The organism is Sporichthyaceae bacterium (assembly GCA_036493475.1).
GTDB lineage: Bacteria > Actinomycetota > Actinomycetes > Sporichthyales > Sporichthyaceae > DASQPJ01.
Window position 1 is genome coordinate 1 of the sequence record DASXPS010000083.1, and the last position, 57,671, is coordinate 57,671.

Consider the following 57,671-nt stretch of genomic DNA (forward strand, 5'->3'; position numbering starts at 1 on the left):
GCCACGGCGTCCCCCTCGCCGTCGGGCGCACCCGGCGCACCGTCACCCCGGGCCAGTGGTCGGCCCTGGTCATCCGCGACACCGGCTGCATCTTCCCCGGCTGCGACCGCCCCGCGGCCTGGTGCCAGGCGCACCACCTCATCCCATGGGAAGAGGGGGGTCCCACGGACCTGGACAACCTGGTATTGCTCTGCGACCACCACCACGACACGATCCACCACCACGACTGGGAAGCCGAACTCGGCGCAGACGGCCACCCCCAAGTGATCCCACCACCATGGATAGACCCGTCACGAACACCACGGCGCAACCAGCACTGGCGACCACCGCCCGTTGGCGTGTTCACCTGAGATGACCGGCGAGCCGACCGTTGTAGGTCTCCATCAGCGCCTCGGTGCGCACGGGCTTGCGGGTCTCACCCTCGCGGAACGCCCAGCCCTGGATGCGGCGATGCCCTTCGGGGAGATCGGCGCGGATCGGGTCGCGGTAGCCCGCGGGGTGGGCCTGCCAGATCCAGGTCTCGCCGCCGGGACCGGCGTAGCGGACCTCGACCGGGTAGTCGTCGGAGATCCGCGCGGAGACCTCGAAGTCGCGGAAGATGACCGGCGGGCCGTCGGTGCAATGGACGATGACGATGCAGAAGTTGTCCGTGCCCCACACGAGATGGCCCGCGTGGATGGTGCCGTCCTCGAACTCGGTGGCGAAGGCGACCCACGCGCCCTGCAGATCGGTGATGTAGGCGCTGCGGATGAAGTCGACGTCGGCCGGCATGTGCATCGAGTCGTGGAAGAACAGGCCGCTGACGTCCTGGCCCTTGATGGTGCCGCTGCCCTTGAACAGGCGCGAGGTGTAGAGGAGCGGCTCCTTCTCGTCCGGCATGAAGAACTGGATCGCCGGGCCGACGAGTTCGCCGGTCAGGTCGAGGAAGCCGGACTCGGTCCAGCGAAAGCGCGGGCCGTTCGTGGCGAGGATCGGCGAGCCGTCCGCGCGCCAGGTCCCGGTCCAGCCGTCGCGCGTGCCGGACTGCACCGGCCCGACCTCCGCGGCCTCACCCTGCGCCGCCCACCGGAAGTCGACCGGCGTGCTCGCCTCGGACAGGTGCATGCGCCGGCTTTGCGTCTCGTACGAGCCGCGGATCGGCCAGTAGTAGGTGCCGTCCTCCGCGCGCAACGTGCCGTATGCGTAAGCCATGTTCATCGGCAGGCCGAGGATCGGGTCCCACTGGCTGTGCCCGTCCGGCTCGACCATCCCGCCCACCGGCTGGAAGCCGAAGCGGCCGTTCGGACGGACGGGGTGGATGGTGTCGGCCATGAGGGAGCTCCTAAGGGCGGGGCTTGTGCTTGACGTAGGCGCCGGCGTCGACCGGCAGCTGCAGGCCGGTGATCCAACGGGCCTGTGCGGAGAGCAGGAACAGGACCGCGTCGCTGACGTCGCCGGGCTCGACCCACGGGGTCGGCATCGCGTTCATCGCCGGGAACGCGGTGCGCGCATCCTCGGCGGTCGGGTTCTCCAGGTCCGGCCGGAACGCCCGGTACATCGGCGGGCTCTGCAACATGGGCGTATTGGTGTTGGTCGGATGCACCGCATTGATCCGGATGTTCCGTGGCGCCAGCACCTGCGCGAGGTCGTGCACGTAGCCGGCGATCGACACCTTCGACCAGCTGTAGCCGAGGCCGCCGCCGGCGTTGCGGCTCGTGCCGCTGGAGACGAGCCCGGCCAGCGACCCGGTGCAGACGATCGCGCTCCCGGCCGACAGATGGGGCATCGCCGCGCTCACCGTGTTCAGGACGCCGCCGAGGTTCACGTCGACGACGTCGAGAAACGCCTGCGGATCCTCGTTGCCCAACGGGCAGATCCCGGCCTGGGCGATGACGTGGGTGAGCCCGCCGAGGTCGGCGACCCCGCGAGCGACGACCTCGCGCACCGCCGCGCGGTCCCGCACGTCGGCCTGCACCAGGACAGCGCGGCGGTCGTGCTCCTCGATGAGCTTGCGGGTCTGCTCCAGGTCGTCCGGCGTGGCCAGCGGGTATTCGTTGGTGGCGATGTCGGCGCAGATGTCGAAACCGATGATGTCGGCGCCCTCCGCGGCCAGGCGCACGGCGTGACTGCGGCCCTGTCCGCGGGCGATCCCGGAGATCAGGACGACGGCACCGTCGAACCGATTCTTCATGGCAGAACTGTAGATGATTTGCGCAGTCGTCGGCTAGCGTGGGCCCGTGGGCGAGACCTATCGGGTGGCCGTCTGGGGCACCGGCGACGTCGGGCATTTCGTGTTGCGCGGCCTGCTGCAGCGTCCCGACCTGGAGCTGGTGGGCCTGCGCGTCTGGAGCGAGGAGAAGGCCGGCCGCGACGCCGGCGACTTCCTCGGCTGGGAGCCGACCGGCATCACCGCGACCACCGCGACCGACGAAATCCTCGCCGCGCAGCCCGACTGCCTCATCCACTGCGGGCCGTCGCGGACCCTGACCGGCGTCGCGGAATTCCTCGAAGCCGGCGTCGACGTCATCACCCTCGGCAGCGCCCGCCTCGCGCACCCACGCTCGGCGCCGGCCGAGATCCGCGAGCCGCTGGCGATGGCCGCCGCGAAGGGCAACAGTTCCCTGTTCTACGGCGGCATCGACCCCGGCTTCGCGGCGCACACCCTGCCGATCACCCTGAGCGCGATCTGCGAGCGCATCGACCTGCTGACCTCCTACGAGGTCCGCGACTACGACCCCCTGCCGCTGCACCAGCTCGACTACTTCAACTTCGGCCGCCAGACGACGCAGGGTGCGCGCTTTTTCACCCCCGGCGGCATTCGCGGGACCTGGGAGGCTCCACTCCGTCTGATCGCGGAAGCCCTCGGCCATGAGCTCGACGCCGTCGAGGAGTTCCACCAGGTCTCGCTCGCCCCCGAGGACTTCGAGGTCCCCGCGATGCCGGTGCCGAGGGGCGCGATCGCCGCGGTGCGCTTCGGGTTGCGCGGCATCATCGGCGGCACCGAGCGCCTCCGCATCGAACACGTCAACCGCCTGCGCCGCGACCTCGCGCCGGAGTGGATGAGCCGGCAGGGCTATGGCGTGCACATCGAGGGTTCGCCCAGGTACCACCTGCACCTCGACCTCTGCGACCCCGACGGTGTGCAGCCGCGGCCGGCCCTCTGGGGCACCGCGATGTACATGGTCAACGCCGTCCCCGCGGTCGTGGCCGGCCCGCCCGGACTGCTGACCGTCCTCGACCTGCCCATCATCCGCGGGGCGACAGTGGGTGGCGACCATCGACCGGCGACCTGGGGGCTGAGCGAACGCATTCGCTCCGGCCAGGTCCGCACCGCCTGACGCAGCGCCAGAAAGGAACCTTGCATTGGTCACGCTCGTCCCGCAGCGCCGTGGTGACTTCAACCACCAGACGGTCGTGTCCGCGATCGAGGTCAACTTCCCGGACATGCTCCCGACGTGGACCTACGGCCCGCTGGTGCAGGACGGCCTGTACCTCTACGGCTCGTTCCGTACCGCCGACGGCCGCCTGCAGACGCTGCTGCGCAAGTGCGCCGGCGAGCTCTCCTATGGCCTGGTGCACAACATCAGCAACGGCACGTTCCTGGCGACCTCGCCCCGTCAGGCGGAGGCCTTCCGCGGTGGGTCGGTCCGCTTCAGCGCCGACGACGACCACTTCCGCATGCACGTGGGCATGGCGCGTTCGCCGGGTGAGCCGTTCTCGCTGGAGCTGACCCGCGAGGCGACGAGCACCAAGGTCGTGTGGGACGAGGGCGAGATCCTGCACCTCGAGGGCTTCATCGTCGGCAACGCGGGCGTGCAGATGTACGACCCGATGCGCGACGGCGGAAATCTCTACTGCTCCTACATGATCCGCTCGCGCGGACACATCCTCGGCGAGGAGGTCGAGGGTTTCTTCGGCTTCGACCAGCAGCACCTGCGCCCCGGCACGATCTGGCGCACCGCGCCGTACTTCAATGAGCTCGAGATCGCCTGGCACACCGCGACGACCGAGTACGACGACGGCACCATCGAGGTCGGCCAGATCTGCCACGGTGGCAAGGACTGGGGCTTCGCCGTCATGCTCAACAACAACGGTCCGTTCAAGCTCACCACCGACGTCACGTCGAAGATCACCTTCGGCGACGATGAGTTCCCGAAGAAGGTGGAGTACCTGATCGACGGCGAGGAATGGGACTGGGTCGCCTCCGCGGACGGCACCATGCCGGCCTACGCCAAGGACGCGACCTACCGTCCTGCCGACGGCACCACCACGCGGCGCGGGGAGACCCGCAAAGTCGTCACCTCGGCCGGGTGGCTCGACGCCTTCAGCGACGGCCGCTCCTGATGGACGACCTGCGGACCTGGATCCGGGAGGCGGACGACCGCGCCTACAGCGAGCACGTCGCCAAGGCCGAGACGGAGTCACCGCGGGCGCAGGTCGGGGAGTTCCACGGCCCGCTCGCCGAGGCACGCTCCCGCTGCCCGGTCCAGCCGCACAGCCAGTCGACGCTGGTCGGTTTCGAGGACTACCGCAAGGCGATGTCGGTCTTCAGCGAGCGGCCGGTCTATGCGCTGATCGGCCACGCGCAGACGCGGCAGGGCTTCATGGACACCTCGGTCTTCTCCTCCTCGATCCACAACGAGACCATCGCCCAGGTGTGGGGCGAGACGCTGCTCGGAATGGACGGCGGGCAGCACCGCCAGTACCGCGGGATCATCACCCACGCCTTCCGCAAGTCGGTGCTCGAGCGCTGGGAGGGCTCCGCGATCTCGCCGATCGTCGAGGGTCTGATCGACCGCTTTGCCGGGCGCGGCCGGGCCGAGTTGGTGGGCGAGTTCACGATGTTGTTCCCGGTGTACGTCGTCGCGGAGATGCTCGGGCTACCGCGCGCGGACGTCCCGAAGTTCACCTCGTGGGCCGCCGACACGATCGCGATCTTCTTCGACCCGAAAACCGCGCTGGCCGCTTCGGCCGCCCTGCAGGACTACCTGGACGCGGCCATCGAGGAGCGCCGGGCGAAGCCGAACGACGACCTGATCGGCCTGCTCGTCGCGGCCGAGATCGAGGGCCAGCGGCTGACCAACCAGGAGATCATCAACTTCTGCCGCATCCTGCTGCCCGCCGGCGCCGAGACGACGGCGCGTTCGACCGGCAACCTGCTGCTCGGCCTGCTCACCCACCCCGATCAGCTCGAGCTGCTCCGCGCCGATGAGTCGATGATCGACCGCGCCATCGAGGAGGGACTGCGCTGGGAGCCGCCGCTCACCTCGGTGAACCGGCTGTCCACCCGGCAGGTCGAGATCGACGGCGTGCCGATCCCGGCCGGGGCGATCGTGGAGTGCAACATGAGCGGCGCGAACCGCGACCCCGCCGTCTGGCCGGACCCGGACCGGTTCGACATCACCCGCCCACCGGCACAGCACTTGGCGTTCGCCGCCGGTCCGCATCTCTGCCTCGGGATCCACCTCGCCCGGGCCGAGTCCCGGATCGCACTGCGCACCCTGCTGCGCCGGCTGCCCGGGCTCCGACTCGACCCCGACGCGGCGGTCCCGAAAGCCCGCGGGCTCGGGTTCCGCTCCCCGCGTTCGCTCCCTGTCGTCTTCGACGTGTCATGAACGGCCTTCCCATCCCACCGCCGCTCGGCACCGGCATGCTCCCGCCCGGTACCTACGCCGGTCAGGTGGTGGCCGTCACCGGCGGCGGCACCGGCCTGGGTAAGGCCATCGCCGTGGAGTTCGCGCGGCTCGGTGCCGCGGTCGCGGTGCTTTCGCGCAAGCCCGAGCACCACGCCGCCGGGGTCGCGGCGATCGAGGCGGTCGGCGCGAAGGCGGCAGCGTTCGCCGTGGACGTCCGGGACCCGGAGGCCGTTGCCGCCGCGTTCGACGCGGTCGAGGAGGCGCTGGGACCCGTCGACGTCCTGGTGAACAACGCGGCCGGGAACTTCCCGCAACCCGCTGAGGACATCAGCCCGCGCGGCTGGCGTGCGGTCACCGACATCGTGCTCGACGGAACCTTCTTCTGCAGCACGGAGTTCGCGCGCCGTTGCCACGCGTCCGCACGGCCCGGCGCGATCCTCAACATCGCCGCGACGTACTCCTGGACGGGCGGCCCGGGAACCTCGCACTCGGCTGCGGCCAAGGCCGGTGTGGTGAATCTGACGCAGTCTCTGGCGGTGGAATGGGCGCCCGACGGCATTCGCGTCAACGGCCTCGCCCCCGGCCTGTTCCCGCACGAGGACGTGCCGGTGCAGATGCGGGTGGACACCCCGGAAGGTCTCGCCTCGCTCGCCGGCACCATTCCGGCCGGTCGCGTCGGGCAGCCGCACGAGCTCGGCTGGGCCGCGACCTACCTCTGCTCGCCGTACGCCGCCTACCTGACCGGCCACACGCTGGTGCTTGACGGCGCCAACTGGTTGCGCCGGGGTCTGCGCATGCCCGACTTCACTGCGGTGCGAGAGCAATTCCCCAAGGAGACGTCGTGACCGAGCATCCGCCCCTGCCCGGCACCCCGCCGCAGCGGCTCTACCACGGCAAGCCGATCGAGCCGTACAGGCTGGGCGTGATCGTCGACCTGCCCGAGCACCCGGGGCTGTCCGATGCCTTCCCCGACATGGCGCAGTTCGCCCTCGACGAGGCGCACGCCCGTGGTGCGGTCGAGCGTCCGGTCGAACTCGTCGTCAAGGAGGTCTTCGGACAGCCGTGGACGAACTCCTACGCGCTGCGCCGCGTCTACGCAGAGCTCGTCGAGGAAGGCGTGCTCGGCGTGATCGGCCCGTTCACCACCGACAACTCCCTCGCGGTGCTCGACCTGACCGAGCAGCACCGGCTGCCCACGATCTCGATCTGCGGGACGTTGCACTGGCGCGGGCCGTACGCCTTCGCCATCGCCAACGGCGGCCTGGCAGACGAGCCGTACGTCATGGCGTCCTGGCTTGCGGCCAACCGGCATCGCCGTGTCGCGGTGCTGCGCGAGCGCACGCAGATCGGCGAGGAGTACGCCGAGCATTTCCGCCGTGCGATGCAGATGTACGGGATCGCCGTGGTCGCCGAGCCGCCGGTGTATCCGTCGATCCACGTCGATGAGCTTGCGGACGTGTTGGAGGAATGCCGCGCGGCGAACCCGGACGCGTTGGTGTACCTCGGCCTCGGTGGTGTGAACCAGACCGTCCGCCCGGCTCTGGAGAAGGTCGACTGGGATCCGCCGCGGATCCAGACCACGGCGTACGTCAGCGCGGGCTACAGCGCGGAGCGCGCGCGCCGCATCGAGGGCTGGGTGGGCGTCGACCAGTATCACGAGGGCAACGAGGTCTACGCCGCCGTGCTGGACCGGTTCTCCCCGCGTTATGGCTACCGGCCGGCCAACAGCGGGGGCACCTGCGGTTACGACATCGGGCACGTCTTCGGGCTCGCGCTCGGCCGGATGCGCACCGCCAGTCCGTGGGGTCTGCGCGATGCGGTGGAGACCGTGCGCCGGCTGCCCGCATGCACCGGCGGACCGGGGACCACGATCACGTTCGGCCCGGAGGACCACCGCGGCCTGAAGGGCCCCGACTTCCTGATCCTGCGCCGCTCCGTGGACGGCCAGAGCGTCCTGGAAGGCACGGCGGCGGTGCCGGGTTGGACCCAGCCCACATGAGAGTGCTCGTCACCGGCGCGAGCGGCGCTTTCGGTGCCCCGCTCTGTGCAGCGCTCGCCGCCGGGGGAGTCGACGTCATCGGGATGGCCCGGCGTCCTCCGGCGACCTTCCCGGCCGGCGCCGAGTTCGTCGCCGGTGACATCAGGGATGCCGACGCCGTCGATGCCGCGGTCGCGAAGGCTGACCGTGTCGTGCATCTGGCCTGGTTCATGGGTGTCGCGAAGGACCGCGAGGGCGCCGAGCGGATCAACCTCGGCGGTACCCGCAATGTGATCGCGGCGGCCCGCAAACACGGCGTGCAGAAACTGATCTTCTCCTCGTCGGTGACGGCCTACGGCGTGACTCCGGGCCACGGGGTCTACCGCGAGAACGACGAACGCCGGCCGGACCCGCAACTGCAGTACGCGCACCACAAGATGGTGGTCGAGGACGAGTTGCTGGGCTGCGGCATCCCGTTGGCGATGGTGCGGCCCAATATCGTCATCGGCCGCAACGTGTCCTCGATGTCGGTGGCGATTCTCGCGACGCCGGTTCTGGTGGGCGTCCGCGGCCAGGCGCACCCCTTCCAGTTCGTGCATCAGGACGACGTGATGCGCTTCCTCTACGCCGTCACGACCGGGGAGCGCACCGGCCTGGTCAACCTCGCCGACGCGGCGACCACGAGCCTGGAACAGGTCGGGGAGATGCTGGGGCGCCGGGTCGTGCGGCTGTCCGCGGGTGTGCTCGGGCGCAGCATGGATCTGATGTTCCGGTTCGGATTGAGCGACGTCGACAGCGTCGCCCTGGACATGCTGAAGGAGTTCCCGGTCGCGGACACCACGGCCCTGCGCGAGCAGTGGGGCTTCCGGACGTCCTGGTCGATGCAGGACGCGTTGCGCGACACCCGTCGGGCCATCGCCGGGGTCAACCTGCTCGGCACCAAGCAGGTACGGCGCCGCGACGCCCCGGTCCTGCCGCCCATCGGGGGGGCCGCCGGGGACATCGCGCGGCTCTCGCCGGCCGTGCTCGCCGCTGTTCATCGCGAGCTGCCGGCGGACTCGGCCCTGACTGCGGACCTCCTCTCCCGCGCGGCCGGTGGATGGCAGGCGCGCCCGAGCCACGACACCCGCAGGGTGGCTGGGTGGGCGGCGACCGAGACGTCGTTGCTACTCGGCGCCCTGCCCACGGATCTGTCCGTGGAGACGGCCGCGGCGCGGCTTTCCCAGCTCGGCGATCTGCTGGTCGACCTGGTCGCGCTGACGCAGGACGAACCCGCGGTGATCACCCGGGTCGAGGCCGTCGCCCCGGCGCTGTCCGGCTTGGTCGCTGCGGTGGGAGCAGGCGCAGACTTGCCATCGCCGTGGTCCGCGCCCCTGGCGGATGTGGTGCACGCCGCCCGGACCTGTGCCCGGGCATGGAACTGAGCGACGCCTGCTCAGCTCAGCCGGCGTGCCATTGGATCGCCTTCATCTCGGTGAACTCGTCGAGCGCGCCCTCGCCGAGCTCGCGGCCGAGACCGCTGCGACGCCAACCGCCGAACGGTGCCCAGCTACTCATGCCGCCGGTGCCCCCGTTGATCGACACGTTGCCGGTGCGCAAGGCGCAGGCGAGGTCGTAGGCGCGGGCTGGGTCCCCCCACACCGCGCCGGACAGGCCGTAACGGGAGTCGTTCGCGATCGCGATGGCTTCCTCGTCGGTGTCGAAGGGGATCGCGAGCAGCACCGGCCCGAAGATCTCGTCCTGTGCGACCGAGCTGGCATTCGTCAGCCCGGTCACCAATGTCGGCCGGTAGTAGAAGCCGCGGTCCAGGCCGGCCGGCCGGGCGCCGCCGGCCAGGATCTGCCCGCCCTCGGCACGCGCGAGGTCCACGTAGTGCTCGACGCGGGCGCGTTGCGACTCGCGGATCAGCGGCCCCATCACGGTGGCGGGGTCGCGCGGGTCGCCGACGGTGACCTTCTCCAGGCCCACCGCGAGCATCCCGACGTAGTCCTCGAAGCAGCTGCGATGGACGAGGTGGCGGGTCCACAGCGCACAGCCCTGACCGGAGAACGTCGCGGCCTGCTGCACGCCCCCCGCGACCGCCGCGGCCAGGTCGGCCTCGGGCAGCACGATCATCGCGGACTTTCCGCCGAGTTCCAGCAGCACGCGCTTCATCGTCGGGGCGGCCTGGACGAGGATCTGCTCGCCGACGGCATCGGATCCGGTGAAGGTCACCGCGTCGATCCGTGCATCGGTGGTGAGGGCCCGGGCGACGTCGATGCCGCCGGTCACCACGCTCAGCACGCCCGGCGGCAGCTCGGCCTCCTCGGCTGCCCGCGCGATCAACAACGCTTCCAGCGGTGTGTACGGCGAGGGCTTGAGCACCATCGTGCAGCCCGCCGCCAGCGCGGGCGCCAGCTTCATGATGTTGAGGAAGAACGGCGCGTTGAACGGCGTGATCGCGGAGACGACACCAACCGGCTCGCGTCGGAGCACGCCGGACCCGAGCACCCGCCCGTGCCGTGCGCTCATCACGGTCGCGGGCAGGGGCGTCTCCGGCTTCCAACCCGCGAGGTGCTCGACGAACCACTCCAGGTGCCGCAGCGGAGTGTCGACCTGCCCGCGCCGCGCGATCATCGCCGAGGTCCCGACCTCGTCGATGACGACGTCGGTGATGGCGTCCGCCCACGAGGTGAAGATGCCGAGGAGACGCTCCAGGGCGGCCCCGCGCTGACGGGGCGTCAGGTTCGGCCAGGGCCCGGTGTCGAACGCCCGCCGGGCCCCGGCAATGGCGAGGTCGACCTCGGCCATTCCGCCCACTGGCGCCCGGGCAATGACGGCTTCGGTGGCGGGGTTGAGCACCGGCTCGTCGGCGTCGGTCGGGAGCCAGCGGCCGTCCACGTACAGGCCGTCGAACACCCGCAGATCCGGGGTCGCCACCGACATTCGCTCCTCCTGGAGATGCGCTAATCATTTACACTGTAGTCCGTGGCCGAACCCAGAGACACCCGCGCCGGCGCGGGACGCATTCGCGTTGCGCAGTGGGGGACGGGCAATGCCGGCTCGGTGGCGCTCGGCGCCATCCTCGACGACCCCGGTCTCGAACTCGTTGCCCTCTGGGTCGCCCGGTCGAGCAGCGCATCCCGGGACGCGTCGGAGCTGGCGATACGACGTGCCGGGACGGGCGCCGTCGGAGTTGCGGCGACCACGGACCCGACTGCGGTCCTCGCCGCCCGACCCGATTGCGTCGTCTACATGGCAACGGACCGGGACCGGGCCGAGGAGGTCGTCGACGACCTGGCCACGATCCTCGCCGCCGGAATCAACGTCGTCGCCACGACGATGCCCATGCTGGTACATCCCGACGGGGCGGGGCCGGTAGTGCGGGCCCGGTTGGCAGCGGCCTGCGCGTCCGGGAACAGCTCGTTCCTCTGCACCGGCATCGAGCCCGGCTTCACCGCCGACGCGCTCGTGCTGACCTTGTCCAGCCTGTCGCGGGAGATCACCCGGGTGTACGTACAGGAGGCGATGAACGTCGGGAGCTACCGGGTTCCGCGGTGGCGATCGGGGCTCGGCAACAACATCCACCAGGACGCGACGCTTTATCGCGAGGGGCACATTGCCCGGGGCTGGACGGGGGTGCTCACGCTGCTGGCGGACGGGCTCGGCGTGACGCTCGAGGAGATCCGCGAGGTCCGCCGCGTCGCGGCGGCGGGCCGGGTGTTCGAGGTTCCCGCCGGGCGCTACGGACCGGATGACGTTGCCGCGCTGAATTTCCAGGTGATCGGAGTTGTGGGTGGAGAACCTCGCCTGGTCGTCGACCACACCTACCGACTGCTCGATGAGGTCGCCCCGGACTGGCCGCAGCCGCTGGCACCGGATCGCCGCACGACACGCATCCGGATCAGCGGCGTCCCGGACATCGACGTGACGCTCGAACTCGGCGGTGCGGGACTCGACCCGACCGATCAGGGCGTGTTGGGGACGGCCATGCGCGCCGTCCACGCGATCCCCGCCGTCGTTGCGGCACCTGCGGGCATGCGCACCAGCCTCGACCTGCCCGTCATCGTCGGCCGGCACGCGATGGCACCGTGAACCTCGTCAGCTTCTGGTGGACCGGCGGATCTTCCGGACGGCGACCAGTGCTTCGCGCAAACCCTGTTCCGCCTCGGCGAGTTCGCCGGCGACCGGGCTCCGTGCCGGCCGCAACGCGGGCGCGAAGAACGTGCGGAAGAGCGTGCGGGCCTCTTTGGCGGTGAAGGTGCGATAGGACGTTCCGCCGACGTAGCAGTCCAGGATCCAGTCGGTGATCGTGCCGGTGCCGATGTCGGCACGGATCTCCCCGTTGTCCTGACCCACCCTCAGGATCGGGTCGACGAAGGCGAAGCCCATGCCGCGCAGGAAATCGTGGCCGGCGAGACCGGTGGACGGGATGAGGTGGGCCAGCGCTTCGTCGGCCCGTACCTCGGTGACCGTGTAGACCACGGTCGCCTCGATCTTCGCCACGGCATCGCGTTCGCGGCTCACCAGATCCGCCACGGTGTTCCGGTGGCGTTCCAGCGCCCGCTCGGTGACCGCCTGCAGGATCTCCGGGACGCCGCTGACGGCGCGGTAGGCCGTGGCCCGCGAGACGTCGGCGGTGCGGGCGACGTTCTCCATCGTCGGCGGGACCTCGCCGGCCGTCAGCAGTGCGCGTGCCGCATCGATCAGGCGCTCACGGGTGGCGGTAGACATGAGACGACTATAGCTCTACTGTCTCAAGAGGCGATACACCAAAATCCGAAGTGTCTCTCGACAGGTATCTCCGTGGCCACCGAAAGCGTCGACGTCCTGATCGTGGGCGCGCGCTGCGCGGGTTCCGCCGCGGCCGCGATGTTCGCCCGCGCAGGCCGTTGCGTGCTGGCGCTGGAGCGGGCCACGTTTCCGGCCGACACCCTGTCCAGCCACACGATGTTCGCCGGTCATCTGGACGAGATCCGGCTCATCGGCGCCGAGCACCGGGTGCTGGAACTCGGCCCGCCGGACCTGCGTTATTCGCATCTCGAGGTATCTGACGGTATGTCAGCACCGGTCACCCTGGACGAGGTGGTCTCCGACGACAACGCGTTCACGGTGACCTCGGTGCGTCGTTACCTGCTGGACCAGGTGCTGGTGGACAACGCTCGCGAGGCCGGTGCCGAGGTGCGCGAGCAGTCCGCGTTCACTGACCTCATCCGCCGCGGCGGGCGCGTTGTCGGCGTGACCTACGTCGATGCGTCGGGCGAGCAGCACCAGGTGCGGGCGAAGCTCGTGCTCGGTGCGGACGGTCAGTTCTCCTCGGTGGCCGAGCGGCTCGGCGTCTCGGAGCCGTACCGCTACTCGCACAGCCCTCGCGCGGCGGTGTACCGCCACATCGTCGATCCGGTCACCACCGGTCCCGCGGCGACGACGGTCTACAGCTGGCTGCTCGGCACGTCGATCGCCTTCGCCTTCCCGACCACCCCCCGCGGCCAGATCGTGGTCATGTTCATCGACGAGGACACGGACCTGGACCTGGCGCGGCAGGACCCCGAGCGGTTCTGGGACGCCAAGCTGACCGTCCATCCGACGATCGCCGCACGCCTGGCCGGCGCGACGGAGATGGGGCCGTTGCGGATCACCGACCAGCTCTCGTCTTACTTCCGGCACGCGAGCGGGCCCGGCTGGGCGCTGATCGGCGACGCGGGTCATTTCAAGGACCCGATCATCGGCCAGGGTATGCGCGATGCCATCTGGGCGGGCCGAACGGTGTGCGAACGCGCCGAGGCGCGTCTCGACAATCCCGCCGAACTCGACCGGGCGTTGCGCCGGTGGGAGGCAGAACGGGAGCGCGAATGCCTGCTCGCCTACCTGGGGGCGGTACTGGAGTCCCACCTGACGGTGAACTCCGCCGGCCGTCGCCAGTTGCTCCGGGTCCTCGACGAGTTGAAGTTCCCGCTCATCCAGGCACTCGGGCACCGCAACGGCAACGTCACGAAGTTCATCCGCCCCGACTTGGTGGCCACCGCCCTGGGGCGCACGCTGAAAGCCTCGCCGGACCGCCGCGCGCTGATCGGTGACCTGGCGGCCGACGCGAGGCTGCTCGGCCGGGTGCTGTGGCACGCGAAACGCAACACCTTCCGCTCGACCGATGCGATGCTCGAGCTCGAGCAGGTCGGCGCGGGATGGCCGCGACCGCGTCGCGGAGACCGAACGTCCGCGCCGTGTTGACCCGAATCGCGGCCGTCCAGCCGCGGCTGCACCAGGCCGCGGTGGAGACCAACCTGGCCCTGGTCGAGGACCTCGTCCGCGACGCGCACCGGGTGCACGCTCCGGATCTGATCGTGCTCCCCGCAGAAATCGGTGCCGCACGCGACTCCGGCGCGCAGGCGCGGCCGGTCGACGGGGCCCCGTTGGCGCTGTTGCGTCAGCTCGCCGCGGAACTGCAGTGCGTGGTCGCCGGCGGTGCGTCTGCGGTGCGCGGTCGCGACGCCTACGCCACGTACTTCCTGGTGGAGCCCGACGGGCGCATCCACCTGCACGACAAGAACACCGCGTCCGGCCGGGAGCAGTTTCGGCTGCGCAGCGGATCCGATGACGGCCTGACGGCCGTCGTGGCCTGGCACCGTGCGCGCGTCGGTCTGGTCAGCGGCCTGGAATGGGCGCAGGTCCGCACGGCTGCGCGGCTACGTGCGGCCGCCGCGGGTCTCGTGGTCGGCGGGCAGGCCGGGGACACCTGGCCGTTGGCGGACCGAGCGGACCTGACGGGTCGTCTTCCGGGCCTGATGGCTCGTCAGGTGGGAGCGCCGGTCGTCATGGCGGCGCATTCCTCAGTGGGCGGGACACAGATCTGCGACCGCGACGGCACGGTGTTGGCCCGGCTCGACCGCGCGGACGGCGAAGGGCATGTCAGCGCCACGGTGCGTCTCGGGCCGAGCGAGCCGATCGACCGTCCGCGCGGCGGGACCTGGACCGTCGATCTCGGGCGAGCCACGGTGTCCGCGCTGCGAACCCTCACCGCCGTGGGCGCGACTACTTATCGCCTGCGCCGCACGACGCGGCGCTTCGCCTGGCAGGACTGTCCGGCCACCGACCTGCCCGACGAGCTGGGGCCGGGCGGCCCGCGGCCGCACCGGGGTGGTTCCCTTCCCGCGCGCGAGGTCGTCGTCACCGCACGCCGCGCCCTGGCGGACGGCGTCGTCGGACTGACGTTCAGCGCGGCGGACGGCGGTTTGCTGCCGGTCTGGGCGGCCGGGGCGCACATCGATCTGCTGTTGCCGAATGACCTGATCCGGCAGTACTCGCTGTGCGGCGAACCGACGAGCGGCCGGTTCGACATCGCGGTGCTGGATGTTCCCGGCGGCCGGGGTGGATCACGCTGGATCCACCAGAACCTCATGCCGGGGGAGCGGCTGCAGGTCCGGGGGCCGCGCAACCACTTCGCACTGTCCGCGGGTTCCCAGCCCGTATTTCTCGCCGGGGGCATCGGCATCACCCCGATCCGCGCCATGGTCCACGAGGCCCGGGCGCGCGGCCTCGATTGGCGCCTGATCTACGGCGGACGTACCCATTCCGCGATGGCGTTCGTCGATGAGCTGCGGGCGCTGGATCCGCAACGCGTCCGGGTCGTTCCGCTCGACGTCGACGGTCTGCTCGACCTGGACGGGACCGTGGCGAACCTGCCGGGCCGCGCCGAGGTGTTCGCGTGTGGACCCGCCGGCATGCTCGAGGTCCTGGAGAAGCTGTTCGCGGAGGACACGACCGGTCGGCTGCACCTCGAGCGGTTCGAACCCCGGCTGTCACCGGTCGATCGGGTGGACGCCGACTTCACCATCACGCTGGCCTCCTCCGGCCGGCAAATGGTCGTGCCCGCGCACCGGCGGGCACTGGACGTGCTGCGCGAGGCCGGGGTGCCCGTCGACAGTGCCTGCCGCGCCGGGGTGTGTGGCAGCTGCGCCGTGCGGGTGCTGGACGGTACCCCTGATCACCGGGACTCCATCGGCGAATCGGGACGACCCGAGAACGCGATGATGGTCTGCGTATCGCGGTCCCTCACCCCCGACCTCACCCTCGAGGTATGAGCGGCACGGGTGGCGTCCCCACCGCGATCTACCGTTGTCCCGCCGCGGCGGCGGCGAGCGCGCTGAGCGGCACCGGACGGGTGCCCCTGGTCGTGGGCGGGAAGGCCTTCGCGGTACTCGCGGTCCTCCCCTCGGCCGTCGTGGTCGCGGTGGTGGTCCGTGGTCCCGTCGGGCTCCTCGTGCTGCAGCGGAAGGCCGCGACCGTCATCGCGGAGAGCCGACAGACCCGGCTGGAGGTCAGTGTGGGCGACAGTTTCGTGCTCGCGGGCTCCCTGCCGCGACGATGGGCGGTTGGCCGACGCGGCCGACCCCTGCATCTCGGTCAGCACCCGATGGCACGCCTCGCCCGCGGTCTGGGCATGGCGGGACGGCCGGTGGCGACCCTCACGGTCGATGGTTCACGTTTCCGGACGGAGGTTGTGCATGGCTGAGCTCATCGCTGATCGCACCTGGGCGATCCAGGGGCGGACGATCAACCTGCCGGTGCGGTTGGAGGGCGCGGAGTTCGCCTGCGCCATCTTCGCCGCCGACCCGTCCGCCACAGCCGAGCTGTTGTCGGGCGCCGGTCTGCGGCCGTTCACCATCGCCGCCCGGAGCTTCAGTGTGCTGTTGCTCGTGCACTACCCGGACTGGGCGCTGGGCAGTTACGACGAGGTCGGGATCGGCGTGCTGGCGCGCGGACCCGGTGGGCGCTCGCCCGCCGTGCACATCCTCGATCTGCCGGTCACGGAGCCGTTCACGTTGGAGGCGGGACGTGATGTGTGGGCGCTGCCGAAGTGGCTGATGTCCGCGGACCTGCGCTTCCGCGACACCGAGGCCACGGTTGGCATCCATGACGGCAGCACGTTCGTGATGCGCGCGCGGCTGCAGGCGGGTCGCCTCGGCCTCCCCTTCCGGTTGCCCGCCAAGATGCCCGCCCTGAACCGCATCGATCACGGCGCGCAGGCGGGCGTCCTGCTGCGCGGTACAGGTGCGATGTCCGTCCGGGGCACGCACCTGGGTCGCGGCCGCTGCGACGTGGACCTGGGCGAGCATCCGATGGCGCACCGGATGCGGGCACTGGGCATGACCCGGCGTCCGCTGCTGACCGTGCACGCCCGGGAACTCAGCGGTGAGCTCGACGCCCTCGCGCCGGTGAACTGAGCCTGGCGGCAGACTGCGCTAATCATTTACACTGTTGCCATGCCGCTGCAGGACTACATGAAGCTCGTCTCCGTCGACGACCACGCGATCGAGACGGCCGACGTCTGGACCTCGCGCCTGCCCGCCAAGTACGGCGACGCCATGCCGCACGTCGAGGAGGTGGACCTGGACGGCACCCGGCTGCAGTTGAACGCCGTCGCGCACGGACGGGTGCAGTGCTGGGTCTACGACGGGAAGCAGTACCCGTCGATCGGGTTGAACGCCGTCGCCGGCAAGGACCCGCGCACCTGGGGCGTCGAACCTGCGCGCTTCGAGGACATGCGGCCCGGTTGCTACGACCCGGTCGCACGGTTGGCCGACATGGACTCCGACGGCGTCTGGGCGCACCTGTGCTTCCCGAGCTTCCCGCGCTTCGCCGGGACCCGCTTCCTCGAGGGCACGAACCGCGAGCTGGCGCTGGACTGCATCCGTGCCTGGAACGACTGGATGCTGCAGCACTGGTGCGCCGCCGCACCCGACCGCTACATCCCGGTATGCATCCTGCCGCTGTGGGACATCGACGCCTGCGTGGCCGAGGCCCGTCGTGCCATCGACCTCGGCGCGGTCTGCATCTCGTTCCCGGAGAACTGCTCGCCGCTGGGTCTGCCGTCGTTCCACACCGACCACTGGGACCCGCTCTTCGCGCTCGCCCAGGAGGCCGAGGTCCCGCTGACCATGCACTTCGGAACCTCGGGACGCACGCCGTTCGTCAGCCCCGACGCGCCGTCGCCGGTGGTGGTGTCGCAGATGGGACTCAACAGCATGTCCGCGATGGCGGACCTGTTGCTGTCGCGGACCTTTCACCAGTTCCCACGGCTGAAGGTCGCGTTCGCCGAGGGCGGCACCGGCTGGATCCCCTACATGCTCGAGCGCATCGATCAGGTGTGGGAGCGGCACCGCTGGTACTCCGGAGTGGACGTGCAGACGCGCCCGTCGACGCTGTTCCGGACCAACATCTGGGGCTGTTTCATCTCCGATCAGGCGGGCATCGACTCCCGGCACCGGATCGGCGTCGACCGCCTCACCTATGAAAGCGATTACCCGCACTCGGACTCCCTGTGGCCGCACTCGCGCAAGCACCTCGCCGAGGCCCTGGCCGATGTCTGCGACGACGAGGCGCACCGCATCGTCGAACTCAATGCCTGCGAGCTGTTCGGCTGGCGGCCCTGGGCCGAGCAGGCGTGACCGCTGCCTGCGCTCAGCACAGTGTTCGGCGTCGAGCTCTCCGGCTGAGCGGCCGGGCCGGAGCGTTGCTAGCTCGCGGTGTGGCGGCGTAGCTCGTCGACGGCGCCGGCCAGGTCGGCGCTGCGCGAAGCAATCGTGCCGACCAGTGACCGCAGCGCGTGGTCGGTGGCGTAGGCCCGAGCGGTCTCATCGGAAAGTATCGCGGGGAGCAGGAAGGTTTCCAGCTCGCGGCGCATCGCCTCGTCAGTGGGCCGGTGGCCCTCGGCGGCTTCGAGGTAGGACAGGAAGATTCGCCGGAACCAATGCACCACATCGGTCGGATCGAGCCCGGCCCGCGCCTCACCCCGGTGCTGGGCGTCGCGGAGCAGCGGCTCCCACAAGCCCATCGCCACCTCGTCGAAGGCGGCCGAGGTCGTCGAAAGGCGCGCCGCACGTGACGCCCGGTCGTCGTTGAGCAGGCCGTAGACGACCTTGTTGCGCTCGACGGCATGTAGTGACTCCAGCATCATCTCGACGCACAGTTCGGCGAAGTTGGGGTAGCGCTTGGCCTTCTTCTCCAACGAAGAGCGCAGCACCGCGGCCTCCTCGACAACCAGTGCGCCGACGACGTCGTTGCGGTTGGCGAAGTGCAGGTAGAAGGTGGCCCGAGAGACGTTGGCTGCGTCGCAGATGTTGCCGACGGTGAGCCTGCTCAGTCCGTCGCGCAGGATCAACTCGCGCGCGGCCGCAACGAGCCGCTGCCGAGTCGAGGCACCATCCGGCGCAACCCTCACCACGCCGGGCAGTCTATGTACGACGGCGCGACCATAGACACAGAGGCAGATACGTCAATATAGTTTTTGCAATTCGTCAACGCGAAGGGGCGAGCATGAGGCGGCGGCTCGCAACCTTGATGGTGGCGACCACGGTGTCTTGGTGCGCGACCGCCTCCCTCGGCGCGACCGGCGCCGATGCCGCGGGCTCGAGCGTCTTTGCCGCGACCGCCGCCGCGAGCGGCGTGCGAATGACCGTGGAACTGCCGGACGCGCCGGCCACCGACACGCCGGTGGACGGCGGCGGCCCGACCGCGCAGGCCTCGCTCAGCTCGCTGGGGGAGTCGATCGGCTACGCGGCGTTTCCCGATCCCGGCGGTTTGGTGATCTCGGCACCGGGACTGATCGCCGGGCTGTCGCAGTCGCCGATCTCGCCGCCGGAGTATCCGCTGTTCGTCTCCTCGGACGCGACGACCAAGCCGAACGCATCGCTCGACGCCGGACCGTACGCGCTGTCCGCGGTCAGCGACGCGGTGTCCTCCCATGCCGCCGCGACGGCCGGGCTGTTGTCGGACGCCGGCGCCGCCGCCAACGTCTCATCGATCGCGAGCGTCACGTCGAATGCCGGTCGGGTGATTTCCGCCGGGACGACCGATGTCGAGGGGCTGACGATCGGCGCACTGACGGTTAGTCAGATACGTTCATCGGCGCAACTTGCGCAGAACCCGGACGGCTCCAGTACCCCGACCAGCGACCTCGAGCTGACCGGGCTGAGGGTCGGCAACAATCCGATCCAGCTCGCGCCGGACGCCCTCAACCTCGCCAACGCGGCCACCATCCCGCTGCCGATCGGCGCGGCGGCCAACGAACTGCTCAAGGCGCAGGGAATCACGGTCGAGGTGCTCGGCGTGCGCGCGACGAAGGGCACCGTCGTCTCGCCCGCGCTGCAGATCCGCTTCCCGTCACCCGTTCCGGACCTCGGCACCGCCATCGTCACGATCGTGATCGGGAATTCGGTCGCGTCACTGTCGACGACCACGGGCGAGGGGTCGAACCATGCCGGGTCCGGCGCCGTGATCGCGCCGGGCAGCGGTACTCCCACGACGGGCGGCGTGGGCGATGCGCTCGGATCGGTCGGCATCGCCGGAACGGCGCCGGGCGCCGGCCGGGCCGCCGACATCGCGTCGGTCAGTGCCGATCAGACCGGGACTGCGTTGGTCATCCCGCCCCAGCTGCCCATCGACATCAGCAGCTTGTACGTCGTCTGTGCGCTGGCCATCGCGGTGCTCTTCACCATGTCGCAGTTGATCCGGCTGGCAGGAGTACGGGCCCGATGGAGAAGTTGATCGTGGCAGCGCGGCTGCACTGGGATCGCCTCGCCGCGATCGTCGCGGTACTCGCCGGGCTCGTGTCGATCATCCTTGGTTGGTTCGGCGTGAGCGGGCATGCTCTGGTGACCGAGCAGTTGCCGTATCTCGCCTCCAACGCGGTGTTCGGTGGCTTCGCGCTCGGTATCGGCGGGACGCTGTGGCTGTCCGCCGATATCCGCGACGAGTGGGCTCGGCTGGAGCAGATAGGCGAGTCCCTGCATCAGCAGATCGCGGCCCTGCAGCAGCAGGTGGCCGCTTCCTCAGCGCCGGAGCCGGCAAGCAGCCGAATCGACCGGTGAACCAGATTCGCGCCGGGGCCCCCGGCCCGTGGAGCCTCGAGATCTCGATCCGAGTGCTGGCGTTCAACGTGGTCGGCCTGATCCTCATCGTCGTCGGTTGGTACAACTCCGCCGGTTCCGACCAGCCCGGCAGCCAACTGAGGTGGATCGAGGTCGGCGTTGCCGGCTTCGCGGTCGCGACGATCGGCAACGGCATGTGGGTGCTGCGCGGCCGCCGAGCGGTCGGCGCCGCGGCCCGCCAGCTATTCGGCTCGGATCTGCCCGCGGTGTTGCCGTCCGTGCCCGGTGCGCTCGCCGTCGCGCCGGCAGGTTTCGACGTGTTGCTCGCGGCGCCCGGCACGATCCGCTATCACCGCCCGGTCTGCACCCTGCTCAGTGGACACCCGCTGGACTCGCTCGACAGCCACCCGCGGGGCGCCCATGAGCGGATCGGGCGGCGGGCCTGCGAGGTGTGCCGGCCGTGAACCTACTCGCGTATTTGATCGTCGGCATCACCACCGGGTCCATCTACGGCTTGGCCGCCGTCGGCCTGGTGCTGACCTATCGGACGTCGGGCGCCTTCAACTTTGCGCACGGCGCCGTGGCGGCGGCAGCCGCGTTCTTCTTCTACCAGCTGCACGTGACCAACGGCTGGCCCTGGCCGCCGGCCGCCGCCACGGTCGTGACCGTGTTCGCGGTCGGTGGCGGGTTGCTGATGGAGGCGCTGACCCGCCGGCTCGTCGACGTGCCGCAGGTTGTTCCGGTGATGCTCACCGTTGGAATGCTGCTCGGGATCCAGGGTCTGCTGTTTCTGACCTTCGCCAACACCAGCAGCAACTTTCCGGCCTTCCTGCCGCAGCGCGGGTTCACTGTCGGCGGCGTGCTGATCACCGGAGCCGACGTGATCACGATCGGCCTCGCCGCGGGAGCAACCGCGGGACTCTATGCGTTCCTGCGGTTCGCGCGGCTGGGCACGCAGATGCGCGCGGTGGTGGAGAATCCGGACCTGTTGCGGCTGACCGGACAGCGGGCACCGCGGGTGCGCGGCATCGCGTGGGCGATCGGGACGGCGTTCGCCGCGATCACCGGCATGCTGCTGGCACCCGCCCTCGGCCTGGATGCGACGTTGCTGACGTTGCTCGTCGTGCAGGCGTTCGGTGCGGCCGCGCTGGGTCGGTTCGCCAGCCTGCCGCTGACCTACGCCGGCGGTCTGGTCGTCGGCGTCATCGCCAGCTTCGCCACCAAGTTCCTTTCCGCGAAGGGACCGCCGTGGTCCGGCCTGCCGACCTCGGTGCCGTTCCTCACCCTGGTAGTGGTGCTCCTGGTCGTACCCGCTCGCCATTTCCCGGCGCCGGTCGGCACGTTGCGCGCCTCGGTGGCTCGGGCGGCGTCGCTTCGGGAGCGTGCGGGGCAACGGTCCGCCGCCGGAATCGCCGCCACCGCAATCCTGCTGCTGCTGGCGCCGACGTTCGTCGGCACCTATTTGCCGGTGTGGACCAACGGGCTCGTCATGATCGCGGTGTTCGCCTCGCTGAGCCTGCTGGTCTGGGGGTCGGGCCAGATCTCGTTGGGACACGCGGCGTTCGTCGCGGTCGGGGCGAGCACCATGGGTCATCTCGCCGGGACCCACCACTGGCCGTGGTTCCTCGCCGTGCTCGGGGCCGGGGTCGTCGCGGTGCCGCTGGGCGCGGTGATCGCGATCCCGGCGATCCGGGTCGCCGGGCTCTACCTCGCGCTCGCCACGCTCGGGTTCGGCGTACTCATGCAGAACGTCGCCTTCCCGAGCGGGCTGATGTTCGGCCTGGACGGCACCGAGACCGCGCCGCGGCCGGAGATCGCTACCTCGGATCGGGCCTACTACTACGTCGTCCTCGCGGTTGTCGTCGCCTGCTGTGTGCTGCTGGTCGCGATTTACCGCAGTCGACTCGGCCGGTTGTTGCGGGCCCTGTCCGAGACGCCCGCGATGCTGGAAACCCAAGGACTGTCGACCCGGCTCACCCGGCTGCTGGTGTTCTGCCTCTCGGCGTTCATCGCCGGCGTTGCCGGCGCGCTCGCGATCGGGCAGACCGGCAGTGTCAGCGGCGTCGGCTACGGGCCGCTCACCTCGCTGACCTGGCTCGCGGTGCTGACCATCTCCGGCACCCGAATGCTGCGGTCGGCGATTCTCGCGGCCGGCGCCCTCGCGGTGCTGCCTGGCTACATCACGTCCTTCACCGCGGACAAGCAGACGATGGTGTTCGGCCTGGTCGCGATGGGCGCGGCGTTGTTCGCCGCGTACCGGCCCGCGATCGAACGAAGCTTCGCGGCCTGGCAGCCGAGCCGTCCCACCCGCTCGCCGCTGTTCCGGCCGGTCGGGGAGGCGAAGTCGTGAGCGAATTCCTCGAGGTGCGCGGGCTGAGGGTGGCGTACGGGGGCGCAGTGGCCGTGAGCGACGTCAGTCTGGCGGCGGGGGTCGGTCGGATCACCGGCTTGATCGGACCCAACGGCGCCGGCAAGACGTCGACCTTCAACGCGATCAGTGGACTGCTGCGCCCGGCTGCCGGCTCGGTGCGCATCGATGGACGTGACGTCACCCGCACCCGGCCGGCCGGCCGGGCGCAACTCGGGCTCGGCCGCACGTTCCAGCGGGTGCAGGTCTGCGAAGCGATGACCGTCGGGGAGAACATCGCGGTCGGCATCGAGTGCCGGATGGCCGGCGGCAGTGCCTGGCGGCAGGTGGTCCCGCGCCGGCGGGAGCGCGCCGAGATCGCCACCCGCGCCGGTGCCGCGATGAGGATCTGCGGACTGGAGCCGATCCGTGACGCCTACGTCGCCACGCTGTCGACCGGCCGGCGCCGGCTGGTCGAGCTGGCGCGGGTGATCGCCACTGACTTCACGATGCTGTTGCTCGACGAGCCGTCCTCCGGCCTGGACGAAGCCGAGACGACCGCCTTCGGCGCGGTCCTGCAGCGGGTCGTTTCGGATCGCGGCTGCGGCGTCCTGCTGGTCGAGCACGACATGTCGCTGGTGATGGAGCTCTGCGACTACATCTACGTCCTCGACTTCGGCCAGCCGCTGTTCGAGGGCACGCCGGACGAGGTGCGCGACTCGGCCGCGGTCCGCGCGGCCTACCTCGGCACCGACGATCAGGGCGCCGCCGCGTGAGACTCGACCTGGCCGGCGTCACTGCGGGATACGGCGACCTGACCGCGCTGCGCGAGGTCAACCTCACCGTGCCGACCGGAAGTGTCGTGGCGCTGCTCGGGCCCAACGGCGCCGGCAAGAGCACCCTGCTGTCCGTCACCTCCGGGCTGGTACGACCACGGTCCGGCACCGTCTTGCTCGACGGCGTTGACTGCACGCGCTGGGGGCCGGACCGCCGCGCCCGGCGCGGAATCTGCCACGTCACCGAGGGCCGTGCGGTCTTCGGGGGCCTGACGGTCCGTGACCACCTGCGGATCTTCGCCAAGGCCGGGGAGGGGGCCGCCGCAGCGCAGCGGGTGGTGGACGCCTTTCCGCGGCTCGGCCGGCGACTCGATCAGCAGGCCGCAACGATGAGCGGTGGCGAGCAGCAGATGCTCGCGCTGGCCCGCGCCTACGTGACCGGGGCGCCGGTCGTACTCCTCGACGAGGTGTCGCTCGGCTTGGCGCCCGTCCTGGTCGACGAGATCTTCGCCTTCCTGCGCCTGCTGGCGAGCAAGGGCACCACGTTGTTGATCGTCGAGCAATACGTGTCGAAGGCGCTCGCGCTGGCCGACCTGGTCTACCTGCTGGTCCGCGGCCGGATCAGCTACGCCGGCGAGCCGAGCGAGTTCGTCGACGGCGACGTGTTCGCCCAGTATCTGGGAGCCAAAGCATGAGGCGAGGTCTCACCGGCCTGCTCGTGGTCGCGGTCGGGCTCAGCGCAGCGGGCTGCGGCAGTCGGCTGTCGCACGACCGATTGGTGACTGCAGCCGGCGGTCACCTCGAGATCACCGGTTCGCCGAGGAGTGTGCCGACCGGCGTTGGCAGCGCACCGCTCACCACCGCGTCGAGCGCCGCGCCGGCGGCGGGCGCCGGCGGTGGTAGCAACGCCGGCGGTGCCGGCTCGACCGGCCCGAGTCCTACCTCGTCCGCCGACCCGTCCGGCGGTGCCACGAGCTCCCCCAAGGGCACCGGCGCGGGATCGGCCTGCTCCGGTGCGAGCAGCCCGATCGTGATCGGCAGCGTGGGGGAGATCTCCGGGCTGGCCGGCTCCAACAGCCTGGATGGCGTGAACGCCGTACGCGCCTGGGTTTCCGACGTCAACGCCCGCGGCGGGATCGCCTGCCACCCGGTGAACTACCTGGTCGCCGACGACGGCGGCAACCCGTCGACGGCGCAGTCGGAGGTGAAGAAGTTCGTCGAGCAGGATCAGGTGGTCGCGTTCGTCTACATGACCGGCGCGCTCACCGGTCAGAGCACCCAGGCCTACATCGCCAAGCACCAGATCCCGGTGATCGGTAGCGAGGGCGGCGAGAACGAGTTCTACAACAGTCCGTACTACTTCCCGCAGGCCTCGTCGGGGGACCAGTTCATTGCCCTCGGGATCTACGCCGCGGCGGACAACGCGCGCGCCCATCAGATGAGCGCGATCGGCACGCTGTCCTGTGTGGAGGCCGCGGTGTGCACGACGTTGTACAAGAACGCGCCGGCGCTGGCGGCGCAGCGAGGTACCAACGTCGTCTACCAGGGCCAGACCTCGCTGGGCACCCCGGACTACACCGCGAACTGTTTGTCGGCGAAGAGCGCCGGGGTCCAGATGTTCATCATCGCGCTGGACGCCAACAGCCTGCTGCGGGTCGCGAAGAACTGCTCGACGGTCGGCTTCCACCCGACGTTCGCGACGCTGGGGTCCAACGCCGAGGATTCGCTGACCAGCAATCCGGCCCTGGACCGGATGGTGGCCGGCATCCAGACCATCCCGCCGTTCGTCACCGGCAACGCGGCGGTTGCGCACTACCGGTCCGTGCTCGGGCAGCATCTCGCCGGCGCGCGGTACAGCTTCAACTCCATCCTCGGCTGGACCGCCGCGCAACTGTTCGGGCTGGCCGTGAGCCGGGTGAAGGAGCCGACGACGAGCGCGGCGATCCTCACCGGCCTGTACTCGGTGAAGCACGACGACCTCGGTGGGTTGACCGCGCCGCTCACCTTCACCCGCGGTCGCAATGCCCCGTCGACGACCTGCTGGTGGGCGGCGGTCATCGCGGACGGGGAGTACACCAGCCCGAACGGCGCCACCCGCACCTGCATTGGAGAATGACAGTGGTAGCTCAGATTCCGTTTGAGATCGTCACCGATCCGAGCTTCGACCTGCCGGCGGCGCCGCAGTTCGAGGTGCCGCTGTGGAGCGAGACCTACCTGTGGTGCTGCTGGGATCCCGAGCGTCGTATCGGCGTCTACTTCCACCAGGGCACCGCGTTCTTCGACCAGAGCATCTGGCGCAACACGATGACGGTGTGCCTGCCCGACGGCCGGATGATCGAGACCAAGCACTACGGCCGGCCGTCCGGCGGGACGACCAACGGTTGCGAGGCCCTGGGTGTCGTTTTCGACGAGCCGTTGCAGAAGTGGACGGTCCGGCTCAACGGCGCCTGCCAGATCGTCACCCGCGAGGCCAATCGCACCCGGCTGCACACCGACGGTCCGCCGCGGGGCGCCAAGGTCGAGCTCACCTTCACCGCGAAGAACGAGTTGCTCAACCACGGCGTGGTCTCGTGGGGCAAGCTGCACCACAACCAGCACTGCTCCGTCGCCGGCCGGATCGAGGTGGACGGCGAGGTCTACGAGTTCAGCGGTCCCGGGTATCGCGACCACTCCCGCGGCCCGCGTGACCTGACCGGGTACATCGGCAGCGATTTCGTGTGGGCGCAGTTCCCGAGCGGCACGACGCTGATCGCCGCCGACATCTTCATGAAGCAGGAGGGGTGGGGCAAGGCGTACGGGCTGATGAACCGTGATGGCGTGTATACGCCGTTCGACATCGTGAGCATGCCGGACCTCACGTTGTGTGCGAGCGATCCGGGGGCGGTGTTGTTCTCGATCGATGAGGGCAACGGCAACGGGCCGGTCGAGATCACCGGCCGGATCGAGCAGGCCATCAACTTCACCCACAAGTTGCCGGGCACCGAGCTGTGTCTGGGCACCGAGCTCACCACGAACTCCCCGACCGACATGGTCGTGCTGGATTGCTGGACGACGTATGAGTGGAACGGCGAGGTCGGCTACGGGCTGTGCGAGTGGATCACGCCGATCAACCAGCCCCGGCCGGGGAAATCGGCGATCCCGCGGCTGCTCGACATCCCGCTGTTCACGTGGTGACGCTCGCCGACCCGCTGCACGACGGGGACGCGACGAAGGCCGCCTGGACGACCCGCAACGCCGCCGAGGCGATGCCCGGCATCACGACGCCGCTCGGTTGGACGGTGTGGTACCCGCCGTGCGAACTCGCGCTGCGCGGCGCGTTCTGTGATCTGGGTGGGTTGCGCCGCGATGACGTCGTGCTGCCCGCGGCGCTCGACGAGCGATTCGTCGGCGTCTTCTATGGTCGGTTCGCCGGCAACATCGACCTGATGCGACGCATGGGTGACCAGATGCCGGGGTCGTCCGGGGCCGCGGTCGAGGAACAGTACTTCGCCTCGGCGCGGGACATCCCGAGCAGCCGTGACCTGACCCGGCTGCCGCTGGTGGTGGGCAAACTCCCGTACAGCGCCTGGCGGGCGCGCCGCCGGATTCGCGAGCTGGCGTCGGTGACCGAGGCGTGGTGGGCGGCGAGCGTCGTGCCCGGCGCGGTGCCCGACGGGGATGGCACCCGGGAGGTGTTGCGGGACGCGATTTCCCGGCTCGAGGTCATCATCCGGGCGCACACGATCGTGTCGATGATCGGGCAGGGCACCTTCGAGCAGGTACGGCGACTGTGCGAGTCCATCCAGGCCGAGGGCCTTGAGTTCGAGCTGACCACCGCGCAGGACGCGGTGCACGAGTCGGCGTTGATCAATGACCTGTGGGCGGTGGCGCACGGGCGGCTCGCCATGGCGGAGTTCCTTGCGCGGCACGGCTTTCATGGCCCGGCCGAAGGACAGCTCGCCGGCAAGTCGTGGCGCGAGGACCAAGCCCCGCTGCGGGCGTTGCTCGATGCCTACCGGGCCAGGGAAGCGCCGCTGCAGAGCAGTGGTGCCACCCAGCGGGCCGCGGCCGAGACGAAGCTGTTCGGCGCGCTCGGTCGCGCTGGGCGGGTGCGGGCCCGACTCGTGCTGCGACTGGCGCGCAGCTACATCCCGCTGCGCGAGGTCGGCCGGGCGACCTTTCTCAAGGCGTTCGATGTCGCTCGCGCGATGTGCCGGCAGATCGGCTGCGAGCTGCACGCCGATGGCGTCATCGACGATGCCGCGGACGTGTTCTATCTGACGCTGGACGAGGTGCTCGCCACGCGCGGCGGCGACCTGCGTGACGTGGTGGCCGGGCGACGCCGCACCCGTGAGCAGTACCTGACCCTCGAGCTACCCGACGCCTGGATCGGGCCGCCGGTCGCGACCCCGATCACTGCTACCGACGACGGTGACGTCGGCTCCGTCGAGGGGATCGCCGGCATCGGGGTGAGCCCGGGCGTTGCCGAGGGGCGCGCGGTCGTCGTGCTGGACCCGGCCGATCCCGACGATCTGGCGGACGGCGACATCCTGGTCTGCCGGACCACTGACCCCAGCTGGGCGTCGTTGTTCTTCCTGGTGTCGGCGTGCGTGATCGACATCGGCGGAGCGATGAGCCACGGCGCGATCGTTGCCCGCGAGCTCGGCCTGCCCTGCGTCATCAATACCCGGGTCGGCACCCGCGATCTGCGTACCGGCGATCGGATCCGGGTGGATGGCGCGGCCGGGACGGTGACGATCCTGTCCCGTTAGTGGTGTGGCTGCGGCATCCGCAGCGTTACCTGCGGCCGGGCGGCTTGGCGTTGCGCATTCAGGCTGGCGAGCACCGGCACCATGACGCCGATCTCGACGACGAGCATGAGGGCGCCGGCCGCGCGCTGGTCGGCCACCGCCGACAGTCCCCACAGGCCATCGCCGCCGCCGTGCAGGGGATCGGTGGTGAGCAGCAGGGCCAGGCCGAGCAGCGCGTTGGCCTGGCCGGCGACGATGACGGCGATCTGCCGTGCGGCCGGGGGTGCCACCCGCCGCCCGGCGCCGAGAACGCAACGCCAGAACGCGACGCCGGTCACCAGCACGGTGCCGCCCCGCACGATCTGCCACGCCGAGCCGGTGTGGTCGTGGGCGGCGGGCAGGTGCCAGAACCACAGCACGGTAGGTGCGGCGAGGGTCGCCGCGAACAGCTGTCGGCGTGCCCCGGGCCGGTAGCTACGGTCGCGCGCCGGGAACAATCGGGCGAGCAGCACCGGCACACCCACACCGAGCAGCATCAGTTGCAGCATCAGCGCCAGGTGGGACGTCTCGCCGGCCATGGGGTGCATCGACATCCCGGCGTTCTCGGTGAGGCCGCGGGCGATCGCCCATGCGATCCCGAGCTCGACCGCCGCGAGCCCGAGCAGGAGAACAAGGCTCGGCCCGCCCTTGCGCGTCGGGCCGCCGAGGCCCAGGAGCTGCCGCAGCCGCGCGACGATCATCGCCACCAGCACGCAGCAGGCCACGTCGCTCTCCTTGCCTACAGCTCGCGCAGCACGAGGGTCGTCGGTCCGGTCAGCCGCACGCGCCAGGTGGCGCGCCCGTCGTGGCCGGCGGTCACGGTGCCGTCGCCGGCCAGGTACGTCGCGCCCGGCCGGAGGCGGTCCAGCACGAAGTCGGTGCTGGCCTCCCGAGAGCCGGCCGGAACGTCGAGGACGAAGCTGACCGTGTCCCCGTTCGGTTGTGCCGCTCGGACGACGACGTCGGCACGCGGTGCCTCAACCAGGCGCGGGCCGGTGTAGCGGGTCAGCCCGTTGACCGCCGCGTGCAGCCCGCCGGGGACGTTGAGACGTCCCATCGCGGTCATGTTGCGGGTGAAGCTGGACAATCCCCGGCGATTTCCGGTGTCGTCCGCCGGCCAGTTGCGGTCGATCGTGCGCAGCGTCGCCTCGACGATGGCGGGTTCGTTCATCTCGCGGGCCGAGGCGGCCAGCACCGAGTAGGCCGTCGCTTCGTTGCGGCGGTAGTTGCCGGGATCGAGATTATCCAGCGGCGTGGTGGTCAGCCGGGCAAACCCGTCGTCGTCGATGCGCACGAAGCGGTGCTTGTAGATCGCCCACTGCCGGGCCGCGATGTCGGGGTACAGGCCGTTGAGGAGGAACGTCACGTACAGGTCCGACGCGCGCGCCGTGCCCGGCAAAAACGCGCCGAGATGCTTGGAGCGCACGACCTTGAGCGACCCGTCGTGCTGCGTGAACTCGCGCTCCAGCGCCTCACGGAAGCGGGGCCGCAGCTCGGCGCCGAAGTCCGAACCGGTGGCGTTGTCGTGGGCGGTGATGCCGCTCAGTGCGATCACGTTGCAGATCAGGTAGGTCCAGTTGGGCTCGCACGGATACGCGCAGACGTAGGACGCCGACATCTGCCGGGCGATGTGGCCGGCGATGGAGTCTGCGTCGTAGACGTAGTGGTGCGAGCCGTCGTCGAAGGTGAGCGCGCCGGGCGCGCAGAAGCGTCGATCGCCGGTGGCGCCTTCGTAGAGCCCGAGCGAGAGCAGCAGGTAGCCGCTGAGCATCACGTTCTCGCGGTGGATCGGATCGGGATCCCAGCGCAGGTTGCCGACGAGGTTTTCGTAGCGCCAATAGGTCCAGACCTTCGGCGCCAGGTGTTTGACGATGAGGTTGCGTTGCGCCTCGCCGAGCCAGCCGTCGAAGGCGGTATAGCGGCCGTGGTGGGCGAGCGAGAGCGTCCAGCCGGCCGTGGTGAGTTGGTATCGCCAGGCGGCCTCGCGGAATTGGTCGATGGTGGTGAACCCGTCGAAGGAGTCCAGCGGTTGCAGGGCCAGATCGGCCAGCGGTCGGACGGCCGCCAGCTCGGCGTCGGTCGCCGGGGCCGCCGCGCCGATGGTGGGCTCGGGCCAGTGCACGGACGACAGCACGCGATTCAGTTCACGGCCCCGGGCGCGAGCCGCGTCGTGCCGAATGCGATCACCGATGCCGGCGGCGCCAACGAGCACCGCGACGGCGACGGGGACGGCGACCCGCAGGTCCCCGGATCGGCCGTCCGCCGCGACCGCGGAGAGCACCGCGGCCGTGGCCCACACCAGCGGCGGTCCCAGCACGATCCCGACGAGTAACCAGCCGAACAACGCGATTGCGAACAGGACGAGGGCGACGGGGGTCAGCCACCAGAGGCTGCCCATCGGCAGCCCGGCGCCGGGCAGCGCAAGCCCGACGCCGAGCGCGGACAGGCGATCGCCGCCGAGCACGATCAGCGCGAGTGCCAGGACCTCGACGCCCGCGAGGACCGTGACCGCGCGGCGCACGATCCGGGCGGTGTTCGGCCCGCGGGCCGGTGCCTCGGGGTCGAGCAGGGTCATCGGCCGCTCGGCCAGGGTGGTCATCAGGAGACCAGGTCGCCGAGGCGCCCGCTCTGCACCTTGCGCATCAAAGCCGGGCTGATCCGCTCGGCCATCGCGGCGCCCTTGGCCAGCCCCGGCAGGATGATGAGCTTCTTGCGGGCCAGGCCTTTCTCGATGGCGGCCACGATCTTCTCCGGTGAGGTGGCCATCGACTTCTTGCGCTTCTTCGGGTCGGCGAAGAAGTCCACCGCCATCGGGGTGGCCACCGCGGCCGGGCAGACGATGCCGATCGTCACGCCCTTCCCACGGTGCTCGTGGTCGACGCTGACCAGGTAGTTGATGACGGCGGCCTTGGTCGCGCCGTACGCGGCCATCTTCTTCGGCGGTACCAGGCCGGTGGCCGAGGCGAGGACGGCGAACTCGCCGCGTCCGCGTTCCAGCATCAGCGCAAGGACGACGTCGACGAGGTTCACCACGCCGAAGTAGTTGACCCGGGTCATCAGTTCGACGTCGGCCAGGGAGACGGAGAACGTCGCGCCCACGCGCGCGATGCCGGCGCTGCCGAGCGCGTGCTCGATCGGGCCGATCGCCTCGATCTGACGGACCGTCTCGGCCAGTGCGGCGCGGTCTGCGACGTCGGTGCTGAACGTCATCACGGCGTCGCCGAACTCGGTCGCGACCGCGTCCAGGTTGTCCTTGGCGACGTCGATGACCGCGACCCGGAAACCGCGCTGCACCAGGCGCCGTGTCGCTGCCAGGCCGATGCCGCTCGCGCCTCCGGTCACCAGAGCGATGGGTTGCGCCATGGTTCCTCCGCGGGTGTGTGTCGGCCAGGATGCAAAACCATTCTGGTACCGGGTGGTACCAATTACCAGGCCCGCGCCGAGGTTCCTGCCAGAACGGCGTGGCGGAGGTCCGTCGGGTCGCACAGCAGCGCCCGCAGTCCGTGGGCACGGCGCAGCCGCAGGTGGCTGTCCACTTCCCAGGTGAACCCCATGCCGCCGTGGTTCTGGATGTCGTCGCGGGCGTTGGTGACTGCCGCGTCCGCCGCGACCAGCAGCGCGCTCGCGGCCAGTTGGGCCGCGTCGGCGTCGGTCAGGGCGGCCAGCAGGCACAGCTGCGTCGCGGCGTCGGCCCGGGTGGCCATGTCGGCGCAGCGCTGTTGGACCATCTGGAACCCGCCGATCGGGCGACCGAACTGCTCCCGTACGGACGTGTGGGCGACGCTGCCCGCGACCGCGGCCTGCGCGATCCCGGCCAGCTGCGCGGCGACGAGCAGTATCGCCAGCGTCCACGGCCGTGTTCCCTCGACGTAGCACTCGACGTCGGAGTCGAGGGTGACCAGCGCCGGCCGGGCGCCGGGGTCCATCGAGTCCGGTGTCGCCGCGATGGCACCGGCAGGCAGCGCGCCCAGCAGCGCGGCCCGGTCGGGGGAGAGCACGAGCCAGGCCCCGGCGTCCTCGCGATCGACCGTCCGGAACGAACCTGACGGTTCATCAGTAGTGAGTATGCCCACGGGGAGCCCGGCCATCACCTCGGCCAGCAGCGGGCTCCCGGTGGCGTGCGCGACCGTCGCGGCGACAGTGGTCCCCAGGTACGGGCCGGGCGTGAGGGTGCGCCCGAGAGCGTGATGGATCAGCGCGAGTTCGCCGGTGCCCAGGCCGAGGCCGCCGGCGTCCTCGGGGATCGCCAGGCCGAACCACCCCTGGGCGGTGGCCTTGTCCCAGACCCCGAGGTCGCGCACCGGACCGTCGGCCCGCGTTCGCAACGAAGCGGCGGCCGCCACCGGGTCCAGCAGGTCGGTCGCCGCGTCGATGATGGCGCGCTGCAGGTCGTCGGGAAGCAGGTCGAGGGGCATGTCGTCACCGCCCCCGCGGGAGGCCGAGGACCCGCTCGGCGACGATGCTGCGCTGCACGTCCTTGGTGCCGGCCGCGATTGTCGTCGCGAACAGGTAGAGGTAGTCGTGGACCCAGGGGCTGCCCTCCTGCAGTCCCTCCAACCCGCGCAGGTCGACCGCAAGCGCGCTGACGCGCTGCTGCAGCTGGGAGAAGAGCAGTCGCACCATCGAGGCCTCGGGGCCGGGCAGCGTGCTGCGCGCGTTGCGGCTGACCACGGCCAGGGTCATCGCGAGGACGGCGTGGGCCTCGGCCCGGGCGGTGGCCAGGCGCTCGGCCCACCCGGCGTCGCAGATCAGCGTCCGGCCGGCGCGGTCGGTTCGGGTACGGGCGAGCTCGACGAGTTCGTCGACCCGGGCGACCAGCTCGACCTGCTCGGGCAGGAAGCCGGTGCCGCGCTCGAAGGACAGCGTGGACATCGCGACGCGCCACCCGTCGTCGATCGTGCCGACAACGTTGGACAGCGGGATGCGGACGTCGTCATAGAAGACCGCGCAGAAGTCGTCATGCCCGGTGATCGTGGTGATCGGGCGTGCCTCGATGCCCGGGGTATCCATCGGGCACACGACCCAGGTGATGCCGTCCTGCCGCCGGGCCCCGGTCGAGGTGCGGACCAGCAGCTCCTGCTGCTGCGCGTGGTGGGCGTAGGACGTCCAGATCTTCTGCCCGTTGACCACGAGGTGGTCACCGTCTACGGCAGCGCGGGTCGACAGCCCGGCCAGGTCGCTACCGGCGCCCGGCTCGCTGAAGCCCTGGCACCAGATCTCCTCGCCGGACAAGATCGCCGGCAGGTGACGCTGCTTCAGCTGCTCGTCGGCGCAGGCAATCAGCGTCGGGCCCGCGTGGGCGTTGCCGACGAAGCAGACGCCGGTCTCGGTCGGAGCGCCGGCCCGGGCGTACTCCGAATACCAGATGACCTGCTGCACCAGGGAGAGCCCGCGGCCGCCGTACTCGGCGGGCCAGCTGATGCCGGCCCAGCCCGCGTCGAACTGGCGGCGTTGCCAGGCGCGGTCGAACTCCACCATGGCCCGGCCGTCGTACGGGCGCCGCTCGCGCGGGGCGTTCTCCGCCAGCCAGGTGGCGACCTCGTCGCGGAACGCCCGCTCCCCGGCGGTCAGCGTGAGGTCCAACAGCGCTCCCGGTTCGGCGGAGTTCGACAACAGTGAAGATGATTTTATGTATTTCGCTGGGGTTGCGCTAGCACTGCTCGGTGGGCGCCTCGACGGGAACGGGGTCGCTGATGACGCTCACCCGGCCGGTCGAGCCGTCCAACTCGACGACCTGACCGGTCCGCAGTCGATGGCTCGCGCCGGGAACGGCGACAACGCAAGGAATCCCGCATTCACGCGCGACCACGGCCGCGTGCGACATCTGGCCACCGGTGTCGGTGAGCACACCGGCGGCGAGCCCGAAGTAGGGGGTCCACCCCGCATCGGTGAAGGCGGCCACCAGGATCTCGCCCGGCTCCAGATCGATGAGGTCATCCGGGTCGAGAATGCGGACCGTCCCGCGCACGACCCCGGCGGACACCCCGATGCCGGAGGCAGTGTCACCGCTGCGCAGTCCGTCGTCCGGGGCTTCGGGGACCCAGTTGCCGGAGAAGAATGCCGGGACCCGCACCGTGCGGAGCAGGTCGCGCTGCGCACGTCGAAGCGTGACCTGCTCACACGCATCCGCGGGGAGGACGAGCAGCTGATCCAGCGTCAGATAGAACGCATCCTCGGGTGCATTCAGCAGCCCGGCGGCCGCGAGTCGACGGCCGCGTTCGAGCGCGGTCAGGCGGTAGGCATGCGCGCCGCGCACCCAGGCGTCGCGGGCGAGCTCCCGGGAGTGGTGCAGCCGATGGCACCGGGCCGCGATCGGACGCAGCGGTGCCCTCACCGACACGGGCGCGTCGAAGGCTCGGGCCGGTGCCTGTGCGGTCTTGGCCACCACGTCGAGAAACCGGTGCGGCGCGATGGCGAAGACCTCGCCGGCCAGTTCGAGCTCGCGCGGCCCGCGGTGCCCGTGCTCGGCGACGGCGGCGCGCAGTCGACCGGTGAAAGCCGAGTGCGTCCGGTCGAGGACATCCAGTGCCGCATTCCCCGCACCGAGGGCAGCGGTCACCGCCTGCCGCAGCGCGGGGTCGGCCCGCAGCTCACCGGCCAACGACGTAGTGGCACGCAGCGCGGCGGCGCTCGCCAGGTCGCCGTCGTCGGCGCGGTCGGTCATCAGCGACCCCAAACCGTGGTCGGACAATGCCCCGGTCACCGACGCGACGAACGCGGCCGCGTTGGACGACACGGCGGACGCGTCGACGCAGATGTCGTGGCTGAGGCTGAGGCGACCGAGCAGTTGCTCGTCGGTGAGTTGCCGCAGCGCCGCGGGAACGCGGAAGACCCCGCGCGCCTGACGATCAACGCGCTCGGCCTCCCCGCGCACGGCCGCGATCGAACGGATCGCGGCGACGCCGATGCGGGCTTTGTCCCGGGTCGAGAGCTTGACCTGAGGCGCCGTCACTTCGACCCCACCGAAAAGCGCTTCCCAACCCGAGGACCCGGACGAGCCCGGCATCGCGTTGGCCAGTGCCAGGATCACGGACAGGTTCGCGAACACGCCGTGGCCGAAGGACGCGGTGGAGCGGTCGGCCACGAGGTCGGCGATGTGCCGGGGGAGCTTGACGAGGTCGCCCATCGCCGCACCCGCGGTGCGCATGGAATCCATGGCGAGCTCGAGAGACAGCGGCGTCAGCGGACCCGGCATGGCCTCGGAGGTGTTGGCCGAGGTGAAGGCCGGGATGGCCGGATCGACCAGCGAGTCGAACTCCCCGTTCAGCCCGGCCGGCCCGGCCGGGTGCATGCCCGGCGACGGTGGTAGCTCCGGATGTACCCGGCCGCGATAGCCAAAGGGCGAACGCCGCGGCAGGGCACGCCCGAGGATGTAGGTCCGCCCGGCGCTGGCGCGGGCGAAGTCCTCGACGCACTCCCGCGAGGTCCAGCCGCACCGGAAGCCGAGCTCGTCCAGTCGCGGGGTGTCGACGATCGGGAACCACAGCATGCCGCGGAAGCTGCCGGGGTCGAGGTCGCCCAGGCCGGTCTTCCAGAGCCCGGCGACCAGCTTCTCCAACGTGCTGCGGGAGAGTTCGACGTACCGGCGGCCGAGGATCTCGGCGATCTCCCGCATCGCGACGGTGTCCGGCGCGGCCAGATTCACCGGCCCGGACCAGCGCTCGCCGACAGCGCGGGCGAAGAACCGCCCGACATCTTCCGGATGCAGGAACTGCATCGTGTTCGTGTAGCCGCGCACACCGGGCAGGACCGGTGACGCGAAGTTCTCCGCGATGATGTTGTCCGCCTGCCGCCCGATCACGGTGCCGGCGCGGATCATCAGTGCGTCCAGGCCGCTGGCCATGATCAGCTGCTCGGCCTCGAGCTTGTGCACCGAGTAGGCGCTGTCCGGGTCGGGACGCTGGGGTGAGCTCTCCAGCAGCCGCGGCGGATTGTCCTGGTGGCAGCCGTACGACATGACGCTGGAGGCGAAGACCAGCCGTTTCACGCCGTGCCGATTCATCGCATCGATGACGTTTCGGGTGCCCCCGATGTCGATGCCGTGGGTGATCGAGACGTCCTTGTTCGGGTACAGGTTCCACGCCAGGTGGACCACGGCGTGCATGCCCTCGACGGCGTCGCGCACCTTCCGCACGTCGCGGATGTCGGCGGCCCGGTAGTCGGACATGCCCGGCGGCAGCCGGTCGGGCCGGGTGCGGGACAGCCCGACGACCTCATGGCCGTGCATGGCCAACCGCCGGACGACGTCCCGCCCGAACACCCCGGACGCGCCGGTGACCAGAACCTTCACGCACTGACTCCCATGTACTCCGCGAAGATCGCCGAACCGTCCAGTTCGCCGGGCTCGCCGCTGAACACGACGCGCCCGTGGTTGAGCAGGAAGACGTAGTCGGCGACCTCCAGCGCCCGGGTGACGTACTGCTCGACGAGCAACAGCGCGGTGCCCCGGGCGGCCAGGTCGCGCAGGAAGGCGAAGATCTCGTCGACGATCTTCGGGGCCAGCCCCATGCTGACCTCGTCGAGCAGCACGTACGTCGGCCGGCTGACGTAGGCCTTGGCCAGCGCGAGCATCTGCTGCTCGCCCCCGCTCATCGTCCCGGCGACCTGGGACAGCCGCTGGCCCAGTCGCGGGAACGCGGCGGTCGCCTTCTCGACGGCATCGGCGATCCCGCGTCCGCGCGCCTGCACGAGCAGGTTCTCTTTCACCGTCAGCGACGGGAACACGCCGCGGCCCTCGGGCACGTGGCAGATGCCCGCGCGCGCCACCGCATCGGGGCTGCGCGGATACGGCTCTGCGTCCAGCGTCATGGTGCCGCCGGTGGGGCGCAGCAGTCCGCTGGCCAGCCGCAGGGTGGTCGTCTTGCCGGCGCCGTTGGGTCCGAGCAGCGCGACAACGCTGCCGCGGGGGACCCACAGCGACAGGTCGCGCAGCACCGTCACCCCGCCGTAGCCGGCCTGCACGTTCGTCAGCTCCAGCACGTCAGGCCTCCTGCAGCCGGGCGTGGACCGGGCCGCCCTTGGCGCGCAGCTCGTCGCGCGAACTGCCCAGGGCGCCCGGTCCGAGCGGGCTTGCCGTCGCCGACCGGCCGGTGAGCAGCACGGCAAGGATCGCGGCCAGGCCGAAGCCGGGCAGGAAGTACTGGGTGGTGTTCGGGTCGCTGATGTAGCCGTACGGCAGCGTCAACATGGCCGCGGCGAACAGCGGTGCGCTGACCCGGCCCCGGCCACTGATCGCCAGCACCGAAAGCCACAGCAGCGACGACAGCGGGAAGAAGGCCTGGCTGGACGTCGACAGGCCCTGGGCACCGAGCAGGGCACCGGCGATCGCGGCCATCCACGCCGAGATGCAGAACACCAACACCTTGGTGACGTTGACGCTGAGGCCGGCGGTGGACAGCGCCGTGGGGCTGTCCGCCATCGCCTGCAGCAGGCGGCCCAGCCGGCTGCGGCTGATCGCCACCACCAGCCACAGCGCGGCCACCGCAATGGCGAGCAGCACGTAGTAGAAGGCGCGATCGGAGCGGAAGCCGTCCGGCCGGGCCACCGCCCGGTTGTTCAGCTTCCCGAACATGAACGTCGTGGTGTACAGCAGTTGCTGGACGAGCACACCGAACCCGAGGGTCGCGAGCGCGAGGTAGAGCCCGGACAGCCGGATCGCCGGCAGTGCCACCAGCGCGCCGGCCGGGACCGCCACCAACCCGACCCCGATCAGCGCGAGGGCCCACGGCACGCCGGAGTTCTGCAGGTGGTGGAAGGTCGTCCCGCCGAGCGCCGCGAACGCGGCATGGCACAGCGAGATCTGGCCCGACGTGCGGACCAGCAGATTCAACGAGGCGAACAGCACCACGAACGCGGCGGCGCCGGCGTAGAGCGGCAACCGCGCGCCGACCAGGTCGGGCACCAGGATCGCGCCCACCAGCGCGATCGCGAGCAGGGGGAGCTTGGCCGGGCGCGGAATCGGATCCAGTGGCGGGGGCAGCCGCCGGTCGGCGCCCGCGGCGCCCAGCCGGCTCGTCCGGACCGCGATCAGCACTACCACCAGGACCAGGAAGGGCACCGACCCGGGCAGCCCGGACAGCGACTCGTAGGTGGCGGTCCACTTGCCGACCAGCGCCTGCGCGACGCCGATGCCCAGACCACCGAGCAGCGTCAACGGCAGGCTGCGGAACAGCCCCACCGCCGCGGCACCGAACGCCTGCAGCACCAGCAGGCTGAGGAAGAGCGAGTCCAGGCCGGCGGTCGGCGCGATGAGGATTCCGGACAGTGCGGCGAACACCGATCCGGTCACCCAGGCGGTCCGCCGGACCAGCGCGGTGCTGGTACCGGCCAGCGCGAGCAGGTCGGGGTTGTCGACCACCGCGCGCATCTGCGTGCCGAGCGCGGAGAACCGGAAGAAGGCGACCAGGCCGCCCACCGTGCCCAGCGCGATCAGGAACGTCGCGAGTTGGTCGTAGCCGACGACGATGCCGGCGAGCGGGAATCCGTGCGTGGGCAGGAAGCCGGGGAAGACCAGCGGCGTCGCGCCGTAGTGCGCGATCAGCAGGCCGACGATGCCGATCTGCAGACCGATCACCGCAACGACCTTGTAGGCGACCGTGGTCTCGGCCAGGCGCCGGGCCAGCAGTTCCAGCAGCAAGCCGAAGACCGGCGCCACCAGCCCGAGGACGACGATCAGCGACAGCCAGGCCGGCAGACCCTGCTTCTCCCGGACTTCGAAGTACGCGTAGGCGCCGAGTGCGCCGGTCGAACCGTGGGCGAGGTTGAACACGCCGCTGGTGACGTAGGTCAGCGTCAGGCCGGTCGCGGTGAGCGCGTAGACCGCGCCGCTGACCAGGCCGACGACGAGGACGGCGAGATAGGCGTTCACCGGCCGCAGATTCCGCAGCCGGCGGCGTCGTCCGGGGCCGGTTCGATCGGCTTCCCCGCGAGCAGCGGGCACTCCGGCAGGTGTGCGCGCGTCATGCCCGGCGCGCGTACCAGGCCGCCGCTCGGCACCGACATGTCAGCCACGGCTTCGCCGGCCCGGGTCGGCCGGGCCAGCGCCGCGAACTGCACCGCACGTCGCGCGGCGACGCGCCGCCGCGCCCGAGCGACGACGCGGCCGGACAACAGCCAGTACAGCGCCACCGCGGCCGTGGCGACGTCGAGCCAGGGCAGCTGCTTCGATGTCCGACCGTGGCCGGCGGCCTGATACCAGCACACGGTGAGCAGGATCAGGCAGGCCCCGCCGGCGGCCGCGACCAAGCGGGCCTCGCGCGGCAACCAGGGCAGAGCCGGGGTCCGGGTGGGGGCGGCCATGTGCTCAGGCCTCACCGCGCGAACCCGGCGAGGCGGCCACCCGGTGCCGGGCCCGCCCGTCATCGATCGGCGCTGCGGGCGGCTCGGGCGTGGGCAGCGCCACCCCGGCGTCGTGCAGCGCACGCAGCACCTCGGTCTGGGCGAGGATTGCCGCCTCGACAGCGTCCATCTTGCGCCACTCGTCGCGCAGGTCGGCCGAGAGCCACAGCGTGGTCGCGGTGGCCAGCGCGAAGATCCCACCGAGACCGCAGGAGATCAGGTACGGCAACTGGCCGGCGACGATGCCCTGGCCGCTGACGCCGTACCAGCCGTCAACGAGCAGCACCACGCCGACCACACCCGACAGGACGGCCAGCGCGCGGTCCGGCTGCGAGCGGAGGAAGGTCAGCGGGTCCACGGCAGGGCCTTTCGCAGGACGGCGAACAGACCGCTCGAGCCGAGCAACGCGGCGCCGGCGAGCACGAGGATGAGATAGCAGGACAGCACCGTCCCGGAGACGCCGGTCCGCGCCACGACCCGGTCGGCCTGAGGCTGCATCAGATCGACGGTTCGCGGGGCCGAGCTGAGCGCACCGGTGCTGGGCCCGACGGCGGTGCCGGGCAGGGCCGCGTTGTCGATACCGGTGGCGCCGGGCGCGGCGGCGGCGGTATCGGTCGGCGCGGTCGAGGTAGCGGCGCTCTGGTCGAAGCTCTGCGCGTCGGCGTTCGCTGACACCTGCCCGAAGATGTAACGGGTGATGACCGGGACGCCGCTCTGCGGGTCCTTCTGGGTCAGGCTGATCTGCACGCCGGCCGAGGTGATGCTGGTCTTGGTCTGGCTCTGCGTGATGTAGGTGAGTTCGATCCCCGCTTGCTTCAGGATCGTGTTGAGCGCGGTCACGTCGACCGGTGTGCTTTGGCCCGGCGCACCGGTGAACCCCTTCGGGCCGAACGCCGCAGGGGTGCCGGCCACCGAGACCGTCCCGATCGTGAACGAGCTGGCCGGGGTGAACACCCCGCCGGGGGTGACCGTGCCGGTCGCGTTCGCGATGAGCCCGGACAGCTGAAGCAGGCCGCCACCGACGCTGACCCCGGTCGCGTCCGACGTCGCGACCGCCGTGGTGGTCCCCGCCGGGTTCTGCCCGGCCCCGGCGGTGGCTGCGACGTGCGCGACCGAGACCCCCACCCCGCCCTGCACGCTGGAGCTGCCGGACTCCCCCTTTGCGGAGGCGCTGGTCGGTGTGCAACTGGAGGTCATCGTGTACGGCAGCCGCCCGGGTAGCCCGGCGCCCTCGGTATCGGGGACGCTCACCGACTGCGTGTCACCGGCGCACCGCGCGTTCGCCACCAGCGGGTAGCCCGGCATTGCGAACGGCAACTGGTGACCCTGGTCGGCCGCCAGACCGCCGATGAGGCCCGGCGCGGAGACGGCGAGATCCCCGGGGTAGGGGTAGCTGGAGAACGCCTGCTGATTGACCGAGGACGAGCTGGCCTGGGCCACCGGGGCCGACAGGTCGATCGGCGTCTGGGCGACAGGGAACTGGTCGGAGGACATCATCAGCCGCAGGCCGACTGCCGCCGCGCCGGCCTGGTAGCTGCCGGCCGCCCGCGCGCTGTCCTGCCCGGCCCCGACCGCCCCGATGGTGCCGACCGCGATCAGGGTCAGCGCCCCGGCGGCGCGGGTCGCGCGGCGTCTCGTCATGGTCGACATGCCGTCCTCAGTCCGTTCGGTGTCTGCCATGCTGCGCCATCCGTGGCCTGCATGACGAACCAGCACTTGGAGTCCGGGGTGGGCGCGCCGCTGGTGAGATTGATGGGCGGGACCAGGCCGCCCAGGGTCTCGTTGCGGATCCCGCCTGCGGCCTTCATCAGCGCGGCCGAGGTGACCGTCGCGTCGGTCTTGCCGACCACGTGGAGGAAGCGCTCGAACAACAGGCCGGCGGTCCAGCCGAGGGGCGCCGCCGGCCCGGCGGGCCGGGAGCCACCGTAACGTGCGAAGGCTGTGACATAGCGTTTGTAGGTGGGGTTCTCGGCGTCCTTACCGGTCAGACAGCAGAACGGCATCGTGGGCAGCTGAAGCCGGATGTTGCCGAGGCCCGGCTTCGTTTGGGTGTCGGGATTGACGCTTGCGTAGAGCTGTACCCACCTCGGGTTGAATCCCTGGCGTGCGCAGGACTGGCCAATGCGCTGCAGCCCGGACGGATCGACGATGGCCATCGCGGTAGTCACGCCGGCGGCCTTCATCGCCGAGCATTCACTGGTGAAGTCCAGCTGCGTTAGGCTGATCTGCTTGGTGTAGGCCAGGTCGAGCCCGTTCTTCGTAGCGTATTGATCGTCGACGATCCAGGTCTTCCCGTCGGCGCAGGCGCGCGCCTCCTGGCAGTAGAGGAAGCCGAACTTGTTGTTCGCGGTGCCGGCGTGGGCCGCCTCGTAGGCGATCGCCCAGATGCTGCTCTGCGGCGCGGCGCATTGATTGACGAAGGCGCGGGACTCGTTGTAGACGGACGAGCCGCAGTCGCCGCCGATCGACGGGACGCCTTTGCTCTCCAGGTAGGACCGGTAGCCGGCCGCGGTGAGGGTCGCCATCGAGCCGACCAGCGCGACGGCACCGTCGTTCTCCACGCAGCCGCGGACCTCGGCGAGGGCCACATTCGGGTCCGACCCGGAGTCCTTCACCAGCAGCCGGATCTGGTGGCCGTTCACGCCGCCGCCCGCGTTCACGTCCCCGACCCAGGCTTGCAGACCGTTCACACCCTGGGCGATGGCCGCGCCGGGCGGTCCGTCGAGCTCGGAGACCGAACAAATGGTGATCGGCTTGTTGTCGGTCTTGACCGCGGCCGTTGCGGTGCGCCCGGTGCCCGCGGTGTTGCCCTTGATCGGCGTGCTGCCGGGCGCCGGTGACGGGGTGCTCGCCTGCGGCCCGGGCCGGGCCGATAGGCCACCGGCCGGCGTGGCGACGCGTGGCACCGCGACCGCGACGGGGGCAGTTGCCGCAGTGCCGGAGTCAACAGCGGCGCGCTCGCCGCTGGAGGGCGCGCCGATGCCGCTGGAGTCCCGGCCGAGCGTGGTGGTCGAGCCATGGTTCAGCGCGGTCAGCTCGGCCTGGGTCAACCGTGACCCGCAGCCGGCCAGCAGGGTCAGACCCAGCGCGCCGGGCAGCACCACGCGCAGAGCTCGCCCGCCCCTGGACTTGGCCGTCACTGTCGGCATGTCGGCTTCAATCCGTTCGGGACCTGCCAGGCGCCGCCATTGCGGGCGACCATGGTGAACCAGCATCTGGAGTCCGGCGTTTTCTGACCGACAGTCAGATTGATCGGGGCCACGGATCCGCCGAGCGTCTCATGCTTGATCTGGCCGGCGACTTTCAACAGGGCCGCGGAGGTGACGGTGGGAGTGGTCTTGGCGACGTCGGTGAGGAAGCGCTCGAACAGCAGGCCGGCGGTGAAGCCGATGACGGCCGCCGGGCCGGCGGGCCTGCTGCCCCCGTAGCGCTGGAAGTCGGTCACGTAGCGCTGGTACGCGGCGTTCTGCGCGTCCTTGCCGGTGACGCAGCAGAACGGCATGACCGGCATCTCCAGCCGGATGTTCCCGAGCCCGGCCTTCGTGGGGGTGTCCGGGTTCACGCTCGCGTACGGCTGGGTCCAGATCGGGTTGAATCCCTGCCGTGCGCACGACTGGCCGAGCCGCTGCAGGGCGGATGGGTCGGCGACGGTGAGCACGGTGGTCGCGCCGGCGGCCTTCATCGCCGAGCACTCACTGGTGAAGTCCAGCTGCGTCAGGCTGAACACCTTGGTGTAAACGAGGTTGAGGCCGTTCTTCTCGGCGAAGCGCTCCTCTATCTCCCAGTGCTTACCCTCGGCGCACGTCTGCGCCTCCTGGCAGGTCAGGAAGGCGAACTTGTTGTTCGCTGCGCCCGCGTGGGCCGCCTCGTAGGACAGGGCCCAGTAGTTGTTCTCGACCGTGGCGCACTGATTGAACAGAACGGGGGAGTCGTTCCAGGCACTCGACCCGCAGTCGCCGCCGATCGCCGGTACGCCCTTGCTCTGCAGGTAGGGCATCATGCCGCGGCTGGTGAACGGCGCCATCGACGCGACGAGGGCGACCGCGCCCTGGTTCTCCACGCAGTCGCGGGCGTCGGCGAGCGCGACGTTCGGGTCGGAGCCGGAGTCCTTGACCATCAACCGGATCTGATGCCCCGCCACTCCGCCGTGCGAGTTCACGTCGCCGACCCAGGCCTGCGCCCCGTTCACGCCCTGCGCCAACGCGGCGCCGGCCGGTCCGCCGAGCTCGGAGACCGAGCAGATGGTGATCGGCTTGTTGTCGGTGCGCGGCGCGGCCGCCGCGGCGCCGGTGCTCGTCGCGCTGCCCGCGTTGTTGTTCTTGGTCGAAGGCGTAGCGGTGCCCGGCACCGGCAACGTGCTGCTGCTCGGACCGGGGCGCGGTGCGGTGCCACCGGCCGTTGTCGGAAGGGGTAGGGCGCTCGGTGCGGCCACGCCCGGGTTGGTAGCCGTCGAACCGGTGGCGGTGCCCGTCGCAGCGCCGGTTCCGCCGGCGTCCTCGGTGACCGTGGTGACCGAGCCACCGTTGAGCGCGATCAGCTCACCCTGGCTCAGCCGCGACCCGCACCCCGCCACGAGGGCGAGGCCGAGGGCCCCGGGCAGGACCGCGCGGAGAACGCGGGAACGGCGCGCAAACATGCAGCTCCTGGGGCCGGGAAACGGGGAGCGTCACAGCTCGTTCGCTGCCTTCGGACGATACGTGGTGCAGCCCGCTTCGGGAAGACGATAGTGAAGATGATTTGTAGGGATGGGGCTCAAAGTCAAGCGTTACGGGCGACCAATAGCGAAAAACATCTACACAGTTATGCTTCGTCCAGGCTTGTGAACGGAGGAGCGAGGGCAGTGGAGGAAAAGGTGGCCGATTCGGTTCCCGTGCTGGTGCAGGTGGCCGACGGCGTGGGCACGATCTCGCTGAATCGTCCGCATCGCCACAACGCGATCGACGACGACACCCACGACCGGCTGGTCGAGGCGTGGGACGAGGTCCTCGCCGACCCACGCGTCCGCGTCGTCCTGATCCGGGGCGAGGGCCCCTCGTTCTGTTCCGGGCGGGACACCGCCCAGCTCGGCGAGCGCGTCGCGGGGGAGAGCGACCTGTCCTTCGTCCGGCGGCATCAGCTGATCCGCGAGACCCAGCTGACCTCTGCGAAGCCGGTGATCGCCGCGGTCCGCGGCGCGACCTTCGGCGGAGGGCTGGAGATGGCGTTGGCCGCCGACATCCGCATCGCGGCGAGCGACGTGAAGATGGCCTTCCCGGAGATTCGGTTCGGGCTGATGCCCGACACCGGTGGCACCCCGTTGACCACAATGCTGGCCGGGCCGTCACGGGCGAAATGGCTGGCGATGAGCGGCCGACCGATCGACGCCGCGCGCGCGTTGGCCTGGGGGTTGGTCGACGAGGTCGTCGAGCCGGAGGAGCTGGACAAGGTCGCGGCCGATTTCGCCGCGCAACTCGCCGAGTCCTCGTCCGAGGCGCTGTCGATGATCAAGAGCGCGGTCGACGGCATGTGGGCGGACGCGGTCCGGGCCGCCCTGCGGGCGGAGCTGCTCTCGCAGGTCGCGCTGTTCGCGGGCGAGGACTATCAGGCGCGCAAGCGGGCCGGACTGACCGACACTCATCCGGTCCTGCGCAACTCTCGAGACGAGGATTCCCATGCGTGACGCGGTAATCGTGGACGCCGTTCGGACCCCGGTCGGCAAGCGGAACGGAGCACTGGCTGACGTGCACCCGGTCGACCTTTCGGCACTGGTGCTCAACGAGCTCGTGCGTCGGACCGGCGTCGACCCGGCCGAGGTCGAGGACGTCATCTGGGGCGTCGGTGGGCAGTACGGCGAGCAGGGCTTGGACACCGCGCGCCAGGCGGTGCTCGCGGCGGGGTGGCCCGAGGACGTGCCGGGAGTGACCATCGACCGGCAGTGCGGCTCCTCGCAGCAGGCAATCCACTTCGCCGCGCAGGCGGTGCTGTCCGGCGACCATGACGTCGTCGTGGCCGGCGGCGTGGAGTCGATGACGCGCGTGGCGATGGGCATCACCGTCACCGCGCAGAGCAACCCGTATACGTCGCAGGGTTGGCAGGCCCGCTACGGCAGGTTGCCCAACCAGGGCATCGGCGCGGAGATGATCGCCGAGCGGTGGGGTCTGTCGCGCACGCAGCTCGACGAGTTCTCGGTGCGCAGTCACGAGCTGGCGGCAGCGGCGCAGGATCGCGGTTTGTTCGACGACGAGATCGTTCCCGTGGGTGAGTTCAGTACCGATGAGGGTGTGCGCCGCGGCGGGAGCGTCGAGAAGCTGGCGGGCCTCAAGACCGTTTTCAAGCAGGACGGTGTCATCCACGCCGGTAACGCCTCGCAGATCTCCGACGGCGCGGCCGCGCTGCTGGTGATGAGCGCAGAGAAGGCGCGGGCCCTGGGTCTGACGCCGATGGCGCGCTATCACACCGGTGTGCTGGCCGGGGCCGATCCGATGATCATGCTGACCGCGCCGATTCCCGCGACGGAGAAGGCGCTCAAACGCAGCGGCCTCTCGATCGGGGACATCGGCACCTTCGAGGTCAACGAGGCGTTCGCGCCGGTGCCACTGGCGTGGGCGGCGGACCTGGGAGCCGATGCGCAGCGACTCAACCCCAATGGTGGCGCGATCGCGATCGGGCACCCGATCGGCGGCTCCGGCGCGCGGATCGCGACCACGCTGTTGCACCACATGCGCCGCGAGGGCATCCGCTACGGGCTGCAGACCATGTGCGAGGGCGGCGGGCAGGCCAACGCCACCATCTTCGAATTGCTCGGCTGAGCCCGCGATGGAGATCTCGGGTAGGTCCGCGCTGGTGACCGGCGGTGCCGGTGGCCTCGGCGAGGCGACGGTGCGCCGGCTGGTGGCCGAGGGCGCCAGGGTGGTCATCGCGGACCTTTCCGATGACCGCGGCGCGAAGCTCGCCGCCGATCTCGGTGATGCCACGGTGTACGTGCGCACCGACGTCACCGACGAGGCTTCGGTCGGTGCGGCGCTCGACGCCGCGGCCGGCCTCGGCGAACTGCGGCTCGTGGTGAACAGCCACGGCGGGCCGGTGGCCGGCATGCGGGTGCTGAACAAGGACGGCTCCCCGATGCCGCAGGAACTGTTCGACCGCACCGTGGCGCTCTACCTGTCCGGCACCTTCCAGGTGCTGCGGCTCGCCGCGGCCCGGATGGCGGGGCTCGACCCGCTGGACAGCGGCGTGCGCGGACTCGTGGTGAACACCGCGAGCATCGCGGCCTTCGAGGGCCAGGTCGGGCAGAGCGACTACAGCGCGGCCAAGGCCGGCGTGCACGGGCTGACCCTGGTGGCCGCTCGTGACCTGTCCGCCGTCGGCATCCGCGTGGTGACGATTGCGCCGGGCACGTTCTTCACCCCGGCGTTCCGGATGGAGGAGGAGCAGGCCCAGGAGTTGTGGGGCAAGACCGTGCCGTTCCCCAAGCGGATGGGCCGCGCCGCCGAGTACGCCGACCTGGTCGCCTTCCTCGCCCGCAACGACTACGTCAACGGCGAGACGATTCGCATCGACGGCGCGCAGCGGTTCGGGCTGAGATAGGCCGGTGCACCCGGGAATCTTCGCCGCGTCGCGGCCGCAGCACGCTGCCGTGGTGCTGCATCCGTCCGGCGCGACGCAGACCTATGCCGAACTCGATGCCGCGGCCAACCGGATCGCGCACGTGATGCGCGAGCTGGGCCTGACCCGGGGCGACCGCATCGCGATCCTGTTGCCCAACCATCCGCGGTACCTGGAGATCGCCTGGGCCGCGCAGCGCAGCGGCCTGTACTACGTGCCGGTGAACCACCACCTCACGCCGGCCGAGACCGCCTACATCGTCTCCGATTGCGGGGCGCGACTGCTGGTCGGCAGTGCGGACCTGCTCGCCGTTGTCGCGGCCGAGGCATCCGACGTTGAGCACGTCGTCACCGTCGACGGGGACCTGCCGGGTGCGCACCGCTACCACCAACTGTGCGCCGCACAATCTGCTGAACCATTGCCCGACGCCGCCGAGGGCGCTTGGATGTTCTACTCCTCCGGCACCACCGGGCGACCCAAGGGCATCGTGCCCGGCGCGGTCGGCGCACCGCTCGGCACGGTCACCCCGTTCGACCGCATCGTGCGGGATCGCTTCGGTTACGACGACGACCTGCGCTACCTGGTGTCCGCGCCGCTGTACCACGCCGCACCGCTGGGCTGGTCCATGGCCGCGCACCGGGTGGGCGGCACCGTGGTGGTGCTGGAGTCCTTCGACGCCGAGCAGTGCCTCGCCGCGATCGAACAGCACCGCATCACCCACGCGCAGTTCGTGCCCACCCACTTCGTGCGGATGCTCAAGCTGCCGGAAGCGGTGCGCAATGCCTACGACCTGAGCAGCCTGCAGGTGGTCATCCACGCCGCTGCACCCTGCCCGGTCGAGGTCAAAGAAGCGATGATCGACTGGCTGGGTCCGATCGTCACCGAGTTCTACTCCGGCAGCGAGGGCATCGGCTTCTGCATGATCTCCACCGACGAATGGCTCGCCCACCGCGGCTCCGTGGGCCGGCCCGCGCTCGGCATCCCGCACATCCTGGACGACCAGGGTCGGGAACTGACGTCGGGTCAGGTCGGGGAGATCTGGTTCGAGACCCCGGCAACCTTCGCCTACCACGGCGATCCGGACAAGACCGCCGGGGCGTGGAACGACCGCGGTTGGGCCACCTTCGGTGACCTCGGTTCGCTCGCCGACGACGGTTACCTCTACCTCGCCGACCGTCGGGCCGATCTGGTGATCAGCGGCGGGGTGAACGTCTACCCGCGCGAGGCCGAGGACGTGCTGATCCTGCACCCGGCCATCATCGACGTGGCCTGCGTCGGCGTCCCGGACACCGAATACGGCCAAGTACTCGTCGCTGCGGTACAACCCGCTGTGGCGGCAGCGTCCGGGGAGGACCTGCTCACCGCGTTGGACGGATTTGTGCGTGAGCGGTTGTCGGGATTCAAGTGCCCCCGCCGTTACGTCGTGCTGGAGGAAATCCCACGCTTGCCAACCGGCAAGGTGCTGCGGCGCGAACTTCTGTCGGTGCTCGAGAACCACGCCACATGATGCCGAGGTAACGTCCACGGCCATGAACGGGGAACTGAGCCGACGGCGATTCCTGGTGCTCGGCGGTCTCGGCGTCGCGGCGACGACCTCGTGGGCGATGGGCCGCGGCGCCCCGGCAGGCGCTGCCGACCTGGCGGAACCGCCGGTACTGCGCAGCCATCGGGGTCGGCTCGAGGTCACGCTGGTCGCCGCGCCGGGGGTGCGACTGGCTGGGCGCGACACTCAAGCCCTGGGCTATAACGGCAGGTCACCGGGCCCCACGCTGCGGGTACGGCCGGGTGACGAGCTCGCCCTGCGGTTGACCAACAACCTGAGCACCCCGACGAACCTGCACACCCACGGACTGCGTGTGTCCCCGCAGGGCAACGCCGACAACCCGTTCGTCATGGTCGACCCCGGCGCCTCGTTCGACTACCGCATCCAGATCCCGAAGGACCACCCGGTCGGCACCTTCTGGTACCACCCACACCACCACGGCACCACAGCGGACCAGATCTTCGGTGGCCTGGCCGGCGCGTTGGTGGTCGCGGCCGAACCGGACCTGTCCGTGACCCGCGAGCGTGTGCTGGTGATCACCGACACGACGCTGACCAAGGACGGACACGTCGCCGATCCCGGCGGGATGGGCCGGATGATGGGCCGGCGCGGGGACCTGGTTCTGGTCAATGGCGAACACCGGCCCACCCTGGCGGCGACCACCGGCACCACACAGCGCTGGCGCATCGTCAACGCCTGCGCGTCGCGGATCCTGCGGCTCCACCTGACCGGCCCCGGGCTGCACCAGATCGCGCTGGACGGGATTTACCTGCACCGGCCCCAGTCGGCCGGCGTCGTGTTGCTGTCCCCCGGCAATCGCGCGGACTTCTTGGTCAGCCCCGAAGCGCCGGGGCGCTTCGAGCTGCGCACCGAACCTCGCCCGCCCGAGGAGGACAACGGCAGCGGGCCGACGAACGCACCGGCACCCAAGCCGATCCGGCTGGCCACGCTGGCGGTCACCGGGTCCCGTCGCCGCGCACCGTCTCTGCCCACCGCCCTCCCGGCGGCACCCGCCATCACCGGTCCGGTGCACGGCAACCGCAAGATCACCTTCGAGATGACCATGGGTGGCATGGGCCTGGGCGGTCTGCTCCCGGACGGTATGGGCATGGGCGACGGCGGCATGGCCTGGACCATCGACGGGCGCAGCTTCGACCCCAAACGCGACGACCAGAAGGTCCGGGCGGGGGACGTCGAGGAGTGGACGATCGCCAACGACAGCCCGATGGATCACCCGTTCCACCTGCATGTGTGGGGTTTCCAGGTGGTGGCCGACAGCAGCAACAACCCGGTCTCCGGCACGGCGCAGGACGTCGTCATGGTGCCCGCGAACGGTTGGGTGCGCGTCCGCGTCGCGTTCACCGGCTTCACCGGGCGCACCCTCTACCACTGCCACGTCGCCGACCACTCCGACGCCGGGATGATGGCGACCGTCAACGTCAGCTGAGGCCCGGGTCAGCCCGGCAGGGCCTTGGTCGGGCTCTGCGGGACCGACGGTTTGTTCGGGATGGACGGCTTGGTCAGCTTCGGGTCGCGGAAGAAGACCGGCAATTCGGTGATCTTCTTACCGAGCACCTTCTGCAGCGCGATCGCGGCGGCGGCATAGCCGGCAGCGACACCGGTCTCACCGGCGCCGCTGGGCACCAGGCTGCCGTCGTCGATGACGATGAACTCGGTCTCCGGCGGGGTGTCCCACTGGCGGGTCCAGTAGTAGTCGTCCCAGCCGCCCTGGACCGGAAGACCGTCCTGATAGTCCAGCGCCTCGGCGAACGCGGCGGAGATTCCGTCCATCATGCCGCCCATGAACTGGGCCTTACACGCGTCCGGGTTGATCGGGATGCCCATGGCGCCGGCGAAGATCGCCTTGGTGATCCGCGGGCCGATGCCACCGTGCCTTGCCTTTTCCGCGACCGCTGCCGGCCGGTTGTCGATCTCCATCAGGCAGGCCAGCTGGCATTTGTACTCAGTGTGGATGCCGATCGCCTGCGCCGTGCCGGGCGGCATCGTGCGGCCCCAGTCACCGCGCTCGGCGACCGCGTCGAGCGCGGCCACCATGCCCGGGTTCTTCGCGAACGCCCGCCGGAACCGGTACCCGTCCATGCCGAAGGCCTCGGCAATGTCCTCCACCAGCAGCTCGCGGGCAACCGCGACGTCGGGGGAGTACACGTTGCGTACCGGGCCGGTGGGTAGGAAGTCGTACTCGAGCGCCTCGGTCAGCGCGGTCCGGGTCGGGCCGAAGTTGTACGGGATCGCGGTGAGGATCTGGTAGAGCCACAGGGTCACCGACTCGTTGCCCCAGTAACGGCTGGGGTCCTTTTTCATCATCCGGGCGCTGATGACGTCACCGGCGCTGTGGGTGACGTCGCAGCAGCCCGAGGCGTGCCACTGGGTGAAGCTGGTGACGCTGTTGCCGACCTTGGTCGCCCGCACGTGGCAGACCGAGCCGGGGTGCGCGCGGCCGAACCGGACCTGGTCGGTGCGGTGCCACATCAGCCGCACCGGCTTGCCGAAGGCTTTCGACGCCCGCGCGGCCTCGAGGAACCGGTCACCGTGCAGGGCGGTCCCGAACGAACCACCGACGTAGACGACGTTGAGGGTGACCTTGTCCAGCGGCAGGCCCATCTCTTCCGCCACCATCGACAGCGGGGTGCCCGGAATCTTCGAGCCTCCCCACAGCTGCACCGAGTCGTCGCGGACATCCGCGACGCAGGAGTTCGGCTCCAGCGGGCCGGAGAGGCGGTAGTTGAACGTGTAGGTGTTCTCGAACACCTCTGAACCCGGCGGCGCCGGCTCCATCGGGAGCACCGTCTTGGCGATCTTGGCCATGATGTCGTCGTTGTTGACCGGGCCGGTGCTGCCCACGGCCCAGTCGACGTCGAGCGCACGAACGGCGTCGATGCACTGGCCGAACGTGGTTGCCCGCACCGCCACCGCTTGCGACCGGTGCGTGCCGTTGATGACGGCGACGTCGGTGACGCCGGGCATGTTCTTCACCTGGTCCATGTTGTTGACCTTGTTGATGGTGCCGTTGAAGATCGGCGGCCGGCACAACATGGTGGGCATTGCGCCCGGGATGTCCAGGTCCATCGCGTACTGCTTCTGTCCGGTGACGATCGCGTGGATGTCCTTGCGGGGCACGTTCTTGCCGATCCAGCCGCCCTTGGGCGGGCCGATCGCGGCGTTGAGGAGCGTGCCGACGAACTCGTTCTGCTCGGACGCGGCCAGGCCGGCCAGCTCGCCGTAACCGGCCCGCTGCGACTTCTTCGGTCCGTAGACGCATCCGTCCCCGGCGGTGCGCAGCCGCTCCGGCGCCACCCCCCACTTCTTCGCGGCCGCGCCGATCAGCTTGTGCCGGATCAGTTCACTCAACTCGCGCAGCGGCTCCCACATCGAGTAGACCGACGAGGACCCGCCGGTGAGCTGGGCCTCCATCAGGTCGATACGGGCCTTGGACTGAGTGATGTCGACCTGGTCGTACGGGATCTCCGCCTGGTCGGCGATGATCTGCGCGCACCCTCCCTCGACACCCTGCCCGACCTCGCACCGGGGCATGTCGAAGTGGATCCGGCCCTGCGGCGTGACCTCCAGAGTGAGCAGCGGGGTTATGGAGCGGGTCTGCTCCCGCATGAAGTCCATGAAGTCGTAGTTGTCCGACGGCGTGGGGTTGCTCAGGATGGGTGTAGCGCGTCCGTCCGTCCCGACCTTGCCGGAGGGCACCCCCGGAGCTTCGGCCGCGGCCGCGTGGTCGGGGTCGGCCACGTACCTGCCCGCAACGATCAGCGTCGAGCCCGCCAACACGTAGCCGACGAAGCGTCGCCGTTCGATGCCGCGGACCCCGGCGTCGGCCGTACCGGAGTTGGGCATCGCGACGTTGGTGGCTGATTGCGGTTGGGGCGACATATCGAGGCTTCCCTTCGCGCCGGATGGTTAGTGCAGCGTGGTTCACTAAGGACGGCCGGCGCAAGACCTCGCGGTCCGAAATAACGGGGGTGAGAGACGTGCGCGAACAGCGAGTCCGGAGACGGGATCCCGAGCGCCGGGCCCGCATCCTCGAGGCGTCGGCCACCCTGATCTCCAAGCACGGCTACCACTCGGTGGCGATGGCCGACATCGGTGCGGCGGCCGGAATCGTGGGTTCGGGGATCTATCGCCACTTCGACAGCAAGTCGGCCATCCTGGCCGAGCTGCTCGACGAGGTCATGCAGCGGTTGGAGGCCACGGCCGCCGAGATCACCATGCAGCATTTCGACGACCGCACCGCATTGACGGCCCTGGTCAGGGAACACGTCCAGGTGGCCGTGCAGGATCGGCACGTGCTGCGGGTCTACTACGCCGAGCTGCAGACCCTGGGCGAGGCCGAGCGGCGGCAGCTACGTCGCGCGCAGCGGCGCTACATCGAGGAGTGGGTCACGGTCACCGGCCCGCTGCGCCCGGATCTGGCCGACGGCGAGGTCCGGCTGTTGGTGCACGCCGCCATCGGGGTGCTCCAGTCGATCCTGTTCCACGACCTCGGCGTGCCCGAGCCCCGCGTCGTCGAGCTGCTGGTGGCGGCCGCGCACGCCTGCCTCGGGGTGCATCCAACTCCCTCGCTCGCCGCGCTGCCCAGCCGGCCGGCCGCGGTCGGCGACGACGAATTTAGTGAACTTACAGTCACTTAGCTCAGGTCCATAGGGCGCGCAAGGGCCCGGAATCCAGACAGGCCAGCAATTCCGCGGCGTCCCGGTACACCGTGACGGCGCCGGCGTCGGTCAACTCGGCGCGGGAGATGCCACCGGTGAGCACCCCCACGCAGCCGATGCCCGCCCGATGGGCCGCCTCGATGTCCCACACGGTGTCCCCGACGGCGATGGCGTTGCCGGCCGAGACGCCGGCCCTGGCCATGGCCACGTGGAAGATCTCCGGATCCGGCTTGGCGTCGGACACGTCCTCGCTGCTGGTGACCACATCGATGTGCTCACTGCCACCCAGCGCCTCGAGCAACGCGGGCAGTTCGCCGGCCGCCGCCGAACTGGCCAGCACCACCCGCGGCCCGCGCTGGGCCACCGCGGCCAGCAACTCCCGCGCCCCGTCGAAGGCACGCAGCTCCGGCTTGAGCACGTCGAAATGCTGCGCATGACTTTTCTTCGTCGCCGCCAGCCTGCTCTCCTCGGCGCCCGGCAGCAGTTCGCGTAGCAACAGGTCCGAGCCCTGCCCGATGTGTCGATGGATCCACGCCGTCGGCACGTTGTGGCCGAGATCGAGAAAGGCCCGACGCCAGGCCAAGGCGTGCAGGTAGTTCGAATCCAGCAGCGTGCCGTCGATGTCGAAGAGCACGGCAGAACTCATGCGGGTGTCCGTTCCGGTGCCGGGTTGTGCAACAGCAGCAGGGAACGGTCGCGCACCGTCAGCTTGTCCCCGCCCGCGGCCGGTGGCACCGGGTCCGGGTCGTCGGTGGTCAACACCACCGACCACTGGCCGCGGCCGGCGGGGATGGTGAACTCGACCGGCTCGTAGTGCGCGTTGATCAGCAGCAGCAGACGGTCCCGGTCGGTGTTCCCGTCCTCGTCGGCGATCTGCCGGCCGTCCAGGGCCACGGCGAGCGTTTTGGCGATCGGGTTGTGCCAATCGGCGTCGGTCATCTGTTGGCCGTCGGGCCGGTAGAGCACCATTTGCGCGGGCTCACCGCCCGGGCCACGCAAGTAGTCGCGCGGGTGCAGCCCGGCGTGCTCCCTGCGCAACGCGATCGCGGTGCGGGTGAACGCCAACAGGTCGGCGTCGGCGTTGTCCCAGTCGTACCAGGACACCTCGTTGTCCTGGCAGTAGGCGTTGTTGTTGCCGGCCTGGGTGCGGCCGAACTCATCGCCGCCCAGGATCATCGGCACGCCCGCGGACAACAGCAGGGTGCCGAGCAGATTGCGGCGCATCCGGGCACGCAGCTCGAGGATCCCGGCGTCGTCGGTGGGGCCCTCGGCCCCGCAGTTCCAGGAGCTGTTGTGGGACTCGCCGTCATGGTTGTCCTCGCCGTTGGCCTCGTTGTGCTTGTCGTTGTAGGCGGTCAGGTCGGCGAGGGTGAAACCGTCGTGAGCGGTGACGAAGTTGACGCTGGCGGTGGGAGTGCGCCGCTCGGTGGAGTAGATGTCGCCGCTGCCGGTCAGCCGCAGCGCGAACTCCCCGAGCTCACCCTCCGCGCCGCGCCAGAAGTCGCGCACCGAGTCGCGGTACTTGCCGTTCCACTCCGACCAGCGCGCCGGGAAACCGCCGACCTGGTACCCGGCGGTGTCCCACGGCTCGGCGATCAACTTCACCCCGGCCAGGGTGGGGTCCTGGTGGATCAGGTTGAGGAACGCCGAATGCATGTCCTGCTCGCCGGACTGCCGGGTCAGCGTGGTGGCCAGGTCGAAACGGAACCCGTCGACGTGCATCTCGGTCACCCAGTACCGCAACGAATCCATGATCAGGCGCAGCGGCATCGGGTGTCCGACGTTGAGGCTGTTGCCGGTGCCGGTGGTGTCGAAGTAGTGCGCGCGATCGTCCTCGACCAACCGGTAGTACGCGGCGTTGTCGATGCCCTTCATGCACAGCGTGGGGCCCAGGTGATTGCCCTCGGCGGTGTGGTTGTAGACGACGTCGAGGATCACCTCCAAGCGCGCCGCGTGCAGCGCCTTGACCATGGACTTGAACTCCGCAACCTGGCCCCCGGTGGTTCCGGCGGAACTGTATTCGCCGTGCGGGGCGAGAAAGCCGATGCTGTTGTAGCCCCAGTAGTTGCGCAGGCCCTGGTCCAGCAGGTGGCTGTCCTGCACGAACTGATGCACCGGCAGAAGTTCGATGGAGGTGACCCCGAGTTCGACGAGGTAGCCCGTGATGGCCGGGTGGGCGAGACCCGCGTAGGTGCCGGCGGTCTCCTTGGGCACATCCGGGTGGCGCATCGAGATGCCCTTGACGTGCGTCTCGTAGATGATCGTGTCGGCCAGCGGCACCCGCGGCGGGGAATCGTCGGCCCAGTCGAAGGCGCGGTCGGTGACCACGCTTTTGGGTATGGCGGCCGCGGAGTCGGTGGTGTCGATCGCCATCGGGTCGTCGAAGCGATGTCCGAACACGGCCTGTCCCCACTGGATGCTGCCGTCGATCGCGGTGGCGTGCGGGTCCAGCAGCAACTTGGCCGGGTTGGCCCGCAACCCCGCCGCGGGGTCCCACGGCCCGTGTACCCGCAGGCCGTACCGGGTGCCGGCTTTGACGCCGGCGAGGTGGCCGTGGAACACGTGGGCGGTGCGTTCGGGGAGTTCCACCCGGGTCTCGGTGCCGTCGTCGGCGAACAGGCAGACCTCGACCGCATCGGCGACCTCGGAGGCCACCGCGACATTGGTCCCGGAGCCGTCGACGGTGGCGCCCAGCGGGAAGGGCACGCCGGGACCGGTCGCAGCGGGATCAATCATGGGTGCTCCTCCGCAGCTCGTCTGGGTGGACCGCTTACCCGGATGCCGGCTCGGTCACACGGTGAATGCCCACCGGCGGATCGGGCAGGCCGTGGTCAATGTTTGCCGACCCTGGAGGACTGCGCCCATGACCAGCCCGGTGCTCGCCCTGCCCGCCCGCCTCCTCCGTACCGCGCGCAGCCTCGCCGGACGACTGGCTGTGCCGGCCAAGCGCGCGGCCGGCCTGATCGACCGCGCGGTTCATCGGGCGGGGCCGCAACCGTCGGCACAGGTCACCCCCGACCCCGGCCTCACCGCGACGACCGAACCGGCGGCGGATTCCGAGGTTGTTTCACCTCCGGCGGAGGTGGTCGTCGACCCGGTCCCGTTGCCCGAACCTGCGGCCGACCTCGACGTCGAGGTGACGCTCCCCTCCGAACTGCCCATCCCCAGCTACGACGCCATGAACGCAGCCGACGCCGCAGCGGCCATCAAGCAGCTGACCGACGCCGACGAGGTCCGCACGGTACTGCAGTTCGAGGAGGAGAACGCCAAGCGCAAGACCGTGCTCACGGCCGCCGGCGCCCACCTCGCGACGATGAACAACAGGCGCGGCGATGACGCCGGTTAACAGCCGGTAAGCGACGCCCACACCACGTTCGAGGATCCCCGAACCGGCAAGTCTCGCCGCAGACATGAAGGGAGTCACGTTCATGAGCGGAATCAAAAAGGCAGTCGTGCTGGCCACGGCGGGTTGCGTCGGGGTGTTGGGGTTCGGCGGGACCGCGTCGGCGGTCACTCACTCGCCGAGCCACCATTCGGTGGTGCAGAAGCACCCGAAGAAGCACAAGAAGAAGCACAAGAAGGGCAAGGGCATGAAGAACGGGTCGGGGGGCATCTACACCGGGCCGAGCCCGGCACCGAGCCCCGCCCCGGGAGCCGGCCCCGGCGGCCACGACCTCAGCCCGGTGATCTGGCCCGGTTAGCCCGACACGCAGGACGCGGATCCCGCCGATGCCCGACACGGTCGGGATCGGTGCCTTCCAGCCGTGACGCCGCCGCCCCGGATTGTCATACTCAGCCCAGGCGAAGAAGACGCCGCCCGGCTGACAAGGACTGTGGTTGGACTGGCAGGTCGACACGGCGGAACGCAGTGCCGTGCGCGGCGTGCAGGGCGAGCTGAGCAAACTGCTCGGCGGCATGGGCGCCGATGAGAGTGCGATTCACGATGCCGAACTGATCTTCACCGAGTTGATCGGCAACGTGGTTCGCCACGCGCCGGGGGCTGCCCGGGTGTCCCTGTCCTCGCCCGGTGGACGTTTGGTGCTCGCGGTGGAGGACGCCGGGCGGGGCTTTGTGTATCGCCCGCGGCCGGCCGCTGACGTGCAGGCCGAGTCCGGTCGGGGCCTGTTCATCGTCGCCGCGCTGGCCGAGGACGTGCGGGTGTCGGCGGGCTCCATCGGCGGTGCCCGGGTGGAGGTCC

Annotated in this window: 52 protein-coding genes (1 of these 52 running past the window's edge); 31 read left to right on the forward strand and 21 right to left on the reverse strand. The window is 70.3% G+C overall.

Annotated elements, in window-relative coordinates; genetic code table 11:
* The coding region (locus VGJ14_09165; protein ID HEY2832582.1) for an HNH endonuclease signature motif containing protein at positions 1–350 on the forward strand (350 nt) is incomplete at its 5' end.
* On the opposite strand, the gene VGJ14_09170 is transcribed toward VGJ14_09165, so the two are convergent.
* On the reverse strand, positions 343–1,311 hold the full coding sequence (locus tag VGJ14_09170; GenBank protein ID HEY2832583.1) for a hypothetical protein: 969 nt from the start codon (positions 1,309–1,311) through the stop codon (positions 343–345). The genes VGJ14_09165 and VGJ14_09170 overlap by 8 nt on opposite strands.
* A gap of 10 nt (positions 1,312–1,321) precedes the next feature.
* Entirely contained in the window at positions 1,322–2,170 is an 849-nt protein-coding gene (locus tag VGJ14_09175; GenBank protein ID HEY2832584.1) for a mycofactocin-coupled SDR family oxidoreductase, read from the reverse strand.
* A gap of 46 nt (positions 2,171–2,216) precedes the next feature.
* Here VGJ14_09175 and VGJ14_09180 point away from each other — a divergent pair, with 46 nt between their 5' ends.
* The 6 genes from VGJ14_09180 to VGJ14_09205 are packed head-to-tail and all read left to right on the forward strand — an operon-like array spanning position 2,217 to position 9,017.
* Positions 2,217–3,317: a hypothetical protein gene (locus VGJ14_09180; GenBank protein HEY2832585.1), complete on the forward strand. Its 1,101-nt coding sequence runs from the start codon at positions 2,217–2,219 to the stop codon at positions 3,315–3,317.
* 25 nt (positions 3,318–3,342) lie between these two features.
* Positions 3,343–4,323 (forward strand): hypothetical protein, encoded by a 981-nt coding sequence (locus VGJ14_09185; protein HEY2832586.1) that lies wholly within the window; start codon positions 3,343–3,345, stop codon positions 4,321–4,323.
* Positions 4,323–5,594 carry a cytochrome P450 gene (locus VGJ14_09190; GenBank protein HEY2832587.1) on the forward strand — a complete coding sequence of 424 codons (1,272 nt, stop codon included), beginning with the start codon at positions 4,323–4,325 and terminating at the stop codon, positions 5,592–5,594. Before VGJ14_09185 ends, VGJ14_09190 begins: the two co-directional genes overlap by 1 nt.
* Complete coding sequence (locus VGJ14_09195) at positions 5,591–6,460, forward strand: SDR family oxidoreductase (GenBank protein ID HEY2832588.1); 870 nt, start codon at positions 5,591–5,593, stop codon at positions 6,458–6,460. Before VGJ14_09190 ends, VGJ14_09195 begins: the two co-directional genes overlap by 4 nt.
* Positions 6,457–7,614 carry an ABC transporter substrate-binding protein gene (locus VGJ14_09200; protein ID HEY2832589.1) on the forward strand — a complete coding sequence of 386 codons (1,158 nt, stop codon included), beginning with the start codon at positions 6,457–6,459 and terminating at the stop codon, positions 7,612–7,614. The genes VGJ14_09195 and VGJ14_09200 overlap by 4 nt, the downstream gene beginning before the upstream one ends.
* The gene (locus VGJ14_09205) at positions 7,611–9,017 is read left to right on the forward strand and encodes an NAD-dependent epimerase/dehydratase family protein (protein ID HEY2832590.1); all 1,407 of its coding nucleotides are present in this window, start codon (positions 7,611–7,613) and stop codon (positions 9,015–9,017) included. The genes VGJ14_09200 and VGJ14_09205 overlap by 4 nt, the downstream gene beginning before the upstream one ends.
* Before the next feature lie 16 nt (positions 9,018–9,033).
* Here the strand turns inward: VGJ14_09205 and VGJ14_09210 are convergent, their stop codons facing one another.
* Positions 9,034–10,518: an aldehyde dehydrogenase family protein gene (locus VGJ14_09210; protein HEY2832591.1), complete on the reverse strand. Its 1,485-nt coding sequence runs from the start codon at positions 10,516–10,518 to the stop codon at positions 9,034–9,036.
* Between the two features lie 42 nt (positions 10,519–10,560).
* Here VGJ14_09210 and VGJ14_09215 point away from each other — a divergent pair, with 42 nt between their 5' ends.
* Positions 10,561–11,667: a hypothetical protein gene (locus VGJ14_09215; protein ID HEY2832592.1), complete on the forward strand. Its 1,107-nt coding sequence runs from the start codon at positions 10,561–10,563 to the stop codon at positions 11,665–11,667.
* Positions 11,668–11,673: 6 nt separating this feature from the next.
* Here the strand turns inward: VGJ14_09215 and VGJ14_09220 are convergent, their stop codons facing one another.
* A complete protein-coding gene (locus VGJ14_09220) occupies positions 11,674–12,306 on the reverse strand; it encodes a hypothetical protein (GenBank protein HEY2832593.1) in 633 nt (210 codons plus the stop codon).
* Between the two features lie 72 nt (positions 12,307–12,378).
* Between VGJ14_09220 and VGJ14_09225 the strand changes: the two genes are divergently transcribed.
* The 5 genes from VGJ14_09225 to VGJ14_09245 are packed head-to-tail and all read left to right on the forward strand — an operon-like array spanning position 12,379 to position 18,017.
* Complete coding sequence (locus VGJ14_09225) at positions 12,379–13,800, forward strand: FAD-dependent monooxygenase (GenBank protein ID HEY2832594.1); 1,422 nt, start codon at positions 12,379–12,381, stop codon at positions 13,798–13,800.
* Positions 13,794–15,650: a 2Fe-2S iron-sulfur cluster-binding protein gene (locus VGJ14_09230; GenBank protein ID HEY2832595.1), complete on the forward strand. Its 1,857-nt coding sequence runs from the start codon at positions 13,794–13,796 to the stop codon at positions 15,648–15,650. The genes VGJ14_09225 and VGJ14_09230 overlap by 7 nt, the downstream gene beginning before the upstream one ends.
* Entirely contained in the window at positions 15,647–16,081 is a 435-nt protein-coding gene (locus VGJ14_09235; GenBank protein HEY2832596.1) for a hypothetical protein, read from the forward strand. Before VGJ14_09230 ends, VGJ14_09235 begins: the two co-directional genes overlap by 4 nt.
* Positions 16,074–16,793, forward strand: a complete 720-nt coding sequence (locus VGJ14_09240; GenBank protein ID HEY2832597.1) for an acetoacetate decarboxylase family protein — start codon at positions 16,074–16,076, stop codon at positions 16,791–16,793. The genes VGJ14_09235 and VGJ14_09240 overlap by 8 nt, the downstream gene beginning before the upstream one ends.
* Before the next feature lie 39 nt (positions 16,794–16,832).
* Positions 16,833–18,017 carry an amidohydrolase family protein gene (locus tag VGJ14_09245; protein ID HEY2832598.1) on the forward strand — a complete coding sequence of 395 codons (1,185 nt, stop codon included), beginning with the start codon at positions 16,833–16,835 and terminating at the stop codon, positions 18,015–18,017.
* A gap of 68 nt (positions 18,018–18,085) precedes the next feature.
* Here VGJ14_09245 and VGJ14_09250 read toward each other — a convergent pair whose 3' ends face one another.
* Positions 18,086–18,793 (reverse strand): TetR/AcrR family transcriptional regulator, encoded by a 708-nt coding sequence (locus VGJ14_09250; GenBank protein ID HEY2832599.1) that lies wholly within the window; start codon positions 18,791–18,793, stop codon positions 18,086–18,088.
* Positions 18,794–18,912: 119 nt separating this feature from the next.
* Between VGJ14_09250 and VGJ14_09255 the strand changes: the two genes are divergently transcribed.
* Genes VGJ14_09255 through VGJ14_09295 form a run of 9 tightly spaced genes read left to right on the forward strand, consistent with a single transcriptional unit; the run spans position 18,913 to position 28,312 of the window.
* Positions 18,913–20,115: a hypothetical protein gene (locus VGJ14_09255; protein ID HEY2832600.1), complete on the forward strand. Its 1,203-nt coding sequence runs from the start codon at positions 18,913–18,915 to the stop codon at positions 20,113–20,115.
* Positions 20,103–20,438, forward strand: coding sequence for a hypothetical protein (locus tag VGJ14_09260; protein ID HEY2832601.1), 336 nt, complete (start codon positions 20,103–20,105; stop codon positions 20,436–20,438). Before VGJ14_09255 ends, VGJ14_09260 begins: the two co-directional genes overlap by 13 nt.
* Positions 20,435–20,902 carry a hypothetical protein gene (locus tag VGJ14_09265; protein ID HEY2832602.1) on the forward strand — a complete coding sequence of 156 codons (468 nt, stop codon included), beginning with the start codon at positions 20,435–20,437 and terminating at the stop codon, positions 20,900–20,902. The genes VGJ14_09260 and VGJ14_09265 overlap by 4 nt, the downstream gene beginning before the upstream one ends.
* A complete protein-coding gene (locus VGJ14_09270) occupies positions 20,899–22,788 on the forward strand; it encodes an ABC transporter permease (GenBank protein ID HEY2832603.1) in 1,890 nt (629 codons plus the stop codon). The genes VGJ14_09265 and VGJ14_09270 overlap by 4 nt, the downstream gene beginning before the upstream one ends.
* Positions 22,785–23,561 carry an ABC transporter ATP-binding protein gene (locus VGJ14_09275; GenBank protein ID HEY2832604.1) on the forward strand — a complete coding sequence of 259 codons (777 nt, stop codon included), beginning with the start codon at positions 22,785–22,787 and terminating at the stop codon, positions 23,559–23,561. Before VGJ14_09270 ends, VGJ14_09275 begins: the two co-directional genes overlap by 4 nt.
* On the forward strand, positions 23,558–24,256 hold the full coding sequence (locus VGJ14_09280; protein HEY2832605.1) for an ABC transporter ATP-binding protein: 699 nt from the start codon (positions 23,558–23,560) through the stop codon (positions 24,254–24,256). The genes VGJ14_09275 and VGJ14_09280 overlap by 4 nt, the downstream gene beginning before the upstream one ends.
* A complete protein-coding gene (locus VGJ14_09285) occupies positions 24,253–25,677 on the forward strand; it encodes an ABC transporter substrate-binding protein (GenBank protein HEY2832606.1) in 1,425 nt (474 codons plus the stop codon). The genes VGJ14_09280 and VGJ14_09285 overlap by 4 nt, the downstream gene beginning before the upstream one ends.
* Positions 25,674–26,735 (forward strand): hypothetical protein, encoded by a 1,062-nt coding sequence (locus VGJ14_09290; GenBank protein HEY2832607.1) that lies wholly within the window; start codon positions 25,674–25,676, stop codon positions 26,733–26,735. The genes VGJ14_09285 and VGJ14_09290 overlap by 4 nt, the downstream gene beginning before the upstream one ends.
* Positions 26,729–28,312: a PEP-utilizing enzyme gene (locus VGJ14_09295; GenBank protein ID HEY2832608.1), complete on the forward strand. Its 1,584-nt coding sequence runs from the start codon at positions 26,729–26,731 to the stop codon at positions 28,310–28,312. The genes VGJ14_09290 and VGJ14_09295 overlap by 7 nt, the downstream gene beginning before the upstream one ends.
* Here the strand turns inward: VGJ14_09295 and VGJ14_09300 are convergent.
* The 13 genes from VGJ14_09300 to VGJ14_09360 all read right to left on the reverse strand — a co-directional run bounded on the left by VGJ14_09300 (position 28,309) and on the right by VGJ14_09360 (position 44,303).
* Positions 28,309–29,055: a cytochrome c oxidase assembly protein gene (locus tag VGJ14_09300; protein ID HEY2832609.1), complete on the reverse strand. Its 747-nt coding sequence runs from the start codon at positions 29,053–29,055 to the stop codon at positions 28,309–28,311. The genes VGJ14_09295 and VGJ14_09300 overlap by 4 nt on opposite strands.
* 14 nt (positions 29,056–29,069) lie before the next feature.
* Positions 29,070–30,929, reverse strand: coding sequence for a hypothetical protein (locus tag VGJ14_09305; GenBank protein ID HEY2832610.1), 1,860 nt, complete (start codon positions 30,927–30,929; stop codon positions 29,070–29,072).
* Complete coding sequence (locus tag VGJ14_09310) at positions 30,929–31,693, reverse strand: SDR family NAD(P)-dependent oxidoreductase (GenBank protein HEY2832611.1); 765 nt, start codon at positions 31,691–31,693, stop codon at positions 30,929–30,931. The genes VGJ14_09305 and VGJ14_09310 overlap by 1 nt, the downstream gene beginning before the upstream one ends.
* A 62-nt stretch (positions 31,694–31,755) precedes the next feature.
* Positions 31,756–32,745: an acyl-CoA dehydrogenase family protein gene (locus VGJ14_09315; protein HEY2832612.1), complete on the reverse strand. Its 990-nt coding sequence runs from the start codon at positions 32,743–32,745 to the stop codon at positions 31,756–31,758.
* A 4-nt stretch (positions 32,746–32,749) separates the two neighbouring features.
* Complete coding sequence (locus VGJ14_09320) at positions 32,750–33,943, reverse strand: acyl-CoA dehydrogenase family protein (protein HEY2832613.1); 1,194 nt, start codon at positions 33,941–33,943, stop codon at positions 32,750–32,752.
* A 37-nt stretch (positions 33,944–33,980) separates the two neighbouring features.
* Positions 33,981–36,620: an NAD-dependent epimerase/dehydratase family protein gene (locus tag VGJ14_09325; protein HEY2832614.1), complete on the reverse strand. Its 2,640-nt coding sequence runs from the start codon at positions 36,618–36,620 to the stop codon at positions 33,981–33,983.
* Positions 36,617–37,309: an ABC transporter ATP-binding protein gene (locus VGJ14_09330; protein ID HEY2832615.1), complete on the reverse strand. Its 693-nt coding sequence runs from the start codon at positions 37,307–37,309 to the stop codon at positions 36,617–36,619. Before VGJ14_09330 ends, VGJ14_09325 begins: the two co-directional genes overlap by 4 nt.
* A gap of 1 nt (position 37,310) precedes the next feature.
* The gene (locus VGJ14_09335) at positions 37,311–39,197 is read right to left on the reverse strand and encodes an ABC transporter permease (GenBank protein ID HEY2832616.1); all 1,887 of its coding nucleotides are present in this window, start codon (positions 39,195–39,197) and stop codon (positions 37,311–37,313) included.
* The gene (locus VGJ14_09340; protein ID HEY2832617.1) at positions 39,194–39,643 is read right to left on the reverse strand and encodes a hypothetical protein; all 450 of its coding nucleotides are present in this window, start codon (positions 39,641–39,643) and stop codon (positions 39,194–39,196) included. The genes VGJ14_09335 and VGJ14_09340 overlap by 4 nt, the downstream gene beginning before the upstream one ends.
* Positions 39,633–40,025 (reverse strand): hypothetical protein, encoded by a 393-nt coding sequence (locus VGJ14_09345; protein HEY2832618.1) that lies wholly within the window; start codon positions 40,023–40,025, stop codon positions 39,633–39,635. The genes VGJ14_09340 and VGJ14_09345 overlap by 11 nt, the downstream gene beginning before the upstream one ends.
* Positions 40,013–41,308 (reverse strand): hypothetical protein, encoded by a 1,296-nt coding sequence (locus tag VGJ14_09350; GenBank protein HEY2832619.1) that lies wholly within the window; start codon positions 41,306–41,308, stop codon positions 40,013–40,015. Before VGJ14_09350 ends, VGJ14_09345 begins: the two co-directional genes overlap by 13 nt.
* On the reverse strand, positions 41,305–42,816 hold the full coding sequence (locus VGJ14_09355; GenBank protein HEY2832620.1) for an ABC transporter substrate-binding protein: 1,512 nt from the start codon (positions 42,814–42,816) through the stop codon (positions 41,305–41,307). The genes VGJ14_09350 and VGJ14_09355 overlap by 4 nt, the downstream gene beginning before the upstream one ends.
* Entirely contained in the window at positions 42,804–44,303 is a 1,500-nt protein-coding gene (locus tag VGJ14_09360; GenBank protein HEY2832621.1) for an ABC transporter substrate-binding protein, read from the reverse strand. Before VGJ14_09360 ends, VGJ14_09355 begins: the two co-directional genes overlap by 13 nt.
* 216 nt (positions 44,304–44,519) lie before the next feature.
* Here VGJ14_09360 and VGJ14_09365 point away from each other — a divergent pair, with 216 nt between their 5' ends.
* From VGJ14_09365 to VGJ14_09385, 5 genes are read left to right on the forward strand one after another with little or no spacing between them, the layout of a single operon-like run.
* A complete protein-coding gene (locus tag VGJ14_09365; GenBank protein HEY2832622.1) occupies positions 44,520–45,326 on the forward strand; it encodes an enoyl-CoA hydratase/isomerase family protein in 807 nt (268 codons plus the stop codon).
* Positions 45,319–46,455 (forward strand): acetyl-CoA C-acyltransferase, encoded by a 1,137-nt coding sequence (locus VGJ14_09370; protein ID HEY2832623.1) that lies wholly within the window; start codon positions 45,319–45,321, stop codon positions 46,453–46,455. The genes VGJ14_09365 and VGJ14_09370 overlap by 8 nt, the downstream gene beginning before the upstream one ends.
* A 7-nt stretch (positions 46,456–46,462) precedes the next feature.
* Positions 46,463–47,233: an SDR family NAD(P)-dependent oxidoreductase gene (locus VGJ14_09375; GenBank protein HEY2832624.1), complete on the forward strand. Its 771-nt coding sequence runs from the start codon at positions 46,463–46,465 to the stop codon at positions 47,231–47,233.
* A gap of 4 nt (positions 47,234–47,237) precedes the next feature.
* Complete coding sequence (locus VGJ14_09380) at positions 47,238–48,758, forward strand: AMP-binding protein (GenBank protein HEY2832625.1); 1,521 nt, start codon at positions 47,238–47,240, stop codon at positions 48,756–48,758.
* A 22-nt stretch (positions 48,759–48,780) separates the two neighbouring features.
* A complete protein-coding gene (locus VGJ14_09385; protein ID HEY2832626.1) occupies positions 48,781–50,241 on the forward strand; it encodes a multicopper oxidase family protein in 1,461 nt (486 codons plus the stop codon).
* 8 nt (positions 50,242–50,249) lie between these two features.
* On the opposite strand, the gene VGJ14_09390 is transcribed toward VGJ14_09385, so the two are convergent.
* Positions 50,250–52,658: a molybdopterin cofactor-binding domain-containing protein gene (locus VGJ14_09390; GenBank protein ID HEY2832627.1), complete on the reverse strand. Its 2,409-nt coding sequence runs from the start codon at positions 52,656–52,658 to the stop codon at positions 50,250–50,252.
* 134 nt (positions 52,659–52,792) lie between these two features.
* On the opposite strand from VGJ14_09390, the gene VGJ14_09395 reads away from it, so the two are divergent.
* A complete protein-coding gene (locus VGJ14_09395) occupies positions 52,793–53,452 on the forward strand; it encodes a helix-turn-helix domain-containing protein (protein HEY2832628.1) in 660 nt (219 codons plus the stop codon).
* Between the two features lies 1 nt (position 53,453).
* On the opposite strand, the gene VGJ14_09400 is transcribed toward VGJ14_09395, so the two are convergent.
* Both VGJ14_09400 and glgX read right to left on the reverse strand, forming a co-directional pair.
* Complete coding sequence (locus VGJ14_09400; GenBank protein ID HEY2832629.1) at positions 53,454–54,119, reverse strand: HAD family hydrolase; 666 nt, start codon at positions 54,117–54,119, stop codon at positions 53,454–53,456.
* Positions 54,116–56,209, reverse strand: a complete 2,094-nt coding sequence (glgX, locus tag VGJ14_09405; GenBank protein ID HEY2832630.1) for a glycogen debranching protein GlgX — start codon at positions 56,207–56,209, stop codon at positions 54,116–54,118. Before glgX ends, VGJ14_09400 begins: the two co-directional genes overlap by 4 nt.
* 127 nt (positions 56,210–56,336) lie before the next feature.
* On the opposite strand from glgX, the gene VGJ14_09410 reads away from it, so the two are divergent.
* From VGJ14_09410 to VGJ14_09420, 3 genes are all read left to right on the forward strand, one after another.
* Complete coding sequence (locus tag VGJ14_09410; protein HEY2832631.1) at positions 56,337–56,819, forward strand: hypothetical protein; 483 nt, start codon at positions 56,337–56,339, stop codon at positions 56,817–56,819.
* An 82-nt stretch (positions 56,820–56,901) separates the two neighbouring features.
* The gene (locus VGJ14_09415) at positions 56,902–57,174 is read left to right on the forward strand and encodes a hypothetical protein (protein HEY2832632.1); all 273 of its coding nucleotides are present in this window, start codon (positions 56,902–56,904) and stop codon (positions 57,172–57,174) included.
* Positions 57,175–57,310: 136 nt separating this feature from the next.
* Positions 57,311–57,671 carry the start of a SpoIIE family protein phosphatase gene (locus VGJ14_09420; GenBank protein ID HEY2832633.1) on the forward strand. 1,829 nt of this gene lie beyond the right edge of the window, so the window shows 361 of its 2,190 coding nt (coding positions 1–361); its start codon is at positions 57,311–57,313; its stop codon lies beyond the right edge, outside the window.

What these genes read in the sequence shown, in the direction of transcription:
- VGJ14_09170 (HEY2832583.1), bottom strand. Translation starts at nt 1,311, where the DNA reads ATGGCCGACACCATCCACCCCGTCCGTCCGAACGGCCGCTTCGGCTTC.
- VGJ14_09175 (HEY2832584.1), bottom strand. Translation starts at nt 2,170, where the DNA reads ATGAAGAATCGGTTCGACGGTGCCGTCGTCCTGATCTCCGGGATCGCC.
- VGJ14_09190 (HEY2832587.1), top strand. Translation starts at nt 4,323, where the DNA reads ATGGACGACCTGCGGACCTGGATCCGGGAGGCGGACGACCGCGCCTAC.
- VGJ14_09195 (HEY2832588.1), top strand. Translation starts at nt 5,591, where the DNA reads ATGAACGGCCTTCCCATCCCACCGCCGCTCGGCACCGGCATGCTCCCG.
- VGJ14_09205 (HEY2832590.1), top strand. Translation starts at nt 7,611, where the DNA reads ATGAGAGTGCTCGTCACCGGCGCGAGCGGCGCTTTCGGTGCCCCGCTC.
- VGJ14_09210 (HEY2832591.1), bottom strand. Translation starts at nt 10,518, where the DNA reads ATGTCGGTGGCGACCCCGGATCTGCGGGTGTTCGACGGCCTGTACGTG.
- VGJ14_09220 (HEY2832593.1), bottom strand. Translation starts at nt 12,306, where the DNA reads ATGTCTACCGCCACCCGTGAGCGCCTGATCGATGCGGCACGCGCACTG.
- VGJ14_09235 (HEY2832596.1), top strand. Translation starts at nt 15,647, where the DNA reads ATGAGCGGCACGGGTGGCGTCCCCACCGCGATCTACCGTTGTCCCGCC.
- VGJ14_09240 (HEY2832597.1), top strand. Translation starts at nt 16,074, where the DNA reads ATGGCTGAGCTCATCGCTGATCGCACCTGGGCGATCCAGGGGCGGACG.
- VGJ14_09245 (HEY2832598.1), top strand. Translation starts at nt 16,833, where the DNA reads ATGCCGCTGCAGGACTACATGAAGCTCGTCTCCGTCGACGACCACGCG.
- VGJ14_09260 (HEY2832601.1), top strand. Translation starts at nt 20,103, where the DNA reads ATGGAGAAGTTGATCGTGGCAGCGCGGCTGCACTGGGATCGCCTCGCC.
- VGJ14_09285 (HEY2832606.1), top strand. Translation starts at nt 24,253, where the DNA reads ATGAGGCGAGGTCTCACCGGCCTGCTCGTGGTCGCGGTCGGGCTCAGC.
- VGJ14_09290 (HEY2832607.1), top strand. Translation starts at nt 25,674, where the DNA reads ATGACAGTGGTAGCTCAGATTCCGTTTGAGATCGTCACCGATCCGAGC.
- VGJ14_09305 (HEY2832610.1), bottom strand. Translation starts at nt 30,929, where the DNA reads ATGACCACCCTGGCCGAGCGGCCGATGACCCTGCTCGACCCCGAGGCA.
- VGJ14_09310 (HEY2832611.1), bottom strand. Translation starts at nt 31,693, where the DNA reads ATGGCGCAACCCATCGCTCTGGTGACCGGAGGCGCGAGCGGCATCGGC.
- VGJ14_09315 (HEY2832612.1), bottom strand. Translation starts at nt 32,745, where the DNA reads ATGCCCCTCGACCTGCTTCCCGACGACCTGCAGCGCGCCATCATCGAC.
- VGJ14_09350 (HEY2832619.1), bottom strand. Translation starts at nt 41,308, where the DNA reads ATGACGAGACGCCGCGCGACCCGCGCCGCCGGGGCGCTGACCCTGATC.
- VGJ14_09355 (HEY2832620.1), bottom strand. Translation starts at nt 42,816, where the DNA reads ATGCCGACAGTGACGGCCAAGTCCAGGGGCGGGCGAGCTCTGCGCGTG.
- VGJ14_09360 (HEY2832621.1), bottom strand. Translation starts at nt 44,303, where the DNA reads ATGTTTGCGCGCCGTTCCCGCGTTCTCCGCGCGGTCCTGCCCGGGGCC.
- VGJ14_09370 (HEY2832623.1), top strand. Translation starts at nt 45,319, where the DNA reads ATGCGTGACGCGGTAATCGTGGACGCCGTTCGGACCCCGGTCGGCAAG.
- VGJ14_09375 (HEY2832624.1), top strand. Translation starts at nt 46,463, where the DNA reads ATGGAGATCTCGGGTAGGTCCGCGCTGGTGACCGGCGGTGCCGGTGGC.
- VGJ14_09385 (HEY2832626.1), top strand. Translation starts at nt 48,781, where the DNA reads ATGAACGGGGAACTGAGCCGACGGCGATTCCTGGTGCTCGGCGGTCTC.
- VGJ14_09390 (HEY2832627.1), bottom strand. Translation starts at nt 52,658, where the DNA reads ATGCCCAACTCCGGTACGGCCGACGCCGGGGTCCGCGGCATCGAACGG.
- VGJ14_09400 (HEY2832629.1), bottom strand. Translation starts at nt 54,119, where the DNA reads ATGAGTTCTGCCGTGCTCTTCGACATCGACGGCACGCTGCTGGATTCG.
- glgX (HEY2832630.1), bottom strand. Translation starts at nt 56,209, where the DNA reads ATGATTGATCCCGCTGCGACCGGTCCCGGCGTGCCCTTCCCGCTGGGC.
- VGJ14_09410 (HEY2832631.1), top strand. Translation starts at nt 56,337, where the DNA reads ATGACCAGCCCGGTGCTCGCCCTGCCCGCCCGCCTCCTCCGTACCGCG.
- VGJ14_09415 (HEY2832632.1), top strand. Translation starts at nt 56,902, where the DNA reads ATGAGCGGAATCAAAAAGGCAGTCGTGCTGGCCACGGCGGGTTGCGTC.